This is a genomic window from Xenorhabdus sp. PR6a, assembly GCF_028599065.1.
GTDB lineage: Bacteria > Pseudomonadota > Gammaproteobacteria > Enterobacterales > Enterobacteriaceae > Xenorhabdus > Xenorhabdus doucetiae.
The window spans coordinates 1-57,671 of record NZ_JAQRFJ010000015.1 but is presented as its reverse complement, the minus strand read 5'-3'; the positions used below and the strand labels follow the sequence as shown (position 1 = coordinate 57,671).

At 40.9% G+C, this 57,671-nt stretch carries 58 protein-coding genes and 2 pseudogenes (1 of these 60 running past the window's edge); 19 read left to right on the top strand and 41 right to left on the bottom strand.

Features of this window, described 5'->3' with window-relative positions; all coding sequences use genetic code 11:
- From PSI15_RS06390 to PSI15_RS06340, 11 genes are all read right to left on the bottom strand, one after another.
- Positions 1 to 202 carry the 5' portion of an ogr/Delta-like zinc finger family protein gene (locus PSI15_RS06390; RefSeq protein WP_273582802.1) on the bottom strand. Its footprint begins 11 nt before the window's first position, so only the first 202 of its 213 coding nucleotides appear in the window; the start codon lies at positions 200 to 202; its stop codon lies beyond the left edge, outside the window.
- Positions 203 to 506: 304 nt separating this feature from the next.
- Entirely contained in the window at positions 507 to 3,227 is a 2,721-nt protein-coding gene (locus tag PSI15_RS06385; RefSeq protein WP_273582801.1) for a DUF927 domain-containing protein, read from the bottom strand.
- The gene (locus tag PSI15_RS06380) at positions 3,227 to 3,445 is read right to left on the bottom strand and encodes a hypothetical protein (protein WP_273582800.1); all 219 of its coding nucleotides are present in this window, start codon (positions 3,443 to 3,445) and stop codon (positions 3,227 to 3,229) included. The genes PSI15_RS06385 and PSI15_RS06380 overlap by 1 nt, the downstream gene beginning before the upstream one ends.
- Before the next feature lie 2 nt (positions 3,446 to 3,447).
- Positions 3,448 to 3,960, bottom strand: coding sequence for a host cell division inhibitor Icd-like protein (locus tag PSI15_RS06375; RefSeq protein WP_273582799.1), 513 nt, complete (start codon positions 3,958 to 3,960; stop codon positions 3,448 to 3,450).
- A 72-nt stretch (positions 3,961 to 4,032) separates the two neighbouring features.
- Positions 4,033 to 4,554 carry a GPO family capsid scaffolding protein gene (locus PSI15_RS06370; protein ID WP_273582798.1) on the bottom strand — a complete coding sequence of 174 codons (522 nt, stop codon included), beginning with the start codon at positions 4,552 to 4,554 and terminating at the stop codon, positions 4,033 to 4,035.
- Positions 4,551 to 5,570, bottom strand: coding sequence for a P2 family phage major capsid protein (locus PSI15_RS06365; RefSeq protein WP_273582797.1), 1,020 nt, complete (start codon positions 5,568 to 5,570; stop codon positions 4,551 to 4,553). Before PSI15_RS06365 ends, PSI15_RS06370 begins: the two co-directional genes overlap by 4 nt.
- Before the next feature lie 22 nt (positions 5,571 to 5,592).
- Complete coding sequence (locus PSI15_RS06360; protein WP_273582796.1) at positions 5,593 to 6,432, bottom strand: hypothetical protein; 840 nt, start codon at positions 6,430 to 6,432, stop codon at positions 5,593 to 5,595.
- Between the two features lie 134 nt (positions 6,433 to 6,566).
- Positions 6,567 to 6,809, bottom strand: a complete 243-nt coding sequence (locus PSI15_RS06355; RefSeq protein WP_273582795.1) for a helix-turn-helix transcriptional regulator — start codon at positions 6,807 to 6,809, stop codon at positions 6,567 to 6,569.
- A gap of 394 nt (positions 6,810 to 7,203) precedes the next feature.
- Positions 7,204 to 7,944 carry a hypothetical protein gene (locus PSI15_RS06350; protein WP_273582794.1) on the bottom strand — a complete coding sequence of 247 codons (741 nt, stop codon included), beginning with the start codon at positions 7,942 to 7,944 and terminating at the stop codon, positions 7,204 to 7,206.
- Positions 7,941 to 9,212: a tyrosine-type recombinase/integrase gene (locus PSI15_RS06345; RefSeq protein ID WP_273582793.1), complete on the bottom strand. Its 1,272-nt coding sequence runs from the start codon at positions 9,210 to 9,212 to the stop codon at positions 7,941 to 7,943. The genes PSI15_RS06350 and PSI15_RS06345 overlap by 4 nt, the downstream gene beginning before the upstream one ends.
- A gap of 190 nt (positions 9,213 to 9,402) precedes the next feature.
- A complete protein-coding gene (locus tag PSI15_RS06340; protein ID WP_273582792.1) occupies positions 9,403 to 10,266 on the bottom strand; it encodes a YicC/YloC family endoribonuclease in 864 nt (287 codons plus the stop codon).
- A gap of 124 nt (positions 10,267 to 10,390) precedes the next feature.
- On the opposite strand from PSI15_RS06340, the gene rph reads away from it, so the two are divergent.
- Both rph and pyrE read left to right on the top strand, forming a co-directional pair.
- Complete coding sequence (gene rph, locus PSI15_RS06335) at positions 10,391 to 11,134, top strand: ribonuclease PH (RefSeq protein ID WP_273582791.1); 744 nt, start codon at positions 10,391 to 10,393, stop codon at positions 11,132 to 11,134.
- A 100-nt stretch (positions 11,135 to 11,234) separates the two neighbouring features.
- Positions 11,235 to 11,876 carry an orotate phosphoribosyltransferase gene (gene pyrE / locus PSI15_RS06330; RefSeq protein ID WP_045967836.1) on the top strand — a complete coding sequence of 214 codons (642 nt, stop codon included), beginning with the start codon at positions 11,235 to 11,237 and terminating at the stop codon, positions 11,874 to 11,876.
- Positions 11,877 to 12,135: 259 nt separating this feature from the next.
- Here the strand turns inward: pyrE and slmA are convergent, their stop codons facing one another.
- The 3 genes from slmA to coaBC form a co-directional block, all read right to left on the bottom strand.
- A complete protein-coding gene (gene slmA, locus PSI15_RS06325; protein WP_273582790.1) occupies positions 12,136 to 12,735 on the bottom strand; it encodes a nucleoid occlusion factor SlmA in 600 nt (199 codons plus the stop codon).
- A 159-nt stretch (positions 12,736 to 12,894) separates the two neighbouring features.
- A complete protein-coding gene (gene dut, locus PSI15_RS06320; protein ID WP_045967840.1) occupies positions 12,895 to 13,353 on the bottom strand; it encodes a dUTP diphosphatase in 459 nt (152 codons plus the stop codon).
- Entirely contained in the window at positions 13,331 to 14,575 is a 1,245-nt protein-coding gene (gene coaBC, locus PSI15_RS06315) for a bifunctional phosphopantothenoylcysteine decarboxylase/phosphopantothenate--cysteine ligase CoaBC (RefSeq protein WP_273582789.1), read from the bottom strand. Before coaBC ends, dut begins: the two co-directional genes overlap by 23 nt.
- A 258-nt stretch (positions 14,576 to 14,833) precedes the next feature.
- Here coaBC and radC point away from each other — a divergent pair, with 258 nt between their 5' ends.
- From radC to PSI15_RS06280, 7 genes are all read left to right on the top strand, one after another.
- Positions 14,834 to 15,526, top strand: coding sequence for a RadC family protein (gene radC, locus PSI15_RS06310; protein WP_273582812.1), 693 nt, complete (start codon positions 14,834 to 14,836; stop codon positions 15,524 to 15,526).
- Between the two features lie 188 nt (positions 15,527 to 15,714).
- On the top strand, positions 15,715 to 15,951 hold the full coding sequence (rpmB, locus tag PSI15_RS06305; RefSeq protein ID WP_045967846.1) for a 50S ribosomal protein L28: 237 nt from the start codon (positions 15,715 to 15,717) through the stop codon (positions 15,949 to 15,951).
- 11 nt (positions 15,952 to 15,962) lie between these two features.
- Entirely contained in the window at positions 15,963 to 16,130 is a 168-nt protein-coding gene (gene rpmG, locus PSI15_RS06300; protein WP_010847629.1) for a 50S ribosomal protein L33, read from the top strand.
- 74 nt (positions 16,131 to 16,204) lie between these two features.
- Complete coding sequence (locus PSI15_RS06295; RefSeq protein ID WP_273582788.1) at positions 16,205 to 17,323, top strand: glycosyltransferase family 4 protein; 1,119 nt, start codon at positions 16,205 to 16,207, stop codon at positions 17,321 to 17,323.
- Positions 17,324 to 17,512: 189 nt separating this feature from the next.
- Positions 17,513 to 17,716: a hypothetical protein gene (locus PSI15_RS06290; RefSeq protein ID WP_273582787.1), complete on the top strand. Its 204-nt coding sequence runs from the start codon at positions 17,513 to 17,515 to the stop codon at positions 17,714 to 17,716.
- A gap of 16 nt (positions 17,717 to 17,732) precedes the next feature.
- On the top strand, positions 17,733 to 18,854 hold the full coding sequence (locus PSI15_RS06285; RefSeq protein WP_337928471.1) for a glycosyltransferase family 4 protein: 1,122 nt from the start codon (positions 17,733 to 17,735) through the stop codon (positions 18,852 to 18,854).
- Complete coding sequence (locus PSI15_RS06280) at positions 18,835 to 20,013, top strand: glycosyltransferase family 4 protein (RefSeq protein ID WP_273582785.1); 1,179 nt, start codon at positions 18,835 to 18,837, stop codon at positions 20,011 to 20,013. Before PSI15_RS06285 ends, PSI15_RS06280 begins: the two co-directional genes overlap by 20 nt.
- Positions 20,014 to 20,078: 65 nt before the next feature.
- On the opposite strand, the gene rfaL is transcribed toward PSI15_RS06280, so the two are convergent.
- Positions 20,079 to 21,326 carry an O-antigen ligase RfaL gene (gene rfaL, locus PSI15_RS06275; protein ID WP_273582784.1) on the bottom strand — a complete coding sequence of 416 codons (1,248 nt, stop codon included), beginning with the start codon at positions 21,324 to 21,326 and terminating at the stop codon, positions 20,079 to 20,081.
- Between the two features lie 117 nt (positions 21,327 to 21,443).
- Here rfaL and mutM point away from each other — a divergent pair, with 117 nt between their 5' ends.
- Positions 21,444 to 22,265: a bifunctional DNA-formamidopyrimidine glycosylase/DNA-(apurinic or apyrimidinic site) lyase gene (gene mutM / locus PSI15_RS06270; protein WP_273582783.1), complete on the top strand. Its 822-nt coding sequence runs from the start codon at positions 21,444 to 21,446 to the stop codon at positions 22,263 to 22,265.
- Positions 22,266 to 22,299: 34 nt separating this feature from the next.
- Here mutM and coaD read toward each other — a convergent pair whose 3' ends face one another.
- From coaD to rfaQ, 6 genes are all read right to left on the bottom strand, one after another.
- Complete coding sequence (gene coaD, locus PSI15_RS06265; protein WP_273582782.1) at positions 22,300 to 22,788, bottom strand: pantetheine-phosphate adenylyltransferase; 489 nt, start codon at positions 22,786 to 22,788, stop codon at positions 22,300 to 22,302.
- A complete protein-coding gene (locus PSI15_RS06260) occupies positions 22,751 to 23,560 on the bottom strand; it encodes a glycosyltransferase family 2 protein (protein ID WP_273582781.1) in 810 nt (269 codons plus the stop codon). Before PSI15_RS06260 ends, coaD begins: the two co-directional genes overlap by 38 nt.
- Entirely contained in the window at positions 23,560 to 24,837 is a 1,278-nt protein-coding gene (gene waaA / locus PSI15_RS06255; protein ID WP_273582780.1) for a lipid IV(A) 3-deoxy-D-manno-octulosonic acid transferase, read from the bottom strand. The genes PSI15_RS06260 and waaA overlap by 1 nt, the downstream gene beginning before the upstream one ends.
- A 104-nt stretch (positions 24,838 to 24,941) precedes the next feature.
- Positions 24,942 to 26,045: a glycosyltransferase gene (locus PSI15_RS06250; RefSeq protein ID WP_273582779.1), complete on the bottom strand. Its 1,104-nt coding sequence runs from the start codon at positions 26,043 to 26,045 to the stop codon at positions 24,942 to 24,944.
- Positions 26,042 to 27,172, bottom strand: a complete 1,131-nt coding sequence (locus tag PSI15_RS06245; protein WP_273582778.1) for a glycosyltransferase family 4 protein — start codon at positions 27,170 to 27,172, stop codon at positions 26,042 to 26,044. Before PSI15_RS06245 ends, PSI15_RS06250 begins: the two co-directional genes overlap by 4 nt.
- The gene (rfaQ, locus tag PSI15_RS06240) at positions 27,169 to 28,239 is read right to left on the bottom strand and encodes a putative lipopolysaccharide heptosyltransferase III (RefSeq protein ID WP_273582777.1); all 1,071 of its coding nucleotides are present in this window, start codon (positions 28,237 to 28,239) and stop codon (positions 27,169 to 27,171) included. The genes PSI15_RS06245 and rfaQ overlap by 4 nt, the downstream gene beginning before the upstream one ends.
- A gap of 183 nt (positions 28,240 to 28,422) precedes the next feature.
- On the opposite strand from rfaQ, the gene PSI15_RS06235 reads away from it, so the two are divergent.
- From PSI15_RS06235 to PSI15_RS06225, 3 genes are all read left to right on the top strand, one after another.
- Complete coding sequence (locus tag PSI15_RS06235; RefSeq protein ID WP_273582776.1) at positions 28,423 to 29,385, top strand: polysaccharide deacetylase family protein; 963 nt, start codon at positions 28,423 to 28,425, stop codon at positions 29,383 to 29,385.
- Between the two features lie 27 nt (positions 29,386 to 29,412).
- A complete protein-coding gene (locus PSI15_RS06230; RefSeq protein WP_273582775.1) occupies positions 29,413 to 30,513 on the top strand; it encodes a glycosyltransferase family 9 protein in 1,101 nt (366 codons plus the stop codon).
- Positions 30,514 to 31,049: 536 nt separating this feature from the next.
- Complete coding sequence (locus PSI15_RS06225; RefSeq protein WP_273582774.1) at positions 31,050 to 32,225, top strand: glycosyltransferase family 4 protein; 1,176 nt, start codon at positions 31,050 to 31,052, stop codon at positions 32,223 to 32,225.
- Between the two features lie 209 nt (positions 32,226 to 32,434).
- Here PSI15_RS06225 and rfaC read toward each other — a convergent pair whose 3' ends face one another.
- Genes rfaC through rfaD form a run of 3 tightly spaced genes read right to left on the bottom strand, consistent with a single transcriptional unit; the run spans position 32,435 to position 35,409 of the window.
- Positions 32,435 to 33,409, bottom strand: coding sequence for a lipopolysaccharide heptosyltransferase RfaC (gene rfaC / locus PSI15_RS06220; protein WP_273582773.1), 975 nt, complete (start codon positions 33,407 to 33,409; stop codon positions 32,435 to 32,437).
- Positions 33,409 to 34,461, bottom strand: a complete 1,053-nt coding sequence (rfaF, locus tag PSI15_RS06215) for an ADP-heptose--LPS heptosyltransferase RfaF (protein WP_273582772.1) — start codon at positions 34,459 to 34,461, stop codon at positions 33,409 to 33,411. The genes rfaC and rfaF overlap by 1 nt, the downstream gene beginning before the upstream one ends.
- Positions 34,462 to 34,470: 9 nt before the next feature.
- Positions 34,471 to 35,409: an ADP-glyceromanno-heptose 6-epimerase gene (gene rfaD / locus PSI15_RS06210; RefSeq protein ID WP_273582771.1), complete on the bottom strand. Its 939-nt coding sequence runs from the start codon at positions 35,407 to 35,409 to the stop codon at positions 34,471 to 34,473.
- Between the two features lie 249 nt (positions 35,410 to 35,658).
- Here rfaD and kbl point away from each other — a divergent pair, with 249 nt between their 5' ends.
- Together kbl and tdh are read left to right on the top strand one after the other, a co-directional pair.
- Positions 35,659 to 36,855, top strand: a complete 1,197-nt coding sequence (gene kbl, locus PSI15_RS06205) for a glycine C-acetyltransferase (RefSeq protein ID WP_273582770.1) — start codon at positions 35,659 to 35,661, stop codon at positions 36,853 to 36,855.
- Positions 36,856 to 36,864: 9 nt separating this feature from the next.
- Positions 36,865 to 37,890, top strand: a complete 1,026-nt coding sequence (gene tdh / locus PSI15_RS06200; protein ID WP_273582769.1) for an L-threonine 3-dehydrogenase — start codon at positions 36,865 to 36,867, stop codon at positions 37,888 to 37,890.
- Between the two features lie 3 nt (positions 37,891 to 37,893).
- Here tdh and PSI15_RS06195 read toward each other — a convergent pair whose 3' ends face one another.
- The 5 genes and pseudogenes from PSI15_RS06195 to PSI15_RS06175 form a co-directional block, all read right to left on the bottom strand.
- The gene (locus PSI15_RS06195) at positions 37,894 to 38,793 is read right to left on the bottom strand and encodes a divergent polysaccharide deacetylase family protein (RefSeq protein ID WP_273582768.1); all 900 of its coding nucleotides are present in this window, start codon (positions 38,791 to 38,793) and stop codon (positions 37,894 to 37,896) included.
- A 1-nt stretch (position 38,794) separates the two neighbouring features.
- A complete protein-coding gene (envC, locus tag PSI15_RS06190) occupies positions 38,795 to 40,108 on the bottom strand; it encodes a murein hydrolase activator EnvC (RefSeq protein WP_273582767.1) in 1,314 nt (437 codons plus the stop codon).
- A 123-nt stretch (positions 40,109 to 40,231) separates the two neighbouring features.
- A pseudogene (locus tag PSI15_RS06185) lies at positions 40,232 to 40,393 on the bottom strand (helix-turn-helix domain-containing transcriptional regulator); the annotation flags it as partial.
- Between the two features lie 10 nt (positions 40,394 to 40,403).
- On the bottom strand, positions 40,404 to 41,663 hold the full coding sequence (locus tag PSI15_RS06180; RefSeq protein ID WP_273582766.1) for a type II toxin-antitoxin system HipA family toxin: 1,260 nt from the start codon (positions 41,661 to 41,663) through the stop codon (positions 40,404 to 40,406).
- The gene (locus tag PSI15_RS06175) at positions 41,660 to 41,956 is read right to left on the bottom strand and encodes a helix-turn-helix domain-containing protein (protein ID WP_273582765.1); all 297 of its coding nucleotides are present in this window, start codon (positions 41,954 to 41,956) and stop codon (positions 41,660 to 41,662) included. The genes PSI15_RS06180 and PSI15_RS06175 overlap by 4 nt, the downstream gene beginning before the upstream one ends.
- 349 nt (positions 41,957 to 42,305) lie before the next feature.
- Between PSI15_RS06175 and PSI15_RS06170 the strand changes: the two genes are divergently transcribed.
- The 4 genes from PSI15_RS06170 (at position 42,306) to cysE (ending at position 45,150) form a co-directional block, all read left to right on the top strand.
- Entirely contained in the window at positions 42,306 to 42,743 is a 438-nt protein-coding gene (locus PSI15_RS06170) for a rhodanese-like domain-containing protein (RefSeq protein ID WP_045967899.1), read from the top strand.
- Between the two features lie 76 nt (positions 42,744 to 42,819).
- Positions 42,820 to 43,290: a protein-export chaperone SecB gene (gene secB, locus PSI15_RS06165; protein ID WP_045967901.1), complete on the top strand. Its 471-nt coding sequence runs from the start codon at positions 42,820 to 42,822 to the stop codon at positions 43,288 to 43,290.
- On the top strand, positions 43,290 to 44,309 hold the full coding sequence (gene gpsA, locus PSI15_RS06160) for an NAD(P)H-dependent glycerol-3-phosphate dehydrogenase (protein ID WP_273582764.1): 1,020 nt from the start codon (positions 43,290 to 43,292) through the stop codon (positions 44,307 to 44,309). Before secB ends, gpsA begins: the two co-directional genes overlap by 1 nt.
- A gap of 19 nt (positions 44,310 to 44,328) precedes the next feature.
- Complete coding sequence (gene cysE, locus PSI15_RS06155; RefSeq protein WP_045967905.1) at positions 44,329 to 45,150, top strand: serine O-acetyltransferase; 822 nt, start codon at positions 44,329 to 44,331, stop codon at positions 45,148 to 45,150.
- A gap of 75 nt (positions 45,151 to 45,225) precedes the next feature.
- Here the strand turns inward: cysE and trmL are convergent, their stop codons facing one another.
- The 12 genes and pseudogenes from trmL to PSI15_RS06095 all read right to left on the bottom strand — a co-directional run bounded on the left by trmL (position 45,226) and on the right by PSI15_RS06095 (position 57,671).
- Complete coding sequence (trmL, locus tag PSI15_RS06150) at positions 45,226 to 45,729, bottom strand: tRNA (uridine(34)/cytosine(34)/5-carboxymethylaminomethyluridine(34)-2'-O)-methyltransferase TrmL (RefSeq protein ID WP_273582763.1); 504 nt, start codon at positions 45,727 to 45,729, stop codon at positions 45,226 to 45,228.
- 186 nt (positions 45,730 to 45,915) lie between these two features.
- Positions 45,916 to 47,082, bottom strand: a complete 1,167-nt coding sequence (locus tag PSI15_RS06145) for a nucleotide sugar dehydrogenase (RefSeq protein WP_273582762.1) — start codon at positions 47,080 to 47,082, stop codon at positions 45,916 to 45,918.
- Positions 47,083 to 47,095: 13 nt separating this feature from the next.
- Positions 47,096 to 47,845, bottom strand: a complete 750-nt coding sequence (locus PSI15_RS06140; RefSeq protein WP_273582761.1) for a glycosyltransferase family 2 protein — start codon at positions 47,843 to 47,845, stop codon at positions 47,096 to 47,098.
- A gap of 36 nt (positions 47,846 to 47,881) precedes the next feature.
- Entirely contained in the window at positions 47,882 to 48,952 is a 1,071-nt protein-coding gene (wecB, locus tag PSI15_RS06135) for a non-hydrolyzing UDP-N-acetylglucosamine 2-epimerase (protein WP_273582760.1), read from the bottom strand.
- Complete coding sequence (locus PSI15_RS06130; RefSeq protein WP_273582759.1) at positions 48,949 to 50,058, bottom strand: glycosyltransferase family 4 protein; 1,110 nt, start codon at positions 50,056 to 50,058, stop codon at positions 48,949 to 48,951. Before PSI15_RS06130 ends, wecB begins: the two co-directional genes overlap by 4 nt.
- A gap of 7 nt (positions 50,059 to 50,065) precedes the next feature.
- A complete protein-coding gene (locus PSI15_RS06125) occupies positions 50,066 to 51,328 on the bottom strand; it encodes a hypothetical protein (RefSeq protein ID WP_273582758.1) in 1,263 nt (420 codons plus the stop codon).
- Between the two features lie 477 nt (positions 51,329 to 51,805).
- Positions 51,806 to 52,191 (bottom strand): annotated as a pseudogene (locus PSI15_RS06120) (IS1 family transposase).
- A 46-nt stretch (positions 52,192 to 52,237) separates the two neighbouring features.
- A complete protein-coding gene (locus tag PSI15_RS06115; RefSeq protein WP_273582757.1) occupies positions 52,238 to 52,513 on the bottom strand; it encodes an IS1-like element transposase in 276 nt (91 codons plus the stop codon).
- Between the two features lie 431 nt (positions 52,514 to 52,944).
- Complete coding sequence (locus PSI15_RS06110; RefSeq protein ID WP_273582756.1) at positions 52,945 to 54,537, bottom strand: 7-cyano-7-deazaguanine synthase; 1,593 nt, start codon at positions 54,535 to 54,537, stop codon at positions 52,945 to 52,947.
- Positions 54,534 to 55,982 (bottom strand): oligosaccharide flippase family protein, encoded by a 1,449-nt coding sequence (locus PSI15_RS06105; RefSeq protein WP_273582755.1) that lies wholly within the window; start codon positions 55,980 to 55,982, stop codon positions 54,534 to 54,536. The genes PSI15_RS06110 and PSI15_RS06105 overlap by 4 nt, the downstream gene beginning before the upstream one ends.
- Positions 55,975 to 57,063 carry a DegT/DnrJ/EryC1/StrS family aminotransferase gene (locus PSI15_RS06100; RefSeq protein WP_273582754.1) on the bottom strand — a complete coding sequence of 363 codons (1,089 nt, stop codon included), beginning with the start codon at positions 57,061 to 57,063 and terminating at the stop codon, positions 55,975 to 55,977. The genes PSI15_RS06105 and PSI15_RS06100 overlap by 8 nt, the downstream gene beginning before the upstream one ends.
- Before the next feature lie 17 nt (positions 57,064 to 57,080).
- A complete protein-coding gene (locus tag PSI15_RS06095) occupies positions 57,081 to 57,671 on the bottom strand; it encodes an acyltransferase (RefSeq protein WP_273582753.1) in 591 nt (196 codons plus the stop codon).

Genomic DNA, 57,671 nt, shown 5'->3' with positions numbered 1-57,671 from the left:
ATACATGATTACTCGGATCTTGTGTCAACTTACTATGGCGTATCGAATGTGAAAAATTCAGGTTTAAAACGTATGTATGGCCACATTCAATATCATTACAGCAACAATAAAGTTCCGGTATGTTATTCAATCCTTCCGTTTTGATTTTTTTGATTGTTGCCTGTCCGTCACATTCTGGGCAATAAACTTTTAATACTTTCATTGTCGATAACCCTCACATCAATTGCCTGCCAGAATAAAGCCTGTTAAATATCTACCTTTCTATTTTGAGGTGTAACAGGTGTAACAAAGGTTACAGCATTGAATTATAAGGAATAAACCTGTTACACATTATCAAAATACAAGGTGTAACACGGGTAACAAATGCTAATATGTTACACCTTGTTACCCATCTAGAAATAAAAGATGTAACAGAAAAATACCTTTAAAATCATGATTGTTACACCTGTTACACCTGTTACACCTGTTACCCTTGTTACACTGAAAAAATAAGATGGTCAGTTTTATTAACTAATTTCAGCCGAACCCAAAACCTCGTTATTGAAAACATAAACCCGTTTAACCCCTATTTCTGGTAGGCGTATACTGGTTTGTGCTTTGCCATCTTTCCCCGTTTCAAGCCAGCCTTTTTCAACACATAGACGGACGACTTTGCGCGAATCAAAACCTTTACAAATCTCTTTCCACGCTGTGGGTAATACATAAAATTGAATAGTCGGTTCTTGATTGCCAATACCTTTTTCAACACGACGAAAGCCCATCATATTGAGAGGACGACTATTCTCATCGTAGCAATCCGCAAAGCGGCTGAATTGATTACGTGAGATAAAATCGGTCACTTGCTCCATCGCGGTAATATCTTCCTGATTCGCGGTGTGTCCCCGCTCTTTCATCCATGCCGCTAAACATTTTTCAGCCGCTGCATACGCTTCCCCTTGTTGCCAGCCTGTAATTCCTGCTCGCGTTGCGATTTCTCCCGCCATAGCAACAAGGGCAAAACGGGTAATTGCTCGGCCAACCTGATTACCTGCATTCTCTGGCATCATGTTTGTCGTATATTCTTTCAATAAGGCCTTAGCCGTTCCTGAGATAAACGTGAGATCATGAGTGAGATATTTCAGCCAGTCGCGGAACGGTGAGCCATGATATTTAGTCACAGCCTGTTCAAGGTACTCAGCCAGTGATTTACCGCTGGCAAACTGGTGCAATTCTTCAAACACACCGTGTTTACCTGAATCACTCGGAATTTGGATCATACGCACTTCCACACCTGCATAAGTGCGTTCACCTGCATTTGCCGCATGTTCAACTAAAGAGAGTTCCCCTGTTGATAAGAAAAGTAAATTCCAGTGGTTGGTTTCTCTGACACTTCCATCTGTTTTCGCTCTGGCCTTACCCTGACCATTTGCCAGCATATAGGCAATATTACCCGCCTCACGCCCGTCAACTTCTCTGATTTCGTCCAGCATCAACGTTGCATCATTGCGGCGGCAGGCTGTACCTTCAAGCGCATTGCCAGTGGCTCGCCAGGTATACCAGTAATCGGTGCCACCACAGACAGACGCAGCCACTTTCATTGTGGTTGTCTTACCATCAGTGGATTCGCCTTTTAAGTGATAACCGCCGCCACCTACACCAACTAATTTCAGTAATGATGAGGCAAAGGCTAAACTTACGGAAAAGGCTAACCTTGCGTTTCCTACGCAATATTTACCTATGTGCTCTCTCCATTCTTCACTTGTGCCTGATACTCTAAAATCTTTTCCTTGGACACTGGAGGTTTGAAGAATAACGGAATCTGCGTCTGTGCCGACAACTTCATCTTGCAAAACATACACATTACCGTGCCATCCTGTTTTATTGACACAAGTAACCTTTCTTTCTGGACGGCATAGCGAAATGTATTCCATCAGGTGCGCTCGCGCCTGCCCCGAAATATTGATATAAGATAGCCCGTTGACCAAAAGCACCCGGCGTAACTCCTCACCGCTTCCGCTGAGCATTTCCATCGGCATCGCCCACTTACGGCAATTACCGTAAGTATCCTCCCATTCTAATAAACGCCCGTAATTACTACTGTCAGCATCACAGGTAATTGCAGTCACTTTTATCGGGCTACTAATTTTGATGTTCCTGACTTCGGTATCACCATCCGATTTATTGACGAGCTTGTCATACCATAAATATTCTTGCGTCAACCGGAAGCCTTGCGGTAAATAGGCTTTATCTTTTCCGCAGTAGGTCATTTCTTCAAAGAAAGCTTCTTTTACCTTGTTATCACTGTTTTCTTGTCGGTAATCATCCCAATCAGCTTTATAGTGAGTCGGTGGCAATGTTACCCAACCATCGACTGCCTTAGCCGCTTTTTCTGCCCATAACTTGCCCGTGTTTTCCTTGCCATCAATAAAATCGTTATCACCGGCAATAATAATTTTTGCCTGTGGCCACCGTTCTCTCAACTTCTGCGCAACTTTGACTAGATTAGTGGCAGCCACAGCCGCCACGATGAAAGCATCAATCACCTTTGACAGGCTTAACCCTGTGGCAAAACCCTCTGTAATAACAACCTGTTCAATGTTTTTATCCGTTTTATCAGCGACAACAATAAATGAAGCTGAAAGCGCAGAACCGGCTAACAGGCTTTTTTCCCCTTTCGGGCTGATTAATTGCCCGCCTTTAATTGAACGTTGGTTATCCACTAAGGGCAATAAAAGTGAACCGATTGGAAAAATAATCTCACCTTGTATATATTGTTGCTGAGTAATTAAATATTGATGATTGGTTAAGCCTTTATTTGAGAGATATTGGCTTTCCCCTGAAAAACATAAGGCTTTCAGTTTTTCAAATAACTCGATACCTTTTTGCGCGCTAACCTTTTTTACTCTGGTTGGCGTTATTTTTTTGAATTCAGGCAAAAGCAATATTTTGTTGATTTCAGAACAGGCCGTTTTGATGTCTTGCCCCGTCACTAATTTAAGTAAATCGAGTCCGTCACCACTGCCACAATGATTACAAAACCATGTGCCTTTCCCGTTTTTATCATCAAACCGAAAGCGATCTTTGCCGCCACATTTAGGACAAGCCCCGTGCTTGTGATTTTCGGGTACAGATACCCCTAAATTGCTTAAGATATAAAACCAACGCCCATTAGCAGCCTTAACGATATCCGTCACGGAAGGTATGCTTGTTGGTATTGTTGAAGCGTCTGGATAGTTTTGATTATTCATTATTTAATATCCCTGTTCATTAGGCTGCTTTCCTCAATAATGAGTTCAACTTGTTCCGATAAACACTCCATGACGACTGCCATACCTTCGCTTGAAATATGACGACCTGCGCTGTTATTTAATAATTCGGCGAGGAATTCAGTCATCTGCGCCACTCTTAATAGCTGCTTTTCGCCTGTAGCAGAAATGACGGCATTTTTATGTGTGGTATTTGTCATGATCAACCCTCTCTCTTTGGTTGCACAGGTAAACGACCTGCAAACAAGAGCACAAAATCATGAATAAGCAGTATTCTTGCGTTGTGTTCATCTGGCGCGGTAGCCTCAATACGGCAGGGTGTAGCGGTAATATCAGAACGTTTTACGCACAGGAATATAAATTTAAATTGAGTTTGGGTAGGGATAGCCATCATAACGATGATCTCCATTCGATGATTTATGCAATCACCGCCAGAGTTTCCACGCTCAGTAGGGGCGGTGACGTTATCAGAGGTGGAAATACTGGCTCGAATGGATACCAGCCACCCTTTCGGGTGCTCCGATAACGCCACCATTGAATTCAGATAGGCGTAAGCCGCCATTAGATAGGCATTATTTACGACATAAAAAAAGACGCATGTGGCGTCTACTGTCGCCATTCGAGTATTCAGGTTTCCACGCCCGACGTTAGATTTTGCTAACGTATTTTCAATATAGCCCAACCGCTTAGACGGATGCAACCTTTTTATTTTCATGATTAAAATCGGCTTAAACTGCGAAGTTGATAGAGATAGGGGAAATAGCCCGGCCTAAACCGGGCAAACGCATTAACCTGCGGAGATAGCGGTAAACCAACGATTTTTCGTATTTTTGAGTCCATCCGAAAGGTTAAATACTGCCGGAGAACTAATCGAAAACTTACTTTTCTTGCGGGAAAAGTGAGAACGATTAATACTGAATTTTAATCTGTCTGTTCCAACGCTCGCAGGGCTGTCTGTAACAGCAAGACCTCCCAAATAAAAAATCCCCTGTCCTTGGAAATCTTCTTCAACCTCGATAGAGCAAAATAATTTTTGTCCCTGCCTGTTATATTCCATGAGCTTTAGATTCGGTCTTAATCGCAAGTAGAGCCGTGCTTTTCCATCAATGACATCGGTTCGGGCTGCGAGTACTTCCCCTAAATTATCAAGATTGCGGTTATGTTCTTCCCAGATCAATGCGGTGTAATAATGGGGATCGTAGGTTTCTGCTATTTCATTCAGCCATTGCGCTTCGATAACACGTCTATCAATGGTTTGCCCCTCAGTCGCAACACAAATCCAAGTCGTCATTAAATGTGATTCACTCATAGGGAAAATACCCCTTCTTCAATGTGGATCGCATTTTCATCAACGGCTGCATAAAGGTTGCTATCCCCTAAGCCGTAACCCTCGTTACGCAAATAACTGTGCTCATACACTTGTCTTTCATCGACAAATTCTGCGCGGAAACGCCGGGTATTTTTTTGCGTATAGATATGCAAATTATCTAACGTAGTCACAACCAATCGACGACCTGGCATAAACGGGGGAATGAGTGCAAAGCGCCCCGCAATGGTACTGAGTGCCATTTGGCTGGCTTGAATATCTGCCGCTTTATCCGAAGCACTAAATAATTTCTCTCGATAGAGTGCCGCCAGTTCTGAACCGACCAAGACCACTAAGCGAGGATCTTCGCGGAATTCCTCAGGGATTTTCTTGATGATAAGATAGTTTGCGATAGCATCTAAATTAGGGAAATCCCCATTTTTGCCTAAGACAATTTTATCGGTGATCACTTGTGAACCCTGATTAAATTCTTTCGCTATTGCGTGCCAACCCCGATTAACATCTTGCCCGCGTTTATAGATATCGGGTTGAGTCGGATAGGCACAGAATTCACCATTAAAGCCGATTCTAACCATGTCTAACGAAACCGTTTTAGAAAACAAGTCAGACATCACTTTAGTGAAGTGTTCATCATCCCCACTGCCACTGTTGGCAATGAGTGACATTTGTTCATAAGAAATTGCGGCGCAGGTATCTGTTTCTTCTAAAGCATAAGGAGCGCTTTCCATGTTGGCACGTTTATGGAATCGCCCGTCAATGACTCTTCCCGTATGGAGAGTATTATCCCCTAAATTAACCGTATCACCGTTTTCTTGACTCACATCCGCGAGTGTTAATTTATTTAGAAACCAACTTGAATCTGAAATAGCGACGCGTAATAGATTTTCAGAAGGAGAAGAAATATAAAAAGTATCACTGTTGCTAGAGGAATATTTAGCCCCACGGGTAAAATTGGCGTGAAAAGTTCTGGCCGCATCTGGAATGGCGGTAATATACATAATGATTTCCTTGTTTTTTAAATTACATATAGCTCAATTTATCTTGAGTTCTATTTTTAGCATTGACCATGGCATTAACGTATTCATCAGCGGTTAACACATGCTTTAAATGATGACTTTCTTTTCTATAATATAATTTATAGTAATCACTTTGATAAACGGGAGTATGATTCAACCTATATTTATCTTTTGGAGTAACACATTGACTAATGACTTTATTAACACAACGTTCTAACTCATCCGTCGCTGATATAATTAGTTTGCATGCGCGACTATGTTCCCAATCCATTTCTGATAATAAAGCATTTAAATTCACTGTTTCTCTGGGGATAGATTCTAATAGTTCTTTTTTAAACCCCGTTATCTTTTCAGAAAATAACCATTCAATAACCGGGTATAATAAACCATAGAGACCATTCATTTTCTCCAGTTTACCTCTCTCACGCTTAATAGAGTCTTCTTTCCTTTCTACTGCGTGGTGCATATCAGTAATCCAAACTCGGGTACTGAGATGATAGCCAGTAGGTTTACTTATTTTACCATTTTGAGCATTATTTAATATGTCAACCAGACTTTTCAGTTCAGCCTCCTGTTTTTCAGGCAGCTTTGAATAATTCGATACAACACTTCGCCCCCTCTTAATAAGAAATTTTATTTCTTCTACAGAAGGAATAAGATTATCAAAGTTAAATCCTGTGATTTCAGTGAATTTTTTAATTGAATCTTTCATTTTTGCCAGTTGATATAATTCAATAGTTCGAATCATAAATCCGGTGTCTTTACCATTCTCTTCAAACGGTATGAACTTGTAGTTAAAGATATATGATAGGTTTTCATCTTTATAGAATGATACTTCATTCATAACCTGTGTCCTTTTTATGGTTATATATGGGCGTAAAAATTCAACACCTATTTATTGATGTTTTTGGGTTTGTTAGTTATGTTGGATAAGATTTAATTTATCATAAAGATAAATCAATAAAGTTATAAATAAATTTATATAACTATAGATTCTCTTCGTGATTTTTTATTTTCTACCCATTGACGTATTTCTGCTGCATCAAAGACAAAAAAACCATCCTCTAATTCAAAAGGCTGCGGTATTTTTTTATCTTTAATCCAACGGTGTAATGTTGAATCAGATATACCCAGAAAGTCTGCGGTATGGCGTTTACGTGCATTACCGATTTCAGGGTATGGGCTTGTATTTTTCATGCGAGGGTTTTTCTGCTTCGTCATGCTGCTTCTGGCCTCCCTATGTTATGCCTATCTCTGCTGTGACGTGTTAGGAGCATTCTAGGGCTTAAAAAACACGATTTCCACCAAGAATGGAATCCATTGAAACAATCATAAAATCCATTGAAACTATTTTATTCCATTGAAAAATAAGGTTGGCGATGAATTTTAAAGATTAGGATAAAAATCAAACATCTGATAATTATTTTAATTATATCAATTCGTTATGTTATTTGTGTGGTAGGTGGGGTTAGTAATCATATAACACCATATAACACCATATAACACCGTGTCATACCATGAGTAATATTGACCATCATTGCTCATTACTGCTCGTCATTGTTGCTTACTTTGCAAGCAACAATATTCACGGGTAGGTTTATGGTGATTTAGTAGTCTATTGTTTATGAACCAATTGTTCATTGCTCTCATTTAAGTAGTAATCAGCATCTCTTAGTTTGTCATAGAATGTGGAGGACCCAACACCGCCTAAAAAGTCTTTGTTCATTCCGTCAGCTAACAAATCTTCGTTCATTTTTTTAACTAAATTTTCGATATCCTCATAAATTTTTTTCTTGTTAGGTTTACCTATTGAGCCGTAATTGTTTGATGGTTGACAGCCATTTATAGTTTTTTCTTGGAGTAGTAGTACAAGTAGCCCAATTAGTTTGTAAGTTCCTTTTTGTTCATCATTTTTGCGGTATTGCCCCTGACCTTTTTTATTCTGCATTGCTATCTTTTGAACTAATTCTTGTCCACCAAAGGCTTTAATGTATGTTTTCCATTCATCATTTTTTCTATGCTCTGTATATGTATTGTTCAGAGCTTGTTTTATTCTTGATGTAATGACCTCTGGGATAAATCCTTCTAAAAGGCACATGCACGGATATGCAGCACCAAACACGATATCAGAATCAACCGCTGAGTTTGTTTTTGTGTCCTGTAACGGATTGACAGCGTTTACATTATTCACAATAGCACTTCTTAGCTGATTAACATGATCTGAATACTCTTCTGGTATATCTTTAACTGCCGTATAAGGATTAATACCAAGAAGTGAAAGAGCTACAGCATTGGGAGTTGCAAGCCCTTGGGATGAAAATAACTTAAATACATCAATCTCAGGTGGCTTCTTCATAAAAATTTCCGTTTAATTTGTTTTATTGGAGTAATGTTGTAGTCCTCGCCTTTCTCCAGCGACACCAGTAAATCACACCATTGAGCTAATGCGGCCTTGCGTTCGTCAAAGTAATCATGTCGGTTATAGATACCCTCAACGCCTTTTATACGATGATTTAAGCAGCGTTCAGCTACAAACGGATCAACACCTAACGCGGCTAAGTGGGTTCTGGCAGTTCGTCTAAAATCGTGGATAGTGAAGTTAGGCATATCAACAGGTAATTCCCGTCTTACTTTGGCGAGCGCAACGGGTAAGGTAGATTCCTGAATATGTGGGATCATGCGATGCTGCATTTTTCTGGCGGGTAGAACATACTGACTACCACAAGCCATAGCCTTTAATTCCATAAACCACTCTATAACCTGTGGGCACAATGGAATGTCTACCGCATCACCGTTCTTGCTGCGTTCTGCCGGAAAGTACCAGACTGCCTTTTTAAAGTTGAATTCTTCCCAGCGTGCGGCGCATAGCTCCATTTTTCGCAAGCATAGAGCAAGCAGTATCTTAAAACTGATTTCATTCTGGCGGCTGATTGAAGACGTTCTGAACGTTCTCAGTACAATGATTAATTCTTCTCTGGTTAGCCATCTATCGCGTGATACTTCTTTCCCGCCAGCGTCCGCAACCTCAAATGCCGAACACGGGTTAATCTCTATCATCTGCCGCTTAATGGCATAATCAAACATGCGCCTTAGCCACCGTAGAACATCGGTCGCCATAGTGGGTGCGCCTCTGTCTACAATGCTCTTTAGCATTTCATCAATATGACGAGGTTTCACATCCTCTAGCTTCATATGACCAATGCGAGGGTTAATATCTTTGTCTATGCGTCTGCGGAGTATATCGGGGTGTTTCCAGCGTGGGAGTATTTGGCGCTCAAAATATTCAGCTGCTAAGTCTGATACCTTTATAGCGTTCTTTTCAGCCTCAATCTTTGCCAGCGCTTCGGCCTTGCGCTCCTGTTTCTCTCCGGCAACGTCATAGCCCAAAGCAACACGTGCGGACAACTCACGGGTAAGCTCTCGCGCTTTGGCTAGCGATAGGTCAGCATACGTTCCCAAATTCATGGTTCTGGACTTTCCAGCCAATTTATATCTGAAACGCCATGCTGGAATTCGGTCAATCTCTCTAAAGCGTAAATATAGCCCGTTACCGTCCGCTTTCCCTTCGAATCTTTCGCCTGACTTTATCCACGCCCTGATCTCTTTGTCTGTGAGTTTAGGCATTGTGCAATCTCCAATGAAAAAAAGTAGGGGTGTACCCAAAATAGTTTTTTGAATGTTTCATGGGTACACCTTTGGGTACACCCTAATCATGCGCTATTGTGATTCTCTCTGCAATGCTCTGATAGTAAAAAAGCCAGTTACAACAAGGTGTATTCTGGCTTTTTGAGGTGTTGTGATTTGCTAAGAAATGCTATTCAATATTTTGAATCTGCTCGCGCATTTGCTCAATCAGCACTTTCAACTCAATCGCAGAATTGGTGATATCCGCATTAATGGATTTTGAAGCCAATGTATTCGATTCGCGGTTAAATTCCTGCATCATGAAATCCAACCGGCGGCCAACGGCTTCTTTTTTCTTCAGGATATTGCGTGTCTCTTTAACGTGGGCATCCAGACGATCCAACTCTTCTGCCACATCAATACGTTGAGCTAATAAAATGAGTTCCTGCTCTAGGCGGCCATTATCCAACTGAATTTGTGCCTCTTCCAGCTTGGTCTGCAAGCGTTCGCGCTGCCATTGCAGGATTGCCGGCATTTGTTCCCGGACTTTCATCGCTTCCACGGTGACCGCATCCAAGCGCTGTTCAATCAGTGTCTTAAGTGCTTGTCCTTCCGTCTCACGACTCTGGATAAACGCATCCAGTGCCAGATCTAATTCCGCCAGTAATTGGGCACTGATGGCATCCAAATCCTGCTCTTCGGCAGACATCACGCCCGGCCAGCGCAGGATATCCACCGGATTAATTTCACCTTCGTTACTTTGCTGTTTCACCCAGCTTGCCGCTTCAACCAGTTGTTTTGCCAGATTTTCATTCAGAATTAAGGCGCTTTGGGCAAGGGTGCCCAGCTCAAAACGCAGGTTGCACTCCACTTTGCCGCGCGTCAGGCGGGAACGAATGCGCTCACGGATGACAGGTTCAAGGCTTCTGAATTGCTCTGGCAGGCGAATATAAGTTTCCAGGTAACGCTGATTGACAGAACGCAGCTCCCAGGCTGCATTTCCCCAATCTCCCTTGATATCTCGCCGTGCAAAAGCGGTCATACTACGGATCATAATTCATTCCCAATTTATAAAATGATGGGCGGATTATAGCGCTCCATGTAGATGCAGGATAGGCATTCGCCGCTTTAGGCCGTATAATGCGCCCCCAATAATGATGAACAACGGAGATCACACTATGAGCTTAGTAGGAAAGCGTCCGGCGGGAAGAGCAGCGGGGCAGGTGCGTCCTATTAAAATGACCCGTCATTACACTAAACACGCGGAAGGTTCTGTGCTGGTGGAATTTGGGGATACCAAAGTGTTATGTAATGCCTCCGTTGAAGAAGGAATTCCACGTTTCCTGAAAGGTCAGGGGCAAGGCTGGATCACGGCCGAGTACGGTATGTTGCCGCGGGCGACCAATAGCCGTAATGCGCGTGAAGCGACCAGAGGCAAACAAACCGGCCGCACGATGGAAATCCAGCGCCTGATTGCACGTTCGCTGCGTGCTGCTGTTGATTTGAAAAAACTGGGTGAATTTACCATTACGCTGGATTGCGATGTGATCCAAGCGGATGGCGGTACGCGCACAGCAGCTATTTCTGGTGCTTGTGTCGCATTGGTTGATGCCCTGAACAAGTTGGTTGCGGATGGCAAACTGAAAGAAAGCCCACTGAAATCGATGGTTGCAGCAGTCTCTGTTGGGATCGTTGAGGGTGAAGGACGTTGTGATCTGGAATATGTCGAAGACTCTGCGGCTGAAACCGACATGAATATCGTTATGATGGATGACGGCAGAATGATTGAAGTACAGGGCACGGCAGAAGGTGAACCGTTCAGCCATGATGAATTGCTCTCACTGCTCTCATTGGCAAAAGAGGGACTGGGGACTATTTTCAAAGCGCAGCGAGATGCGTTGGAACAAGACTCATTAAAATAAGCAATAAATCAGGCGGCGGAAGAGTCGCCTTTTTTATGCCTGCAATATACCTGATACCTGCAATAGTAATGAATGACAAGATCAAAGAGGAGAGACTCCAATGAAAGCCTATCAGCGCGAATTTATTGAACTGGCACTGAAAAAACAGGTGCTGAAATTTGGCGAATTTACGCTGAAATCGGGTCGCAAAAGTCCGTACTTTTTCAATGCGGGTCTGTTTAATACCGGGCGCGATTTGGCGTTGATTGGCCGTTTCTATGCGGCAGCGCTGCTGGATAGCGGAATTCAGTGTGATTTGCTGTTTGGCCCGGCTTATAAGGGGATTCCGATTGCGACAACCACCGCAGTGGCACTGGCTGAACATCATGATATTGATATGCCATATTGCTTTAACCGCAAGGAAGCCAAAGATCACGGCGAAGGGGGTTCATTGGTTGGCAGTCCGCTGCAAGGCAATGTGGTTGTTGTCGATGATGTTATTACCGCCGGTACGGCGATCCGTGAGTCGATGGAAATCATTAAGCAGCACGGGGCAACGCTGTCTGGTGTGATTTTGTGTCTGGATCGTCAGGAACGTGGGCGTGAAACGCTTTCAGCGATTCAGGAAGTGGAACGTGACTACCATTGCCAGGTTTTCTCCATCATTACCCTGAATGATTTGGTCAGTTATTTACGCGAAAATCCAGAGATGCAATCCCATTTGGAAGCGGTGGAAGCGTATCGTAAAGAATACGGTATTTGATGGGCAGTCAATATTGCCAGCAGTAATGATAGGTTGAGTGAAAAAAAATCCCTCGCCCAAGGGTGGGCGGGGTGAGTAGTAGAAATGGCATCTATCATAGTAAGGATGGTGACAATGATGCCATTATTGAGCTACTGAGTCGTGAACTCAATGAGCCGAAACATAGTAACACAACTCAATAAAAAATCCGCACGTTATCCTTCGCTGCTAATAAAAGATGCGAACTTATGATGCTGCGATAAGCGATTGTCGTGGCAGATTATTGTAGTTGGGTCAGCATTAAAGGCCAGCGTATTTCAAATTCAGTTGTCGGGCGATAGCGAAACTCAGAGCGAACAAAACGGGAGAGCATCCCTTCACAAAACGCCAGTAATTGTGAGGCCAATACGGTTTCATCATAACTGAACCCCTGTCCATCACGGATTTTTTTCTCTTTTAAAATTTGGCGAAGTTGCACTTCGATTCGCTCAAATAGCTGATTGATGCGATTTTGCAATCTGTCTTGTTCAAACATAAGCGCATGACCGGTCATGATACGGGTAAGTCCCGGATTTTTTTCCGCAAAGCCCAAAAGAAGGGCGAGGATTAACCGAACGCGCTTGATGGTGTCTTTTTCATCTTGCAGGATCAGATTGATACGTGAAATCAAAGAATCTTCGATAAACTCAATCAAGCTGTCAAACATCCGGGTTTTGCTCGGAAAATGACGGTAAAGCGCGGCTTCAGAAACACCAACGTTGGCGGCGAGTTTTGCAGTCGTAATGCGTTGGCTGCCATCACTGGATTCCAGCATATGTGCCAGTGCCTGTAAGATTTCCTCACGCCTGTTTTTCTTTTTTGTACGTTCTTTTTCTGCCATGTCTGATAAGACCCCTGCTAAAACAACAAAACAAATCCAGCTATTTTTTGCTCACAATGTTATTGCAGGCAAGAACGTTGCTGACAAAAACGTTATTGGCAAAACATCGTGGGCAAAAAATATGAAAATTAGGTTGACGGTATCAGGCTTTATGGAAAGTTATTGACGACCGGAATGACCAAATCCACCACTGCCGCGCTGGCTCGCATCAAAATCTTCAACCAAATTAAATTCAGCCTGTACAACCGGCACAAAAACCATTTGGGCGATGCGTTCACCGGGTTCGATGGTGAAAGTTTTATCACCACGGTTCCAAACTGAAACCATCAATTGTCCCTGATAATCCGAGTCGATAAGCCCTACCAGGTTGCCCAGAACAACACCATGTTTGTGACCCAGACCAGAACGAGGCAGGATGACCGCAGCCAATTGTTCATCTGCAATATGGATAGCAATTCCGGTTGGCAGAAGTTCCGTTTGGCCAGGCGCCAGTTCCACTGCATTATCCAGACAAGCACGTAAGTCTAAACCCGCAGAGCCAGGTGTAGCATAAGTCGGTAAAGGAAATTCTTGCCCGATGCGGGGATCAAGGATCTTAACGTCGATTTTTTTCATCATAGCGTTTGAGTATCTCGTCTAATAAGCGGTGGCTGAGTTGTAATTTACCACTGTGGGGTAAATGAACACTACCATTGTGCCAGAATAGATGTAATGCGTTAGTATCACTGTTGAAGCCGTGTCCGGCCAGGGATACATCATTTGCGCAAATCAAGTCCAGATTCTTCTGTTTGAGTTTTCCGCGGGCATATTCTTCCACATTCTGGGTTTCGGCTGCAAACCCAACGACAAACGGACGATTTTTTTCCATTGCAGCAACGCTCGCCACAATGTCAGGGTTTTTCACGAGCGTAAATGTGATTTCATCACCCTGTTTTTTGATTTTCTCAGTTGAGATTTGCTTGAAACGGTAGTCAGATACGGCAGCACAACCGATAAAGATATCCTGCGAGGCCGTATTCGCTTGCACCTGCTCATGCATTTCCAGAGCACTGTTGACATCAATACGCTGAACGCCTTGCGGGGTGGGTAAATTAACCAGGCCAGTGATTAATGTTACTTCTGCCCCCCGCTCTGCGGCGGCCTGTGCAATGGAGAACCCCATTTTACCGGAGCTGTGGTTGCTGATAAAACGGACGGGATCTAAGGCTTCACGGGTTGGCCCGGCGGTAATCGTTATGCGCAGCCCGGAAAAATCCTGAACAGTATTGAGATGTTGCGTTGCCCGTTCGACAATCGCCATCGGCTCCAACATTCTTCCCGGGCCGACATCGCCACAGGCCTGGCTGCCTTCATCGGGTCCCCAAATCAAGATATTGCGCTCTTTAAGTACCTTCAGGTTATGTTGGGTTGCCTGTGCACGATACATTTGTTGATTCATGGCCGGTGCCACCGCAATGGGGGCAGCGGAGGCCAGACAAATAGTGGTGACTAAATCATTCGCCATGCCCGCGGTTAAGCGAGCCAGCAGATCCGCGGTGGCGGGCGCGAGAATAATTAAATCAGCCCACTTTGCCAGTTCGATATGCCCCATCGCGGCTTCAGCGGCGGGGTCCAGAAGATCATCAGAGACAGGATGGCCAGAGACGGCCTGTAACGTCAATGGCGTGATAAAAGCCTCTGCGGCGGGCGTCATGACAACGCGCACCTGAGCACCACGATCACGTAAGCGGCGCACCAGTTCGGCCGTTTTGTAAGCGGCGATCCCTCCGCTGATCCCGAGGACGATTTGTTTACCAGAAAGCGGATGGTCAGAAATTTGTTTGCCGGAAAATCCTGTCATGTTGATTGCCCAGAGGTCAGTTGCAATTCCTTAAGATTCTATCACAAGAAAATATTGAGTTGAGAGCCGCGCCTGCTTAGGCAGCCAAAAATGACAAGTTTGCGAAGCGCTACGCAAGCCTCACAAATCGGGCTGGCGATGATTTTTTCATCATGGGATAGTAGCGGCGATAGTAGGCGGCGAGTGAATATCGGTTTGATGGAGGCCATCGTCACGGAGGGTGGTTATGGGGCAAGGAATGTTAAGGGAGGAGTCTGTATGGATGTCACAGCAATGGAAAAAAGCGAAGAATTGCATTCAAATCTTCCTCCCCGTGAGAAATTACTGGCTTATGGGGCGGTTTCTTTAACGGATGCGGAATTATTGGCGATCTTTTTGCGTACGGGAACCCGGGGCATTCCTGTCGTGCAAATGGCGGATAATCTGCTGAAATCGTTTGGTTCACTTTACCATCTGTTATCCGCGGATTACGCCGACTTTTGTTCCCATAAGGGCATGGGATTGTGCAAATATGTCCAGTTGCAGGCGATATCTGAATTGGCAAAACGATTTTTTTCCAGTCAGTTTATCCACGAAGATATTATGAGCAGTCCCGAGATAACTCAGCATTATTTGCAGGACTTATTATCTTGGCAAGATCGAGAAGTCTTTGTGGTGCTGTTTTTGACGAACCAAAATAAAGTTATCTGCCATGATGAAATGTTTAAAGGAACGATAAACAAAGTTGAAGTTCATCCGCGTGAAATTGTCAAACAGGCGGTGAAAGTGAATGCGGCAGCGATTATTCTTGCCCACAATCACCCTTCCGGCAATCCAGAGCCTAGCTTGGCAGATAAATTGGTGACAGAAAAAATTATTGAGGCTTGTGAGTTGGTTGGCGTTAAGGTTTTGGATCATATCGTCATTGGTAAACAATCTTGTGTCTCATTTATGGAAAGAGGTTGGATTTAATACGGTTTTTTCGCGATACGATCATATCTTAGCTGTTCGGGACTTGAGCATCTGCGAATGAGGGCGTATACTACGCCACCTTTGAGGATCTTGGGTTTGACGAGAAGAGCCTATCTCGGCTCCTAAGCCTGACGAGGCGGTCACACCCAATACAAAGCTCGAGCTTATTTGATTTTTGGAGAATAGACATGTCCCGAGTCTGCCAAGTTACTGGCAAGCGCCCGGTGAGTGGTAACAACCGCTCCCACGCATTAAATGCGACTAAGCGTCGTTTTCTGCCTAACCTGCACTCTCACCGTTTCTGGGTTGAGTCTGAGAAACGTTTTGTAACCCTGCGTGTAACTGCTAAAGGTATGCGTGTGATTGACAAAAAAGGTATCGACACAGTTCTGGCTGAACTGCGTGCCCGTGGTGAGAAGTACTAAGGAGCTGAAAAATGGCTAAAGGTATTCGCGATAAAATCAAGCTGGTCTCTTCTGCTGGTACAGGTCACTTCTATACCACAACGAAGAACAAGCGTACTATGCCAGAAAAACTGGAAATGAAAAAATTCGATCCAGTTGTTCGCCAGCATGTTATGTACAAAGAAGCTAAAATTAAATAATTTTAGTGGATTGTGAAAAGCCCAGCATTAGTGCTGGGTTTTTTTATATCTGAACCGTCAAGCGCAGCTCGAAAATGGTTAGAAAAACCTTGAATATCTTACATACAGAATCATCGTGCGGCTGGGGAGGGCAGGAAATTCGTATCCTGACAGAATCTCAGGGCATGATACAGCGTGGGCACCATGTGGTGATTGTCTGTTGCCCAACGTCAACGCTTTACCGTGAAGCTCACCGTTATGGTGTGCCGGTTGTTACACTTCCCATTGAAAAAAAACGTTTTTCCTGTCTGCGAGCAATGCGTCATTGGCTAAAGACCGAAGGTCGCCAATTTGATGTTATCAATACCCATAGTTCTACGGATTCTTGGTTAGTGGCTGCGGCCTGTGCCACATTAAAAGGCATGCCGCCGATCGTCCGAACCCGTCATGTTTCAACTCATGTTTCAAAATCCATTGCGACTCGTTGGCTATATTTGCACGCCTGCCAGCACATTGTGACCACAGGGGAAAAACTGCGCCAATATCTGCATGCACATAATGATTATCCACTCGATCATATGACTTCGGTACCGACAGGGATTGATTTGTCGCGTTTTCATCCTGCAAGTAAGTCCTTGAGTCGTCAGCGCATTGGTATCAAAGACAAGCCAACACTGGGTATTGTTGCCACCATGAGAACGTGGAAAGGGCATCGTTATTTGCTCGATAGTTGGAAAATTCTTCATCAACGTTATCCTGACTGGCAATTACTGTTCGTGGGTGATGGCCCGCAGAGAAAGAATTTAGAGCCGCGGGTTCAGCAGGAAGGGTTGACCGAAAGTGTCATTTTTCTCGGCAACCGTCAGGATGTCCCTGATTGCTTAAATGCAATGGATATCTTTGCCTTACCTTCATTTGGTAATGAAGGTGTACCTCAAGGCATCATGCAGGCAATGGCATGTGGATTACCGGTGGTGTCTACCTCTGTGGGCGCGATTGCCGAAGCCGTGATTGATGGCGATACGGGGTATGTTATCGAACCGAGAAATGTTGAACAATTAACAGAAAAATTAGACTTATTAATTCATGATGCAGAGTTGCGTTTACGGATGGGAGAGGCTTCACTGCAACGGGCTATTCACTTATTTGGCATGGATAATATGTTAGATAAAATGGAGTCTATTTTTTATCGTAGTATAGAAAGCAAGCGGTAATAGTTTGTTTGTATTATTTCTATCTGGATTGGGAAAATAAGCGATATTGTTATTTAACAGTTTAAAATATAATAAATTTTATTTTTTATGGCTATTGTATTTATTCACCGTAAATAGAACATCAAATAACTTTATTGTATAGTACCCCAAAGTGCCAATCCTTGGATTGATAATTTAATATTCATTATTATGCAACTCCAAAATATTTTAATCATCAATATTGCCCGCTTTGGTGACACATTGCTTGTGACCCCGGTTATTCGGGCTTTGAAAGAATTAGCGGTCATTGAACATCCTGTCGATTACAGGCAGGCAACCCGCCAAGATGCAATGTCAGCCATATCGGTAGATCAAGTCTGGCACGCTGTTCAGAATTTGCTGGAAAATCAATGAAAGGATAATGAGCAAAATGAAGATAGGATTTATCGATGTCACTGTGACCATGTCGTACGGCGGTATCCAAACCGCTGTTTGGGAGTTAGCCAAGGCGCTGACAGATGCGGGGCATGAAGTCCATATTTTCGGTGGTACTGGCGATGTCCGGCCTGCATTAGGCGGAAGAAATATCCCTATTCACACTTTCCCATTTATCCCCAGAGCGCGCGTAGTTAACTTTGGACGCCGCTTCCAACGCATTGTTGAACGTTATTCTTTTGCTCGCCATGCCCGTGAAACCGTGATTGCTGAAAATTTTGACTGGGTGATTTTGACGAAACCGTTTGATTTTTTCTGGCCGAGAATGATGCCTGAAACCGCCCCTACCCAGTTTTGCTATATGAGTGGCGGAACCAGTTTTTTTAAAGGGGATCGGGTATTAGGCAAGAAAATCTCGGCTTGGGCTGCATGTAGTCATTTTAATGCCTGGCAGATTCAGCATCACTTCAAGCAATTTCCAAACGTCATCTATAATGGGGTAGATATCGATAAATTCAAACCTGCTGATTCGGCTGTCCGAACTCGGTTAGGCATCAATGAAAAAACGTTCCTGTTAACATTTGCCGGCAGGTTGGTGGGCTGGAAGGGCATGAAAGTTGCCATTGATGCCATGGCATTGCTGCGGGACAAGGACGTAAAGTTATTGATTATTGGTGAAGGTGAAGATTTAAAATTGCTTGAAAAGCGGGTTGCTGCTTTAAGTCTGGAAGAATCCGTCATTTTTCACCCTCCAGTAGGTCATGATCAATTACCTGAATTTTATGCGGCGGGTGATGCGGGTATTTTCCCGAGTATTGGCGATGAGGCATTTGGGATTACTATTGCAGAAGCAATGGCGTGTGGGCGTCCGGTGATTGCCAGTTATATTGGTGGAATACCAGAGGTGGTCGGCAATGAGGGGAGTGCGGGTATTTTGGTGGCGCCCGGTGATGCTGCGGTTATTGCTGATGCGGTGAACCGTCTTTTGTCTCTGCCGGACAGAGGGGAAAATATGGGTAAATCTGCCCGCCAGAGAATTGAAACAATGTACACTTGGGAACATTCTGCCAGACGTTTATTGAACGCCATAAAAAATAATGAAAATTGCGTATATTGATCCTTATCCTGTACCTGATTATCGGGTTGCCTCACTGCAAATTTTGCAGAATGTAGATGCTTTTGCCCGTCAGGGGCATCGTGTTTATCTGATCACCCCAAAAGGCCAAACCCAAGTTGAAGAAATACTTGGCCGGTCGCTGCCACCTTCCGTGGAGCTGATTGCCCTGCACGATATACGACGAAAATGGTATTTCCCGATAAATACTCAGAAACTGTTTTACTTGCAGGTTTCTCACTGGCTTAAAGAACATCAGGTTGATGCGCTTTTTACCCGCAATATTAAAATGGCGAATTACCTGTTGTGTCATCATCCGGATATCCCCCATTTCTTTGAAAGCCATGAAGTATTTTCTCAGTCGTTTAAAGAATCCCATGATTTGCTCAATCGTAAAAACCAACGTAAATATCATAAACTCAGAAAAATTGAACAGCAGGTTTACGAGCGTTCTCAGGTTGTCTTTGTCCTGACCTCGTTATTACAAGAAGACATTTATCAGCAATACAGTGTCAAAACACCGATTGTTGTGGCACCCGATGGCGTTGATATGCTGGCGGTTGAATCGGCTGAACAGACGCTTGCCAGCCGCGATCACCACAGCGCACTGCCTAAAAAAGTGCTTTATTTGGGCAGCCTGCATCGTTGGAAAGGTGTTCCAACAGTAATGAAAGCGATGTTTTATCTGGATAACGTTGAACTGGACATTGCCGGCGGTACAACTGAACAAATTGAGCGATTGCGTCAGGTTGCTGAACAGATTGGCGTGAGTGATAAAGTGACTTTTCTTGGCTTTATTCAACCTAAAAAACGCTTTCAGGTGATTGCTGATAGTGATATTTGTGTTTTGCCCTTGACGAAAACCAGTATTGGCAGCCGTTATACCTCCCCGCTTAAACTTTTTGAATATATGGCGATGGGTAAACCTGTCGTTATTTCAGATTTCCCTTCTATTCGTGATGCTGTGGATGAGGATGCGGTAAATTTTGCGGATAGTGAAAATGCAGAGAGTTTTGCTGAACAGATACAGTGGTTGATTAATCATCCCGCCGAAATGAAGGCGAAAGCTGATTATTCCCAACGATTGGTTGCAGAACGCTTTAATTGGGATCAGCGTGCGAAGTTAATCATGAGTGTGATAGCGGAAAAATTACGCCCATAATCAGCAGCTCTCAGTGATAAATTCAGCCCATGGCATCTGTTGGCTATGGGCTGATATTTTACCGTTTAGTTTATCGCCTTATCGGTTGGTTTCTTATATAACGCAATTATCAGACCAAACAGGATACCTATTTCATTGATATAAGCATTTTCAAAAGCCCCTCTGACGATAAATAAGCCGATAAAAGCAGACAGAAGGATAAGCCCTACTTGGCGGACAATTCCGTTATGTTGACGGATGATTTGTCCCCCGGTCAATAGAGCTGAAAATGTCATCAACACCGTTGTGATCAAACCAAAGACGCCAGCCGAAAACCAAAGTGATAAGAAGATATTATGTGGACCAATTGACGTTCTGAATGTCCAATCAGGATAATCAGCGACACGGCTATTGTAGACTTGATGATAAATTTTATTACCAAAACCATAGCCTTTGATAGGGTTTTCCATGATTAAGGACCAGGCAGAACCTTGGGTGCCGTTACTATAGCGATAGCTGCTATCTGTTTGGGTGAGTTTATGGATCAGCAATCGAGTGTCAGGGTTGGATATCGCTGTCCAGTGTGTCGCGCCAGCCAGTATCCCCAGACATATTGCCGCTGCAAGGGTGAGTTTCCACTCTCTGTTAATCACAATGATAAACACCGTGGCGACGACAATGGCAACCCAGGCACCGCGGGAAAGCGTTCCAAGGAGTAAGAATAAGCTAATCGCTGAGGCAATAATCAACAATAACCAGCTTAATAGAGAGTGCTTCTTCCATAACGCCCAAGTACAAAGTAATACCGGGAAATAGAAAATAAACCCGTAAGAAAACTCGCGGTGATTGAAATTCGTAAACGGCATTTCACCTGTAGCATGGTAATTAATGATGTATTTCGCAATATCGGTGAGTGAGATAGCGGCCATACCGATAATAAAGGCAATGAGGATCATCTTAGCGATATGCTCTTTACTTTCTTGATAGAGCACAATGGGAAGCGTAAAACTGAATAAAAATAATCCATTTAAAATCGGTTTATTCATTTCCTTGAAACTCAATGCAGGATCAATGGAAATTCCCACAGAATAGAACATCGCCAGAACGAACAGTAATACAGATAAAAACAGGTGGTTACGCAATGAACGGGTTACTTGACGAAAATCCTTTACCAGATAATAGAGTGCGGTTATACCGATAAGGATCATGACAAGATTTTTGTATCTTGTGATATCTGGCAGATAAACAAGAATGAGATATAGCCCAACAAGAGATAAATTCCATAAGGATTTCTTGTTATGACTGATGTTAAAACCATTTTTTATATTAAGCATAATAATCAATCTATTTTCTTATATTACCCAATCGAATCTGGCTGCAAATAATACATGAAAACGGTATTGTAATCTGTTCAGATCCACTGTCGTAGATAATTTATTCAAGGAGTTGGTATGCCGGAGCTACCAGAGGTGGAAACCAGCCGCAGGGGGATTGAACCTCACTTGGTTGGCAATGTGATCCAATATGTTGAGGTCAGAAATTCCCGTTTACGTTGGCCGGTTTCCGAGCAAATCATGACGCTTTCAGACAGGCCGGTGCTGAGTGTTCAACGGCGGGCAAAGTACTTATTACTTGAGTTGCCGGAGGGCTGGATTATTATCCATTTGGGCATGTCTGGCAGCTTACGGGTTTTGTTGCATGAACAGCCTCCGGCAAAGCATGATCATGTCGATGTGGTGATGGCCGATGGCAAAATCCTCCGCTATACCGACCCCCGACGTTTTGGTGCATGGCTGTGGAGTGATAACCTGAATATGTGCTCGGTACTGGCTCATTTAGGCCCAGAACCGCTATCTGATCGGTTTGATGGTGAATACCTTTACACGCTTTCCCGTAATAAAAAAACAGCGATTAAGCCATGGCTAATGGACAATAAAGTGGTGGTTGGTGTCGGGAATATCTATGCCAACGAAGCATTATTTGTTGCACGTATCTTGCCTGAACGCCCCGTGCACTCACTGACGCAGCAAGAGGCCCATCTGTTGGCTGATACCATCAAACAGATCTTACGCCGTTCGATTGAACAAGGCGGAACGACACTAAAGGATTTTCTACAATCTGATGGCAAACCAGGATATTTTGCCCAAGAACTGTTCGTTTATGGCAAGAAAGGTGAACCTTGCCCACGATGTGGTGAAAAAAGCGGTGAGAAAATCGACAGTATAAAGTTGGGGCAACGCAGTACTTTTTTCTGCCGTCAGTGCCAGCATTAAGCGCAGGGGGCAGAAGATAATCGCCCCCGCACAATTAATCTTTGCCCAATTTCTTTAGCATTGCCTGTGTGACCGGTTTTGACAGGAAGGATGAAACGTCACCATCATGGCGTGCAACATCCTTGATTAAGGATGATGAAACGAAAGAGAGCGTTTGCGAAGGCAATAAAAAGACACTTTCCAGCTCTGGCATAAAATGTCGATTCATATTGGCGAGTTGCCATTCATATTCAAAATCAGAAACCGAGCGGACTCCACGGATTAAGATATTCGCCTGCTGCTTTTTGGCAAAATTCACCATCAGCTCGCTAAACCCAACCACATCGACATTTTCCAGATGAGCCGTAACTTCTTTTGCCAGCTCGACACGTTCTTCCAAACTGAACATGGGATTTTTTCTGTCACTGTTGGCGATAGCCAATAAAACATGGTCAAACATGTTTGCGGCCCGCGTCACGATATCAAGGTGACCATAAGTAATGGGGTCAAAGGTGCCGGGATAAATCGCTTTTCTTTTCGTCATTGTTTGTACTCTTTATTTGAGTCATTTCCCAAAGGGCCGCGTATTTATTGAAAGTATACTGGGCATTCACCATGGCTAACACCAGACCTTGCTTACCATCCAAAAATCCTGCCCGTAATAGCCAGGTTTTGAAAAATGCCCCCAGCGTATGGCTGATGATAGAAAAATAACGGATTTTTTTACCCTGTTCGTAGCGATGCTTCGCCCAATCTCTCGCATAATTCAATTGTTTTTGCTGAAATTCCATCAAGTTACGGCAAGTCAGGTGACGTAAATCACCTTTTAGCGTCACGACAGGCGCGCCTCGAGTTTCCAGCGATTCATGAACCTGATTATCATTGTATTGGTAACGTTCACGGCAATAAAGACGAGTCACTCTATCGGGATACCAGCCACTGTGTTGCATAAATCGCCCCATAAACAGATTGAGGCGCGCGCAGCGATACACTTTACTGTCATCAGGGTTGGCGAGGATTTGCTCAATGGATGCCTTAAGCTCTGGCGTCACACGTTCATCGGCATCAATCATAAAAATGTAATCGCCGCTGGCATAGGATTGTGCGAGTCGTCGCTGTTGGCCGAAGCCCGGCCATTGGGTATTCGAGTAGACTTTTGCCCCCATCTCACTGGCTATCTGGCAAGTGGTATCGGTGCTGCCGGAATCCAGGACGATGATTTCATCCGCCCAATTGACAGACAGCAGGCAATCCGCAATCAAATCAGCGGCATTTTTGGTGATCATGACAACGGACAGCCGTTTTTTCGCAACCATCAATGGCTCCTTGGCGGGAGATAAGGTTCCAGTAATTTTAGCAAGCGTTGAAGGGCACCTTGGTTCTCATGCAGAACTTCAGCAGCATGATGGCCGTAATAGCGGCGATAATCTTCGTCTGTCAGCAGGCTATGGATAGCGGAACTTAATGACTGGCTATCCGTCACCGTAATCAGCCCATCCGCTTTATTCAGCTTGGCACAGATATCTTTAAAATTGAAGGTATGGGGGCCCATAATCACGGGGATCGCGTGTGCTGCCGCCTCCAGCGGGTTATGCCCGCCTCGCTCGATCAGGCTCCCACCGACAAAAGCCAGATCAGCAATACCGTACAGGAGCATCAGTTCTCCCATTGTATCACCAATCACCACTTGCACATTGGCATCAGGGATCGTGCCGGCACTGCGTAAGATCGCGTTTAAGCCGGCTTTTTGGGTTAATTCAGCGGCTTTGCCAAAGCGTTCAGGATGGCGGGGAACCAGAATTAACAACAGATCAGGAAATTGTTTCAGTAGCTTACAATGTGCGTCCAGAAGGGTGGTCTCTTCCCCATCATGGGTGCTGGTGGCTATCCATACTGGCCGATGAGGTGCCCATTGGCGCCGCAATGTGACGGCTTTTGCGGCAAGCTCTGGTGTCACAGAGATATCGAACTTAAGGCTGCCGGTCACAGAGAGCTGAGAACGTCTTAATCCCAACTCGATAAAGCGCTCACCATCTTCCTGATTTTGTGCGGCGATCAAGGTGATTTTGTTTAAAATGGTTTTAATAAAGCTGCTAATTTTCTGATATCCCGCCGCAGAACGGGCGGACAGCCTTGCATTGGCAATAACCAGCGGAATTTCCCGTTGGTGTAGCGCTGTGATCAGATTAGGCCACAGTTCGGTTTCCATAATGATCACTAACTTGGGATTGACGTGATCAAGAAAACGGTTCATTGAACCGGGCAGGTCATAGGGAAGATAGACATGGTTAACATCATTGCCCAGAGCAGACAGCACCCTTTCAGACCCTGTCGGTGTCATGGTGGTTATCGTAATCGGCAACAAAGGGTAGTGATGCCGTAAAATCCGCACCAGCGGAATGGCAGCCAATGTCTCTCCAACAGAAACGGAATGCAGTAAAATCCCCCCCGGGATGACTTTTTGGGCGCAGAAGCCATAGCGCTCACCCCAGCGTTTGCGATACGCCGGTGATTTGCGACTGCGCAGCAGCAGGCGTAACCAGATAATGGGTTGGATAAGGTAGAGGAGTACCTGATATAAGCGAAGCAACATTCTATCAAATTCACTGACATAGACTGCGGTTATAGTACCACATTGGCTAGAAGAAAGTGTGTAAAATGCGGCGTCCCTTGAACCATAGTTTGGTATTCTGTGTGCTATTTTTCTATTAATTCAATATATTGCTTCTGTATATTGCTTGCCTCAAACTTCTTATACAGTTCATCTGTGATTTGTGGGGGCGTAGCGTAAACCAGTCGTATTTTTTCTGCCAAAGCATCTGCGTCGAGCTCAGATAAATAATTTTTCAATTGACCTGTCATTATCTCTCTCACCCCACCGGGGCAATCAGTGCTGACGACAGGGGTATGGCAAATCAATGCTTCGATTAATACGGTTGGTAACCCTTCACTGTCTGAACTGATCACAACCGCTTTTGCCTCGTTGATAATAGGATGGGGGTTAGAGTGGAAACCCGCCAAAATGACTTTGTCATTTAACCCATGCTCATGAATTTTTACCTTAAGAGATTCTTCTGTTTCTTTGGCACCTTGCCCTACCATGATTAGCTTGCATGGTAGATTTGCCTTTGCAAACGCGTCGATTAATCGGTCTTGGCGTTTTACTTGATGTAAACGTCCGACATGCAGAATGTAATTTAATCCATGATAAGGGTTAGTTTCTGATGCCAGTGCTTTTATTTTCTCAAAATCAAAGGGATTGTAGATGGTTTTTATCTGGCTAGGTTGTATCCCAATATGATTTAGCAGGTCATTGCCAACGGCGTCGGAGACGCAGATAACCTTTTTATTTTTATAAACTTTTTTTATCTTCTCTTTTTTTATCCAATAAGCAAAGCCACTTTTGTTGCTCAAGTATGATTGGGAGAAAATACCGTGAATACAATGCCATACGTTACAGGTTGCCAGAGTTTTGGATTTAACGACAATACGGTCAGTTTTATGTAGATTAGAGATAACCAGTACCGGTTTGCCTTGTTGTTGGAAAAGCTGAAATAAAACTTTATCCATCGCCTTAGCCCTGCGGTTTATCTCATTGAGTTTTCTCAGCGGACCTTGGTAATTATCTATACTGGCAATGTAATGAATATCTTCCGGAATGGTGTAATCCAATTGAGTATTGAGTGAAAGTAATGAAACTTGATAGTTTGCTTTACTCAAACTATCTGCAAGACGAAGAGTCACATTTTCAGCGCCTCCTCCGGGCAATCCATCGATGATAAAAAGAATGTGTTCTTTCACTGTGTTAAAACTCGTCGATAAAGGTCGATTAATTGTTTAGATAAATTCTCAGGAGTCGCAGTGATTATTTGGTTTCTGGCGGCAATAGACATCTCTGTTCCGAATATATTATCAGGAATGTGATGCACAGCATCCCTTAAATTTTCAATATCTAATGCGTCACAGATAAAACCATTTATCCCTTCGGTGATGAATTCTGCTCCCCCGCATGTCGTGCTGGTAATGACGGGCAAACCGCACGCCATCGCTTCAAGGATCACATTGGGAAATGGATCATATAGCGTCGGCAGTAGTAAAGCATCAGACAGTTGATAAAAGGGCAAGGTATTTTTTTGTAACCCCATGAAACGAATACGATGAGGACATCCTAACGTATTTGCCAGCGCCTGATATTTTTTCTGTTCTTTGTCTTTGCCGATAACTAATAGATAGCAATCTGTCTTCGCGATGGCTTTAATTGCCGCAGATAATCCTTTTCGCTCAAAGCCGGAACCAACATAAATCAAGCATTTTGTGGTTGCGGGGATTTGGTATTGTTGTCTCAATTGTAGACGGGATTGCTCATCAGCAGGAAAAAACTTTGTGTTATCAATCGAATTGTATATCACCGTGATTTTATCTTCGGCGACACCAAATTCTTCGATGATTTCCTTTTTTACCATCTCAGCATTACAAATCACCTTTTTTAAGGCGGGATCGGCATACATTTCTGCTTCGGCCTGCATAACATGGCGGTGATACCGATCGTTTAACAGCCATCGAGCTTTCCATGTTGGCAAGATACGTGCACGTTGATGTAACCAGCGCTTATGAACGCCATCGCCGGCCCGATAAATATCACAGCCGGCAATGCGTTCATGGCTTTGAACTAAATCAAATTGCTCTTTTTGCCATAATTTCCGGGCTGATTGAGCAAAACCCCTTTCGCGGCTTATTCTTCCATATTTAAACGGATCGCATAGGTGAATGTGCCAATTGGGGTTACTTGTACCTTGCCAAGACCGTGTAATGACGTTGAGTTCAAGTTGCTGGTGCTCTAATGCTTCCAACGCTCTGGAAATAAAACGTTCAGCACCTCCATCTGGGCGATACTTTTGACGGACAATGGCTAAACGTAATGGTTTCATGAAATATATTTCCTTGCTGCTGAAATGACGGCATCTGTGGGTATCAGGTCTAAATAGCGTTCGTTTGTATAGGTTTTTATATCATCTGGGTGTGGGATATTGCCATAATCACCCGCCCAAATCACCTCACCAACAGCCTGCCAGGGCCGCCAAAATGTCAGTTTGGATGGACCGAATAATGCAATACAGGGTGTTTCCAGAGCTGCGGCCATATGCATGGGTACTGAATCTACGCCAATAAATAACTTAGCGTGATCAATCAAAGTGGCAAGTTTGGGTAAGGTTAATTTGCCCGCGAGGGAAAGAATGTTCTTTTTGTCATCAGGGCAGTATGACAAGATGGTGGTTACCATTTCCAATTCCTTTTGGTCTGGTCCAGAAGTGATAATAATACTCTGCCCATCTTTATGCAGGGTAGTAATCACTTCTGCCATTTTCTTTTCATCCCAACATTTAAAAAACCATCGAGAGGTCGGTTGAATAACAACATATCTCTCTGGAAATTCATGCTCAGAAAGTGTTTCTTTTATCCATTGTAAATCATTATCACTATAATTCATGGTGACTTTTGTGATAATCGGGTTAATTTTCAATGGCTTTAGGATGGAAAGATTCTGCTCTACGGTATGTAATGAGTCATGATCATCGGTTGGTATGACATCAGTGTGACAAAAACGCCATTTCCAATTTTGTCGTTTAGGGAAATCAAGCCCCAGACGTCTGGGTGCTCCAGTAAAACGGGTAATAAATGCACTCCGCCATTGGTCAGCAAGATTGACAACTAAATCATAATGTTGCTGCCGTAATGCTTTGAGGAGTGCCCACTCATGGCGTAATTTTTCTTTTGTGCCTAGTTGCTTCCACTTACGGTCTATGGAAAAAATTCGGGAAATTTTTGTTGAATTTACCAACATAGGCGATGTTTCCTGATAAAGGAGGACATCAATTTCTGCATTTGGATAGTGGTGGGTTAGCGTACTGATAACTGGTGTGATCAGTAACATATCACCATGATGCTGTAATTTAATCACCAGAATGCGTTTGATTTTATTGTTTTTTGGGGTCATGTGTTGAGTTCTGTGGCATATCAATGTCATGCGGTGATCTTAATGTAAAAATCATAGCGTGACATCTTTAAGGACACCAACCAAAGTTACGTTGGTTTGATAATTAGGATTCTCTAATTGCGCTCTTTGTTTGCTATGCGTACCATTAGAACAACTATTATTATCACATTTTGGTGCATATCAATGTCATTACCGGCTTTTATTATCACGATCGACACAGAAGGTGATGATCTGTGGAAAAATAGTGATCAGATCTCAACAAAAAACACGCAGTATTTGCCGAGATTTCAGCATCTCTGTGAGCGTTTCGGATTCAAACCTGTTTGGCTGACTAACTATGAGATGGCAATGGATGATGGTTATATCGAATTCGCTCAAGACGTGATAGCCAGAAATACGGGTGAAATTGGGATGCATTTGCATGCCTGGAATAGTCCCCCTATTGTTCCTCTCACTGATGATGATATGCGTTACAAGCCATATCTGATTGAATATCCCAGAGATCAGATTAAAGCCAAAATTGATTTGATGACTAATCTTTTGGAAGATAAGCTGCAGACTAAGATGTTGAGCCATCGTTCTGGACGCTGGGCATTTAACGAATATTATGCACAGTTGCTACTTGAGTATGGATATCAGGTAGATTGCTCTGTTACTCCAAAAGTTAACTGGCAGTTGACCAAAGGCAATCCTAATGGAAATGGTGGGACAGATTATCGCCATTTTCCAGCTTATGCTTATTTTATGGATTTGCAGGATATTGCCAAAGAAGGTGATTCTTCATTATTGCAAGTCCCGATGAGTATTCAATATAAGCACTCTGCGATGATGAATTTTATTAAGCAGAAATATGATCGATTGAGAGGAAAACAACGTTCTCCATCGGTTAACTGGTTGCGACCAAAAGGTGGGAATTTGGCGCAGATGAAAACAGTTATTCAGCAAACTTTAGCGAATGGCAGTGATTACGTTGAGTTTATGTTACATTCATCTGAATTTATGCCGGGAGGGAGTCCAACATTTAAGAGTGAAGAACAGATTGAACAGCTTTATCGCGATTTGGAAGGGTTGTTTGAATTTTTAAAACCTTTGGTGAAAGGGATGACGTTGGCTGAGTATTATCGGATGAAATTCATAAATCAATAATAAAAACTTATAACTAAAAGGCATTAAATGGAAAAGTATTTTAAACACAAATTAGTCGATCTTTTTTTAAAGGTTTATACAAAGAAGCTAGATTTCACTCAATCAAGAGTTGAATTTAATGACTTAGAAGAGAAAAACTTCTCAAATATAATCATTTATTCCACTACTGCTCTGGGTGATTTCTTGATGAATACACCTGCAATACATGCTATAAGGAACAGATTTAAAGATGCTTTTATTACGTTAATTTGTCATCAAAATTTTAAATCATATCTTGAACATGGTACTGATTGGGATAAAATTATTACATGGAATAACAAAGTAAACCATATACCCAACTTATTAAAAGAAATAAAAAAATCAGGAACGCCGGATCTTGCAGTGATACTGCACTCACATAATCCGTATGATTATTTGAGCGCCATCATGTCTGGTGCTAAATTTGTATTTAGAGATAATTATAACGAAAATAAATTAATTGAAAAATGGTTAACTAACTATGTTGATTCATTTAGGGGACATGTAATTCAACGGAAGCTTGAGTTAATAAAACCATTGGGATGTGAAACAACATCAAAATCCTGTATTGAAATGCGAACTCCACGTAGAGTTAATTCAATTAAGAAAAACAATATACATATTGGCTTTCAAATGGGAGCATCTTCATCTGAACGTTGTTGGCCTGTGAAAAACTTTGTTCGGGTTGCATCTCAGATTTTAAATAGTGATAATACTGCACGAATAGTATTAATAGGGGCACCTAACGATATATATTTGCAACAAGAATTCATGGAATTATTATCAAGTAAATATCATAGCAGGATTGATCAACTTATTGGAAAAACAACACTAATAGAGTTAACGCAAAAAATAAATAAATTAGATTTACTTGTTACTGGTGATACGGGACCTATGCACATAGCTATTGCTCTAAAGGTACCTACAATTAGCCTATTTGTGACCGCTGTTCCATATGCTACTGGGCCTTACCAAGATCCTGAGCTTCATAAGGTAATATTAGGTGCAGTTATGCCACTGAACTATAAAATTCATTCGCATATTATGGATGTTATATCTCCAGATAAGGTAATATCTGAAATTAATACTATTTTGCATAACAGGGAATAAAAAGTAAATTTTAAAGACAGTAGGTTAATTTGAGAAATCTTTTTTCAACGAAGAAGCATAGCCTATGTGTAGTAGAACGACTTATTGGTGCAGTTTATTAGATATCAAATCTTGATTGTTTACATATTCATCAAATGATATAACTGTATTGATATTATAAAATTTCTCTCATTACGTTTTTACAGGTAATGGTTAATTGTTGTCATCAAAAAATTTGTATTATCAATTGTTGGACAAGAGATTAAATATCTATTATTATTTAATTATTTTATAAATAAAATGTTGAGCTAAATTAATAATAGGAATGTGCTAATGTAACCATTTTGTTTATTAACCATTGTTATCTAGATAAGATACTCCTTATAGACTAGACTGTCAGGTAAGAAATGTTTATGTTCACGATAACTCCATCATATACTTCTATCGACAAGATAATATTATTCTCTTATGTTATGGAGTATATTTTTAGTTCAGAGGGATCAATGATCTCTTTTTCTCGGATTAGTCAAAGAATATAAAGATAGAGAGGTTTTTTAATGAATATAGTTGATAAAAGTAAAATTAAAGTAGGATTGATTGTTGACGAATTTTTTGGTGCTGTAAATACTAGATTCGGAGGATATGGTTATTTAGCACGTAATTACATAGCAAAATATGTGCCAAATAAAGAAATTGAAATTGAAATATTGTTAGGAAAAGGGAAAAGTCATTTCTTTGCAGAGGAATATAAAGCAGATGATGTCACTCTTTATAGGTTGCCACGTAGAAAATGGTTTGCACGTCAATGGCTAAAAAATAAAAATTATGACATTTATTTTAGCGTTGAGTTAACCTATGATCATATTTTAGAAAATGAACCAAATAAAGATAAGAGACTAATATTATGGATTCAAGATCCTCGTCCAATGTATGAATGGGACGAAATTTTTACTGTAAAACTTTTTCCCGAAACGTCTTATTATAATCAAAAAATATACGATTTGGTTAACTCTTGGTATAAACAAGATAGAGTTAAATTTATATCTCAGGCATATTGTTTGAATGACAAAGCAAAAGATCTGTATAAATTAGATTCAGATGTTGAGATTGAATTTGTTCCAAATCCTATCGACATTGATGAGGAATTTGATGTAACTACCCATAATAAGAAGAACATGATTATATTCTTAGGACGAATTGCATCCGTAAAACGTGGCTGGTTATTTTGTGAAATTGCAAAAAAAATGCCTGAATATGATTTTTATGTTTTAGGTAAAATATATAGAGAAGATGATAAAAATCATGAAATAATGAAAAATTATCAAAATATTAACAATTTACATTTTACTGGTCATATTGAGGGAGAGCAGAAAGATGCATTTTTACGTGATGCAAAAATTTTAGTTAATACTTCAATTCATGAAGCTTTACCAGTTTCTTTTCTTGAAGCATTATCATTTGGTACTTTACTTGTTAGTAATCGTAATCCTGATAGCTTAACGTCAAAATTTGGAATTCATGTGGGTGATGTTTTAGGTGATGGATTTGATAAAGTTGACTTATTTGTCTCGGCGATTTATGAATTAATGCAGGATGAAGTAAGAAGAAATAATCTTGCGAAGCAGGCTGTTAATTATATTAAAAGTTACCATAATAATGATAATTTTGTTTCTAAAATTCACCAGATTATTAAAGATGAAGTAAGAAGCTCAAGTTCTAAAGGTAGTGTTTAGACATTATCTTTGCTCTTTTTGAATACAAAAAGCTACCTGAATAAAAGGTGGCTTTTTGCTTTAAACTGTTTCCTAAAATTGTAATCAATTATGGAAGTAAATAATTTTAGGAGGAGGAACTAAGTGTCCAAAACCCGATTAAGGCTTTTGCTAAAGAAAACAAATAATGGAGATTGAATATATATATCTGCATAATATCTAAATCTACTTTATCTTGAAAGTGCTAAAACCTCCGGCAAGAGCAACATAACCTCCGACGGTATAATACCTCCCATTGTATTATCCACCGATTTCAGGGGATGTTGCTCTTTCCCATACCCGCCAATTAAACCCGGATCGGTCGGCCCAAATAGCGTAATGTTGGGTCGATCAAGGGCTGCCGTAAGATGGCTTAATCCTGTATCAACCGAAACCACTGCTTTGGCTCCCGCCAGAACGTGTGCGATTTCAGCCAATGTCAGTTTCGGCAGCACATCAACGTGAGAAAAACCCTCAGCCAGCCTGAGTGCCCGCTGGTGTTCGTGCTCTGTACCCCAAGGCAGTTTGATACGCACCCCGGTGGGTGCGATATCTGCGATAAGTTGTCGCCAATGGTCTTCAGGCCAATGTTTTTCATCGCGCGTGGTTGCATGGAGAAAAACCAGATAGGGGCGCTGGTAACAGTTTTCCTTACGCAAAAAATGGCGGGCTATAGCATAATCACCGTGTCCTGACGGTTTTTTATAGCCCAAACTATCGGCAAATAAATCCCGGATGCGTTCAACCGCATGTTGTTGTTTGCTGACAGAATGGCAATGGTCGTAGAAGACGCTGGCGATGGGTTCACGGATGCTTTTTCTGTCGTAACCATGCTTTGAACCAGAGGCCAAGCGAGTGACCAAAAAAGCGCTTTTTAACAGGCCTTGGGCGTCAATGATGGCGTCATATTGGTGTTGTTGCAGTTGTTGCCTGAATTGGGCTCGTTCTTCACGAATATCTTTCCTGAACCAATTTTTTCGCCAGCGGCGGATCGCCACAGGGATCACATTTTCGACCGCATTGTGCCAGGTTGGAATTTGCGCAAATCCTTCTTCCACCACCCAATCAAATTGGATATCAGGAACATGCTGTTTCGCATCGGTTAATGCCGGCAGAGTATGTAACACATCTCCCATGGAAGAGGTTTTTACCAATAAAACACGCATTACTTTTGGCTCTCCGCCTGTAGCAGTTTCTCTAATGAAGCTAAAACCGTTTCAGGTTGAATATCAATCAGACTTTGGTGATAGCCACCGTCACGGTCACCTTTGCGGATTTTATGATAGCCAGTAATCAGGCGGATCACTTCCGCTTTATTTGAGAGAGGAGGCGTAAAATCCGGGCTACTGGGGCCATATAGTGCGACTAAAGGACGGTTTAAGGCGGCTGCCACATGCATCAAACCTGAATCGTTGGTGACGACAGAATCGCAGGCCGCAATCAGATTGACGGCTTGCTCAAGTGACGTTTTCCCGGCCAAATTAAGGCAATCTTCGCGGGCATCATCGCTTAAAAGTGCCCGAATATCTTCACCCGCTTGATGATCTTTGGCGGAGCCAAACAGCAAAATTTGATAGCCTTTTTGGCTGATTAACTGCTCGGCGAGGGCAGCATAGTGATAATGTGGCCAGCGTTTGGCGGGGCCGAATTCGGCACCGGGGCAGAAACCAATCATCGGGCGGTGATCCGCAATATTAAAGGCTGAGGTCGATTCCGCAATATCTTCGTCATCGACACTTAATTGCGGCCATAACAAAGGTTGTGGAAGATCATCAGCACTACGCAGGTTTTTCCCTTCATAGGCGAGGGCGGCATAACGTTGAACCATCAGTGGAAAAGCAGGCTTATTCAGGACCCGGAGGTCATTCAGTAACCCGTAACGCATTTCACCGCGCCAGCCTGTACGCAGCGGGATATTGGCGAAGAAAGGAACCAGTGCAGATTTGAATGAGTTGGGCAAGATATAGGCTCGATCGTATCTGTTTTCCCGCAATGCGTGACCAAGGCGGCGGCGCTCACCCAAAGCAAGGGCTCCATGACCCAGCGGCATGGCTACCGCCTGATTCACTTCCGGCATCTTTGCCAATAATGGGCGGCACCATGCCGGTGCCATCACATCAATTTCTGCATCGGGGTACAAAGCCTTCAAAGTACGGTAGAGGCTTTGTGACATCATCATGTCGCCCACCCATGATGGGCCGATCACCAATATCTTCATAGACGTCGATTAATTATCCTGATTGAGCCATTGCATATATTCAGCGACACCTTCGGCGACCGTCTTGAACGGTTCTTTATAACCCGCAGCTCGCAGTTTGGTCAGATCGGCTTGCGTGAAACTCTGGTAACGGCCTTTTAATTTTTCCGGAAAATCGATGTATTCCACCACCGGGGATGTTGCTTGATGGAATGTCATCACCGCGTCTGCCACCGCCTGAAAAGATTCAGCGCGGCCGGTTCCGCAGTTAAAAATGCCGGAAACGCCATTTTTCCAGAACCACAGATTAACGGCGGCAACATCACCGACATAGATAAAATCGCGGCAGAAATTTTCGCTGCCGGCAAATAACTTCGGATTCTGTCCCTGATGGATCTGATTGTTCAAATGGTAGGCAACACTGGCCATGCTGCCTTTATGCCCTTCGCGCGGCCCGTAGACATTGAAATAACGGAAGCCACAAACTTGAGAGTCCGCGTGAGGCAAAATATCGCGCACATACTGGTCAAACAGGAACTTGGAGTAGCCATAAACATTGAGCGGTTTTTCATACTGACGCTCTTCAATGAAATTGTCACTGCGGCCACCGTAAGTCGCAGCAGAAGAGGCATACAGGAACGGAATTTGACGTTCAAGGCAATAATGCAGGATATCTTTGGAGTACTGATAATTATTGTCCATCATATACTTACCATCCCATTCGGTGGTGGATGAGCAAGCACCTTCATGGAAAATGGCATCAATATCACTCAAATCATCACCCGCAACGATGCTGGCAATGAAATCTTCCTTATCCATGTAATCGGTGATGTCCAAATCAACCAAATTGACAAACTTTGTGCCGTCTTTCAGGTTATCAACAACCAGAATATCCTTATAGCCTTCGTCATTCAGTGCCTTGACAATATTGCTGCCAATAAACCCTGCGCCACCCGTGACAATAATCATTTGGCTCACCTCTAAATAGTCAGTTCATTTCATCTATTGGGTCGATCTTTGCAGCGTATAATAGCATTTAACCCTACTGACGACAGCAGCTTAAACAGGAGAATATCGTGAAACCTTGCCGCATGTCAGTCTCTAAGCCGTGATCCGCTTTACAAAGTTGATATTATCTTTCTGGTCGTGTCGTCACTGGCCGAATCTGTCAGTAAAATGCATCAGCCTTTCACTTAGTTAGGGAATCAGGAGAGCAAAATGTCAGCATCGTTTTATCAGAAAATTAATGAACAGTTGGAGCAAACCCGTTCTGAAGGGTTGTTCAAAAATGAGCGTATTATCACTTCTGCCCAAAATGCCAATATTGCGGTTGCTGAGGGTAATCAGGTTGTTAATTTTTGTGCCAATAACTATTTAGGTTTGGCGAATCATCCCGACCTGATCGCGGCGGCAAAAGCCGGCATGGATAGCCACGGTTTTGGGATGGCATCCGTTCGCTTTATCTGTGGGACGCAAGATGCCCATAAAGAATTAGAAAATAAGATCGCTGAATTTTTGGGGATGGAAGACGCCATTCTGTACTCCTCGTGCTTTGATGCAAACGGCGGTCTGTTTGAAACCCTGTTTGGGCCAGAAGATGCCATTATCTCTGATGCCCTGAACCATGCCTCCATTATTGATGGTATCCGTTTATGCAAGGCGAAACGTTACCGCTATGCCAATAACGATATGCAAGAATTAAAGACCCGTTTGGAACAGGCAAAAGCCGAAGGTGCGCAAAATATCCTGATCGCAACGGACGGGGTATTTTCCATGGATGGCGTTATTGCCGACCTGAAATCCATCTGTGATTTGGCGGATGAATTTGGTGCGCTGGTCATGGTGGATGATTCCCATGCGGTGGGTTTTGTGGGTCAGCAGGGTCGCGGCACCCATGAATATTGTGATGTGATGGGGCGTGTTGACATCATCACCGGTACGCTGGGTAAGGCGCTGGGTGGCGCATCGGGGGGTTATATTGCGGCGCGCAAAGAAGTGGTTGAGTGGTTGCGCCAGCGTTCACGCCCATACCTGTTCTCCAACTCGCTGGCTCCTGCCATTGTCGCGGCATCAATCAAGGTGCTGGATATGCTGAAAAATGGCGATGATCTGCGTGAGCGTCTCTGGAAAAATGCGAATTTGTTCCGTGAGAAAATGACAGCGGCAGGTTTCACGCTGGCAGGGGCGGATCATGCCATTATCCCGGTGATGTTGGGAGATGCGAAACTGGCACAGGCATTCGCCGCAGAACTCTTGAAAGACGGTATTTATGTGATTGGGTTCTTCTACCCGGTTGTGCCTAAAGGCCAGGCGCGTATCCGAACCCAGATTTCTGCCGCGCATACTGAAGAGCAGATTGAACATGTGGTGGCGGCATTTACACGCATTGGCAAGCAACTGAATGTCATTGCTTAAGGTATCATTATGAAAGCATTATCTAAATTAAAGCCAGAGGAAGGTATCTGGATGACCGAGGTGCCCGCACCAGAACTTGGGCACAACGATGTGATGATTAAAATCCGTAAGACGGCCATTTGTGGGACGGATGTTCACATTTATAACTGGGATGATTGGTCGCAAAAAACCATCCCGGTTCCGATGGTCGTCGGGCACGAATATGTGGGTGAAGTCGTTGCCATGGGGCAGGAGGTAAAAGGGTTCAAGGTAGGTGATCGTGTATCCGGCGAAGGCCATATCACTTGTGGTCACTGTCGTAACTGCCGTGGTGGGCGTACCCATTTATGCCGCAATACCACAGGCGTTGGTGTGAACCGTGAAGGCGCTTTTGCTGAATATCTGGTTATTCCCGCCTTTAATGCGTTTAAAATTCCCGACAATATTCCCGATGAGCTGGCCGCGATTTTTGATCCCTTCGGCAACGCGGTACATACCGCGCTCTCTTTTGATTTGGTGGGCGAAGATGTACTGGTATCCGGCGCTGGCCCTATCGGGATTATGGCGGCAGCGGTGTGTAAGCATGTCGGCGCCCGTCATGTCGTGATTACCGATGTGAATGAATATCGGCTTGAACTGGCTCGCAAAATGGGCGTGACCCGTGCGGTGAATGTCAGCAAAGAAAAATTGACGGATGTGATGGCCGAGCTGGGCATGACGGAAGGTTTTGATGTCGGTTTAGAGATGTCAGGAGCGCCACCGGCTTTCCGTACTTTGCTTGATACGATGAATCACGGCGGACGTATCGCTTTGTTGGGCATCCCTCCCTCCGATATGGCGATAGACTGGAATCAGGTCATCTTTAAGGGACTCTTTATCAAGGGCATCTACGGGCGTGAGATGTTCGAGACATGGTACAAGATGGCGGCCTTAATCCAGTCTGGCCTGGATTTGTCCCCGATTATTACTCACCAGTTCCCGATTGATGATTACCAGAAAGGCTTTGATGTCATGCGATCAGGGCAATCGGGCAAAGTTATCCTGAATTGGGATTAAACGTTATACAGTGCGCCTTGGGTTTTGGGCGCCTGCTTGATTACCCCAAAGTTTCTGCATATACCGGTTTAAAGTATTAAACAGGGCATTGTCAGATAATATCTTTTTTACCCTCTTGAGCGCTTCCCATTGCGTTTCCGGCACAGGCTTTGTTTCACGGGGCTTGATGCCGTTGCGCGCAGTTTGATCACCGTTCAACAACATGCCGGGTGTGACCAGTTCAATATCATCGGGTAATCTCGCAAGTGCGTGCTGTAGGGCACGCATCGTGGTGGGATGCGGGTGCCCAATGGCGACGGCAGAACCTTGCCTGCGGGCGAGGGTGATAGCACGGTTAAGTTGATGCCGTGTTTCGGCTTCGGTTTGAATATTGTCTAAAAAAACATTGCGGCGCAGCACAGGGACAGGCGTTCCCATTGCGGCTTTGGTCACTTGTGTATTGCCGATTGTCACACTGTCCAGAAAATAGAGTCGGCTCTGGGATAGCACCTGCATGACCTTTTCCATGCTCCTGAGGTTAGAGGTCATGGCGCTGCCCATGTGATTATTCATCCCAACCGCGTGGGGCACTTTCTGGATCGCATCCTGCATAATACGGGCAATTTCTTCCCTGTTCATGGCCGGATGGAGGGTATTTTTCTCCAGCGGTTGCTGGCTTAATGGTGCCATTGGCAGGTGGATTAAAATCTCCCGCCCCTGCTGATGAGCCTTTTCCGCTATTTTCCTGCCATACGGGGAATTGGGCAGGATGGCGATCGAAACCGCAACCGGCAGTTGTAATAGCTTATTGTCTTCATTAACACGATAGCCAACATCATCAATGACGATGGCTAAACGTGCCGCTTGCGTATTAAAAGTAAACAGTAATAATGTGAAGCATAACAGAGACCATATCTTCGCCATCCTATTTTCCTAACCACGGTAATGGGTTAACCGCCCGGCCCTGACGGCGGATTTCAAAGTACAGTGAAGGCTGTTGTTGCCCGCCGCTGCTGCCAACCAGCGCGATTGGCTGGCCTGCCCTAACTTGTTGCCCAACTTTCACCAGTGTGCTCTGGTTGTAACCGTAAATGCTCATATCTCCTTTACCGTGTTCAAGTACGACCACCAAGCCATAGCCTTGCAGCCAGTCTGCCAGTAATACACGCCCATCCGAGATTGCCCTGACTTCTGTCCCTTCTGCGGCGGAGATAACCACCCCTTTCCAGCGCAACTCACCTTGTATTGCCTCGCCAAAGTTATGGATGACACGACCGCGTACCGGCCATATCGCTTGCCCCGCAGGGCGCCCAAGGCCACCCGTCCGCGCCATTAGCGCACGCTCTTCTTCCGTGGGTTTATAGCGGGCACCTTTTTGTTGCGCTTGTTTCTGCTTAGCGGCAACTTGGGCACGAACGCGAGCCGCTTCACGGGCTTCACGTTCAGCGCGGGCTTTCGCTTCCCGTTCGGCTTTTTCAATCTTATTCCTCAACCGGGCTTCATTTTGCCGAAGCTCTGTAAGGCTTTGTTGAACTTTCTGCAATGAAGACTCAAGTGTCGTTAATGTTTTTTGCCGCGCGGTGCGGGCAATTTCCATCTTTTGTTTTTGCTGTTTTTGGCTGGTCAGTATCTCTTTCTGTTCGCTCTGTTTTTCCAGTTGCAGTTTTTTTTGCTGGTTAAGTTCTTCGGTTGTTTTTTGCAACTTGGCGATAGTTTCCTGACGCGCCTGATTCAAATAACTGTAATAGGCGAGAATACGTTCTTTGCGCTGATTTTCCTGCCCGTTGAGCAATAACTCTAAGCCTTGGTGATTTCCTTGCCGGAATGCCGCATCCAATTGGTTGGCAAGTAATTGACGTTGCTGCTTTTGTTGGGTTTGCAGGTGCTTGATATTGGCATTCAGCGATGAAACTTCGTTTTCCAGTTTATTCAGACGAGTCTGTGTCGTGTGCAGCGAACGCCCCACTTCTGAGATGGTACTTTCTTGTTCTTTTAATTGGTTAACCAGATCAGTACGTTGCTTTTGTTGCTGTTTGACACTTTTCTCTTTCTCAGCAATATCCTGCTGAATATCTTTAAGCTGATTTTTATTGTCTGAAATCTGATTGGCGAAAGTATTTGTACTGAAGCTGAAAAAGGTGAACAACAAAGCAAAGAGAGATAACGCTCTGATTTTATTTTGCTTCTTATATTGTTCCTGCCGATGGTTACGGCTTGTTAGATCCTTATTTTCAGCCATCTTATTCAGTACCCTGCTGCGACATAGCGCCTGATTATTCCATGAGGAATGGTCCCTGACCAGAGAACAGCCTGTTTTTTATCATTAATATAAATTTTAGTAAATTTAGAAAAATCCGCCGTAACCGCTTGCTTCTACAACATGGCGCACTGCCATAAGAAATGCTTCCTGTCCGCCTTCTTCATCCATATCAATCAACGCCTGATGCAGATAATGCCGTGCAAACTCAGGATCTTCACGGAGAAGCTGCACCATTGCATCATCATGTAAACGTGCTTTGGTCATAATTAATCCTTCATTTTTCAAAAAAATCATGATCCCGCTCAAGGGTGTTAAAAATCCCTTTACCTGCATCATAAGGGATTTTTAATCTTTTAAATTCATTTTCCCAATTGGATAACGACTCTAGTGTTTGGTCTATATAATCATCTGCTTTGAGGTACTTATATTCAGAACAAATTTCTTTAATACGTTTTCTTGTTGCTCTTCCTGTATTATTACCGCCAAATCCTGTCGTATGTTCCCCTAATGCGTTTGAAAAAGTTAAATCATAAGCTGGTGATAATACCCATTCTTTTTCTTCATTATGAAGAAATGCAAAGTTCTTTGTGTGATCATCATAATTATGTGATAACGCATTAAAAATCATTAATCTAGCCATCTTCTCTACTTCTTTTGCATTTTTCGTTAATACGTTAGTTAGTTTTAATAAGGTAGGATAGTCCATCGATGGGAATCTGAAGTTAGCATACATAAGTGCAGAAACAGTTATCATGTGAATTTTTCTATTCTGTTGTCTATCAAATCTCTTAGTGGCAAAAAAGTATTCTTTTGTTCCGTCAGGCATATCAACATGAAGCAAGGCAGACTCTGCCATATGAACACCAGCAGTTCTGGCCATTTCAGAATAGACAAATTCTATAGCTCCTGTTTCAACAGCTTCATTTAAAGATCTAAATTTTACAATCCAATGTTCATAGCCTTCAGGTATCGAGCCAAAAGCAGTGGTTGCATGGCGCCCATCAGGTGACAATGCAACCACTGCTTTTGGTCTAGCTCCGCCAGGTGAGCCTCCCGCTAAACGTAATTTAGATAAAACATTCGAAGTCTCACCTTGCTGAACTTTTATAGATTCTTCAAATAATTCTGAGAACTCAAGATACTCCATAGCCTCTGTTTTTTCAGTTTTAGGATGATATTCAAGAGACCCCATGCCACGGTCACCTATATATGCCAGACGGTCCAATGCAGTCATAGCGTGGCACGCCCCATTGCCAAATTTACTGTCAAAAAACCTATCCATCAGCAACATTCCCCAACCATCAGGTAATGAGTCTGCAAAAGGTCCGTGTAATCCCTCAAAAAGCCGGGGATCTTTGGCTAGTTGAGGCTTTTCATCAAAAGCCATAGTCAGAGGTGATAAATTAAACCCTGAAGCTAACCAATTATTATCATAAGTGAAATAAATCCCTTTACCTTGAATCTTGGTAAGCATTCCAACTTTTATACCACTGCACAAAACATCAAGATGCTCTATATGTTTAAATTTGTTCATCTGGTCCCCCTTTGACGTTTGGCGTTGTTTAATTCTTCATATGTACTTAGATATTCAGCCTTAAAAAGACTGGACATCGAACCTAACGCATCTAAATGAGTTGCTAAAAGAATCATTGCCTCTAAAGTAATCGTTCCTTTAGTTTCAAATCTTTTGATCGTGGACTCAGAAACCCCTGACTTTTCAGCTAACGTTTTCCTGGATAAATTTTTGGATAACCTAAGATTTTTGGCATTTTGACCAATATTAGCAGCTAATTCAGATGGTGAATAAAGTAAATGAATAAAAGACATCACTCCTCCAAAACATAAAATAATAGACCTTATAAGACCCATTAAAGGCTAAAAATAAAAATAATGGATCAAATATGAACAATTATATAAAAATAATATCTAGAATAGAGTGTGATTACAACATCCGCGCCCGGATAGGGCAGCGAGAAATCACTAATAAATGAAATATTTCAATGATGCATTACAATCAAGTTGTTCGTGGGGGATTTTTAAATTTTTCTCGAAACTCTCCGCAAAAATGGCACAAATATGCCCGGCATGGGTGCTAATTGGCTGTAATTGAGGCAACACACAGGTATACTCTCTGCCTTAGATATTTGTTATTAACCAACGGGAGTTGTTGCCCTCCATGCTGCAAGAAATCATGCAATTTATTAGCCGGAACACGATCCTGAGCCTTGCCTGGATTGCACTGCTGGTGGCTGTCATCGTGATGACAGTAAAAAGCGTGTTCTCCAAGAGTAAAGAGATCACCCGTGCTCAGGCCATCCATTTCATTAACAAGGAAAATGCTGTCGTCGTGGATTTACGCTCCCGTGACGATTTCCGCAAAGGGCATATCATTGGTTCCGTTAACCTGACGCCATCTGAGATTAAAGACAATAACTTAGGTGAGTTGGAGAAACATAAAAAACAACCTGTCATCGTCGTTTCCGCCAACGGGCTGGAATCCAGAACGCCGGCGGAGAATCTGGTGCGTTTGGGCTTTGAGCAGGTCTATTCCCTGAAAGAAGGGGTTGCCGGCTGGTCGGGTGAAAACCTGCCATTAGCTCGCGGCAAGAAATAACGAACTGAGGTGCGAGCAAGCAGGCTTGCATGATTGAAAAGTTTCATAAGGACATCTGAAAAAGGTAAACATCATTATGTCAGAACAAAACAACACAGAAATGGCTTTCCAGATCCAGCGTATTTACACGAAAGATGTGTCTTTCGAAGCACCAAAAGCGCCGCAGGTTTTCCAGCAGGATTGGCAGCCGGAAGTCAAATTGGATCTGGACACAGCGTCCAGTGAATTGGTTCAGGGCGTTTACGAAGTTGTCCTGCGCGTTACCGTCACCGCGATGCTGGGAGAAGAAACGGCGTTTTTGTGTGAAGTTCAGCAGGCGGGTATTTTCTCTATTGATGGCATCGAAGGAACCCAGTTGGCACATTGCTTAGGCGCATACTGCCCGAACATTCTGTTCCCATATGCCCGTGAATGCATTACCAGCCTGGTCGGTCGTGGTACTTTCCCACAACTGAATTTGGCACCCGTTAACTTTGATGCCCTGTTCATGAACTATCTGCAACAGCAGGCTGAACCCCAGCCTAATGAGGCTGAACAGGAAGCGTAATGAATACTGCTTCTATGACAGTGATCGGTGCCGGTTCATACGGCACCGCCTTAGCCATTACGCTGGCTCGCAATGGGCATAAAGTGGTGCTTTGGGGGCATAACCCTGCGCACATCAATGCCTTGCAACAAGCGCGTTGTAATCAGGCATTTTTACCGGATGTGCCTTTTCCGGATAGCTTACGGCTTGAAGCTGATTTGCAGCGTGCGGTTTCAGCCAGCCGCAATATCCTGATAGTGGTTCCCAGCCATGTTTTCGGTGATGTCTTACAGCAGATAAAACCCCATTTACAACCTGACAGCCGGATTGTTTGGGCGACCAAGGGGCTTGAAGCTGAAACCGGGCGCTTATTGCAAGATGTAGCCCGTGAACAATTAGGTAACGAAATTCCTCTGGCCGTCGTTTCTGGCCCGACATTTGCCAAAGAACTCGCAGCAGGTTTACCCACCGCAATTGCCGTTTCTGCCACCACGCCCGAATTTGGTGAAGAGCTGCAACAATTCTTCCATTGCGGTAAAAGTTTTCGGGTCTACAAAAACCCGGATTTTATTGGCGTACAGCTCGGCGGAGCAATAAAAAATGTTATTGCAATTGGCGCAGGGATCTCTGATGGTATGGGATTCGGGGCGAATGCCCGCACCGCATTGATCACCCGTGGTCTGGCCGAAATGAGCCGCCTTGGGAGCGCGTTGGGTGCCGATCCTTCCACCTTTATGGGCATGGCAGGATTAGGCGATTTAGTCCTGACCTGTACCGATAACCAATCCCGTAACCGCCGTTTTGGCATGATGTTAGGGAAAGGCATCGGTGTTGATGAAGCGCAGAGCGAAATCGGGCAAGTTGTTGAAGGCTATCGCAATACGAAAGAAGTTCGTGCTTTGGCAGAGCGAGCGGGTGTTGAAATGCCGATCACAGAGCAGATCTACCAGATACTGTACTGCAATAAAAATGTGATTGAGGCTGCCCAAGCATTATTGGGAAGAGCTACCAGAGATGAGGGAGAAGGCTCTCACTCTTAAATCAAATGGGAACACTGATATGTCGCGATCAGAACTGAACGAAGTCTGGGAAAATATAAAAAATGAAGCAAGGGCTCTGGCAGATTGTGAACCCATGTTAGCCAGCTTTTTTCACGCGACACTACTCAAGCATAAAAATTTGGGTAGTGCCCTGAGCTATATGCTGGCAAATAAGCTGGCATCACCGATTATGCCCCCTATTGAAGTCAGGGAAGTCGTTGAAAATGCGTACCGCAGTGATCCTAAGATGGTTGAATCAGCAGCCTGTGACATCAAAGCGGTTCGCCTGCGCGATCCGGCCGTCGATAAATATTCGACCCCACTGCTCTACCTTAAGGGCTTCCATGCACTACAGGCTTACCGCATTGCACACTGGTTGTGGAAACAAGATCGCAAGGCACTGGCGATTTACCTGCAAAACCAAGTCTCAGTTTCGTTTGGTGTCGATATCCATCCGGCCGCGAAGATTGGCTGTGGCATTATGCTCGACCACGCAACCGGCATTGTAATTGGTGAAACGGCAATTGTTGAAAACGATGTCTCCATCCTGCAATCCGTCACGCTGGGGGGAACGGGCAAAACAGTGGGAGATCGTCATCCGAAAGTCCGTGAAGGGGTGATGATTGGTGCGGGAGCCAAAATCCTCGGTAATATCGAGATTGGCCGTGGCGCAAAAATTGGGGCAGGGTCGGTTGTATTAAGGCCAGTGCCACCGCATACCACCGTGGCAGGCGTACCGGCGAGGATTGTCGGTAAACCGGAAAGCGAGAAGCCATCACTGGATATGAACCAGCATTTCAATGGCATCAATAATGGATTTGAGAATGGGGATGGGATTTGAAATTCTGTCCTTTTCTTACGAGCATCAATAGATAGGATATTCAGCACGGATTAGGCGCTGAATATCCTGTTAATCTTAATCCCGCAATAACGCCCCCGGATAACCCAGTTGCCGCCATGCTTCAAACACCACCACCGCTACAGTATTAGAAAGATTCATACTGCGGCTATCCGCCAGCATAGGAATCCTGATCTTCTGTTCAGGCGGCATATTGTCTAACACATAAGGCGGTAACCCACGAGTCTCCGGCCCAAACATCAAGTAATCACCATCGCGATAACTCACATTACTGTGCGCCGGAGTGCCTTTTGTGGTTAAAGCAAACAGGCGTGCCCCAGAAGGGGATTGTGAATTGACAGAACTGAGCCCTTCACTTTCCAAGAATGCGTTGTAATCGTGATGCTGCTTGATATTGGCGAACTCGTGGTAATCCAGCCCCGCGCGACGCAGGCGTTTATCATCCCATGTGAAACCCAAAGGTTGAATAAGATGAAGCTGACAGCCTGTGTTAGCGCAAAGACGAATGATATTGCCTGTGTTAGGCGGAATTTCTGGTTCGAATAGGACGATGTTTAGCATGGTATCCCAGTTGGGGAGTATAATTAAGAATAATCGATTGATTCTATCATGAGGGCATAGGTATTCTTAATTTTTTATGGGACATGGTCTAAATACTCTTTTTTGAAATTTGAATGTGTATGAATAAGTTACTGTATAGCCTTTGGATTGTATAGGCAATTGATTTTTATCTATACAATAAAATTATCAGTCTTTACCAAATAAATCTCGAGTATAGATTTTTTCCCTTACATCGTTGAGTGATTCAGACATGCGGTTAGATATAATTATATCTGATATGGATTTAAAATATGTTAAGTCCCTAATAACTCTTGAATTAAAAAAGTAATCTTCAGTCATTTCTGGTTCGAAAATAACCACTTCAATTCCTTTTGCTTTAATTCTTTTCATAATACCTTGAATTGAGGATGACCTAAAATTATCAGAGCCTGTTTTCATAATTAGTCGGTAAACGCCCACAATTTTAGGATTTTTGTTGATTATTGAATCTGCAATAAAATCTTTTCTGGTACGATTAGCATCTACAATTGCTTTGATAATATTATTTGGGATATTTTGGTAGTTAGCAAGTAATTGTTTAGTATCTTTCGGTAAGCAATAACCGCCATATCCAAATGATGGATTGTTATAGTGGTTGCCAACTCTTGGGTCTAGACAAACACCTTCTATTATTTGTTGTGTATTCAATCCATGTATTTCTGTATAACTATCAAGTTCATTAAAATATGCTACACGCATAGCTAAATATGTGTTTGAAAATAATTTTATAGCCTCTGCCTCAGTTGAATTAGTAAAAAGAACGGGAACGTCTTTTTTTATTGCTCCTTCGATAAGGAGGTCTGCAAATATTTTTGCCCTTTCGGATTTTTCTCCAATAACAATTCTTGATGGATATAAATTATCATGCAGTGCTTTCCCTTCTCTAAGAAATTCTGGAGAGAAAATAATATTATTAGTATTATATTTTTCTTTCACCTGTTTAGTAAAACCAACAGGAATTGTTGACTTAATTATTATTACAGCTTTAGAATTATAAAATAGAATATCTTCGATAACAGATTCAACTGATTTTGTATCAAAATAATTAGTCTTAGGATCGTAATCTGTAGGTGTTGCAATGATCACAAAATCGGCATTTTTATATGCAAATTTTTTGTCAAGTGTTGCAGTGAGATTTAATTTTTTTCCTTTTATATAATGTTCTATTTCTGTGTCGTAAATTGGAGGCATCTTATTATTTATAAGTTTTACTTTTTCTTCATTAATATCTAAAGCAGTCACTTTATTGTTTTGGGATAAAAGAACTCCATTGGATAAACCTACGTATCCCGTGCCTACTATTGTGATATTCATTATTTAAAATTCTCTATTTAATTTTCTTGATTAAACCAAAAAAAGCATACGAAGCAAAATAAATGGATGATTTAACAAAACCTAATCTCAATGTATTTCTATATAAATCCCATTGGGACATGGCGGCTTTATATTTATTTCCTGATAAGCTTTTTTTTGAAACTCTATAATAAGCTAGAACTTCAGGGATGGCATATGCATTTCCTGAAATATCCATTATCTTTAACCAAAGAGCCATATCTTGTCTTCTTTTAATCAATGGCATATATAATTTCCCTACTTTTTCAGTATCATAAATAGCTGTTAGACATCCAATAACATTTGTGAATAACAACTTTTTGCTGTTAGTGGCATTGGGGGAAGTTATTATTCCTTTTAAATTTCCGTTTTCATCTATTTTTTGATAATAGCTATAAGAAAGAGCACATTTTTTCTTAATCATAAATGAGATCTGGTTTTCTAATTTATTAGGATGCCACAGATCATCACTATCTAAAAAAGCAATAAATCTTCCTCTTGCATATTTTATACTATTGTTTCTTGTCGCAGCCGCACCTAAGTTTTTTTCATTTCTAAAAATTTTAATTCTGGATTCAATAGAAGCATATTTAGAAATAAAATCAAATGTATTATCAGTTGAGCAATCATCTGTAATTAACAATTCCCAATTAGGGTATGTTTGCCCTAAAACTGAATTAATACTATGTTCGACATATTTTATTGAATTACATGTGGGCATTATTATGGAAATTAAATCTTTCATGTTTGTTAATTTCTTTGATTTAAGATAAAGAGATTCTTATAATAATTTTTCTATTTCATTAGCTATTTTTTTAGCTGCTGTTCCACCACCATAGATAGAATTAATATAGCGTATATCAGTATTGATAAACCCTTTGACTGCTTTTATTATATTTTCAGATTTTGTATCCGATAGTGTATTTACACCTAATTCAATCAGTTCTATCCATTCAGTTTGGTCTCTTACTGTGACACAAGGTTTCTTGAAGAAAAAAGCTTCTTTTTGCAGTCCTCCGCTATCTGTAATAACTAAATTTGTATTTTGAAGTAACCATAGCATCTGTAAATATCCAACAGGTTCTATTAAGTGGACATCAAGATGTAATTTATGCTGTTTTAGCATCTTATTGGTTCTTGGGTGCAAGGGAAGCACAACAGGATAAATGTTTTTATGTATATGATTTAATGCGTTTACTATTTCCGACAAACGATTTTTATTATCTGTATTTTCAGCACGATGTAGAGTAGCTAATATGAAATTTTTCATGCTTTTAAATTCGCTTGGTTTTTTTGCTAGCTGGCTAAAATATAAAGCAGAGTCTTCCATTACATCACCAACATTTATTATCTTAACTTGCCTTGAGCTGAAACCTTCTTTTTGTAAATTATTTACTGCAGTTTCTGTAGGGCAAAATAAAATTGAACTAACATTGTCTGTTAGGATTCTATTTATTTCTTCAGGCATTCCCATATTAAAACTACGCAGACCTGCTTCTATATGTATTATTGGAATATGTAATTTAGAGGCGGCTAGTGCCCCAGCTAAAGTGGAATTAGTATCGCCATATACTATGACTGCTTTAGGTTTTTCTAAAATAAGAATTTTTTCAATCTCAATAAGCATATTAGCAGTCATTTCTCCATGAGAGCTACTATGAATATTAAGAGTATAATCAGGCATAGGAATGGTTAATTCATTAAAGAATATGTCAGACATATTAGAATCAAAATGTTGACCTGTATGAATAATTATTTCTTGAATTTTTTTATTCTTTTTTAGAGCATCTGAAACAACGCTTGCTTTAATGAATTGAGGCCTTGCACCTATAATAGTAATTATTTTTTTCATGATAAAACCCGTTTATAAAAATCCATTAATTTACAACTTTCTTTATCCCAATTAAAGATTGTCCGAACTGATTCTATGCCGTTATTTCCCATTTTTTCTGCTATTTCTTTGTTGTTTATAATGTAATCAATTGCTTTTGCGATTTCTTGAGAATCCAGTGGATCAACACATAACCCACAGTTGTTTTTTTCTATAATTTGTTTCCAAAGTGGAAAGTTGGATGCGATTACGGGAATGCCCGCGCTCATATATTCAAACATTTTGTTGGGTTGGGCATCAACATGATTTGGTAGAGGATGAAATAGAACTAATCCTGCAGTGGAATATTTAAGCAAATCTTTAGATTCTTCTCGATTAAGAAATCCTAAATTTTCTATTTTATTCCATCCCTCTAAATTTTTTACAGATTTTTCAGTTTCTTTCTCTGAAAAATAGCCTGCTAATTTTAGTTTAGTATCAGTAGATATATATTGCATTGCCTCTACTATTTCTTTAATACCCCTGATATTACTAATTGCCCCGAGATAACATATTTGTTTTTCTTTATTCGACCAATTGCTTTCTTTGGAATGTAATTCTCCTATTATTGGATAATTATTAATATCTATAGTATTGTGATTTATTGATAAAAACTTATCACGAATAATTGGTGTTGCAGTTATAATGCCGCTAAACTTTGGCATAGCCCATTTTTCATATAGGTAAAAAGTTTTCGATAAAATTTTCAGAAAAAATTTATTTAAATAAGGTTTGCTTAATAATTGTTTAGGTAAGTCTTCGTGGGCATCAAAAACGACTACTTTATTTTTTTTGATTAATTTGAGACCGATTGGAATTAATTCTGGGTCGTGCAAATGGTAAATATCTGCATCTAACTTTAAAGATTTTTTATATATTTCCTTCGTTGCTCGCAACATTCTATTTATTCTTCGATGAAATAATCCTACATCAATTATATTTACTTTATTAATAACCTCATCTTTTTTTCCATCTGAAACAATAAGAGAAACATGATATCCTGCTTTACTAAGTGAAGTGCATTCTTTTAAGAAAATTCGTGTATCATATCGATGGTGTACTGAAGTTAGGTGAACAATTTTTTTCATAAATTTTTTAATTCTTTCTAAGCAAAATTAACATAAAAGTAGCTATTATTAGTCCATGCGTGAGCATTACGGTAAATAAATCAGATGAAATTAGTAAACTTCTTAGAGGAGTTACAACTAAAATTATGGCTAACCATAATTCCGGTATTTTATTAGACCATATATCTAACCATTTTAAGTAAATGCCTAATATTAAAGAATATAATAATATCCCTATTCCTCCTGCTTGAGCAAAACCACTACTAATATATCCATTGTTAGCGTAAATTTCACTTCCAATGTATACTCCAATTGCTTTAGGGACGCCTTCCGTATATATACTAGGTTTGATGTGTTTTAATATTGAGTTCCCCCACATTTCATAATCATGTTGATTAAAAAAATCGAAATAAATATAAGTTAGTTGAGCTGGAACAAAAAATACTCTACGAATAACCATAGAGGGAATGCTTATTTCACCGACTATATTATATAGCATCAAGCTTATAATTATTGCACTACTGAAAAATATTGGAATAGTAGAAAGGGCTCGTGTATGGCGGAAATAAAAATATATACCGATTATGAATAATGGAGTAAATAGTACAGATTTATGTGCAGATATACTGTAGAAAAATATTTGACATATAAATATGAATGTAAATAAAAGATATTTCTTCTTCCATAAGGCATATCCTAAAAGAGATAAGGAAAATACATTGTAAACCCATTCGTTAACATATGCCAATATACCGATATCAGTTAATTTACTATTTGTTTCTCTAAAATCGTATACTTGTCTTGGATCAAAATTTATATTTTTTATTGCGCCAGAAGATATATACCAAAGTACAAGATATAAAACCATTATAAATGAAACAATGTAGAATATATATTCTCCATTTCTTATTATTGGAATTTTCGGTGGTTTTATAGACAGAGTTGTCAATAATTTTATAAATAGAATGGATAAAATTGAGTAAAAAACTGGTTTAATTATTAAGATAGAATCCATTCCATATAGAACAATTAGTGGTGTTAGTAACGAAAATATAGCTTGAGAAATAAAATAGTCAGACGGTTTTTTTATTGTATGTGGAGATAGCATTAATAAAAAAACAAACAATAACCAACCTATAATATACTGAAATATATCTATATCCTTATTAAATCCTGAGTATCCATATAAAGGATTCACAAAATTAATATATGCTATGTCTAGTGAACATTTATATATTAAAGATATGAAAATATATACGCTGCGTTTTTCTAATAATTTAAAAATTATCACATTATATCCGCTTTATCTATAAATCATCATTAGTTTTGCAGTATTATATATTCATTTGGTTTGACAATGTAGCATTCCAAAATTCATTAACTGCTTGATAGTTTTTTGTTTTTACTGACAATTGTTTTTGACTTAAAAGCATTCACCAATTTTGTTAGTCATTTTAGCTGATTTTTAAAAAGAAAGTATTTTGTCAGGGATTTTCTCTAAATGCAGGTTCAGGTTATTCTTTCTTATTTCCTATAAAAATACATTATGTGTAATGTGTTCAAATAAAGTTTTTCTGTCACTGTTTATAGTATTAAGTGCGATTGATTATGTAAGCAGGCAGTATTGAAGAGAGTTAATAATGCTCTTGGGCGCGTCTCATCATTTTTGTTTGACTCACAAGAACATTAGCAATGCCTTTTCAAAGACATAAGATAGAACCTGTGGTATTTTGCTCTTTGATTTAGAATATGGTCATGACTCCAATAGTTAGATCACTTGAAGAAAATAGTATTCTGTTTCAATGAACGCGCCTATCACTTTGTCGTGCATTTCTTCAGATTTGGAATACCCGATTGTTTTTCTGTTTAACCTTTTTAGACGAGAGCGAAGTGTCAGGTTGGTTCTTTCGATACGTTGGGGTAATACTTTCCAACAATGTGTTTTTCCTCAGGAAGTCGGTTGTAGGGGGAAAAATCATCCGTACAGTAAAAGCGGACGTCAAAAGGTGAGAGAAGCGCCAGCAGTTTTTCCAACGTTTTCCCGCTGCGATCACCAAATACATGCGCGACGATCTTTTTCATACGCGGTTCCCAAGCATACCAAAGCCAGCGCTGATTTTGCTTGTGACCGACAAATGACCATTGCTCGTCCATTTTTCACAGATAATCTGAATGTCACTTCCCGCAAGGGGCAGTGTGGTTACATTTCTCGGCGTGAGTTTTTTAATGTGCGAAGAACCGTGTTAATCCCGACTTTCAGAACTCGAGCCGTATCTCTGATACCTGAGTTATTCATTGCCATATCGACAATTTGATCTTTCACTCCGGGCTTGCAGGCGCGATAGGTGTAGGTCAATTGAAAGGTTTTACGACAGGCATAACAGTGATAACGGGGATGCCCACTCGATCCTTTTCCATGCCCTTTAACATCTTCTGTTTTATGACAGTAGCGACAAACCACATCAATTTTAGCCATATCTCTCACCAAGAATAAAAAGGGATAGCTTATCACAATATCTAATTATTGGAATCATGACCTAGAATATGATGACTATATGAATATATTTAATTTGTAACAAATAATAACTGCAATATCGAGAAAAGGGTTATTAACGGTCATCCTTTTACATATTCTTCAATTCATTAAATACAATGGGTGAAATATGTAATCCAGTGGAAATTATACCTATTCCCCTCCTTTAATATGTTAATTCGAGTTTTTGAATGGTTGTATTGATTCAAAATCGGCGTCAGGATTACTATGTGTGCCAAGAAAATATATGATTTAAGTAAATTTAAGTTATATTATCTCTATACAGGAATGCTATATACTAATTAAAAAAATTGATGTTACGCTATGAATAAAATTAGAGAGAATTAATCACTTAAAACCTGAAATGTTTTTGTTTACATTCTTTTATTCTTTTGATGGTTAATTAGATGGTTAATAAGTTCCTTGGTATATTTTAGACGAAAGTGCTTTCCTTGCATATATAAAAGGAATATTTCTTTTTTACTATAGATATATGACATACAAAGAAGATTATCTTTAGAGAAAATAAAAGAGAAAGCATTTTTTATGTTTTTCAAGTAACTTATTTTTTTTAGTATAGAGCGTGTTTTATTTTTTTTAGGTAGATCTGAAAGTAAGAAAATATTAGTTTCTCTGTTTTCCAATAAAGCGTTGAATTGCTCATCAATGAATTTTTCATACCATGTTCTATGATATTTGAATTTATTTTCTGTGTTTGTCCAGAAATGAGAATATTCTTTATCCCATAACGGCAACCAAAAATCATAACCAAAAAATTCATAAACCTTTATTGAGTTTACTATATATTTTACATCATCTTCATAAGAACCCCAGTATAAAATAAAATCCGAAAGGTAGGTTTTATCATCCGATTTATCTTTAATTAAGAACTTTATTTTTTCTAATAAAATTGCTTTGTTTTTCTGTTTTAATTTAGGATCACAATTAAAGTAAAATGAATAAATATTTTTTGCAATTTCCTCAGGTGTTTTTATTATCTCTGTTTTTTCCGTAATATAGGGAAATGAGCTTGCAATGCTGTGCCCAGGAACAAAGATAGAATCATCAGGAATTATTTTATTCTCTTTAAGGAATTTTACGGCCAAAAAATCCTGAGTATGAGGTAAACTACAATAGTTACAAGAGTATATCATGTAATCTTTAGCATTATCACTATTCATTTTTTCTTTAAAACCGATTTTGCTATAATCTACAAATACCCATTTGATATTTAACTTTTTTGCAATTTCCTCACTCTTTTTGACTTCATGATATTTCTTTTTTCCATAGCTAAAACTTATTATATTTTTATAATTTATTTTTTTTAGCAAGGTAGCTATAATTTTGGAGTCGTAGCCTGCACTAAGTGGTATTACTATTTTTCTTCCATTGGCAAATTTTGCTAGTCTTTGTATGGAGGTTAATAAGATTTTTTCGTGCTCCTTTAAGAAGGCGTAGTCGTCATATAAATAATTTATCACATTATTTTTATTGTAATATTCTTTTTTTATTGTATAATTATCATTATGTATTTTAACTATACTTCCTGCTTCTAATTGTTTTATATCATCGAATAGCGTTTCATCCCCGGAGATGAAAGAATTTAACATCATCTCAGTTTCATTTGACTTATTAAATTCCTTTAAATTCAATACTTCTCTAATTTCTTCAGCTATATCACTAATTATTGTTAGTCCTTGTTTTTTTGTATAAAATAAAGGAATACTGCGTATATGATCTGAGATTAAAAAAATATTTTTTTTGTTTTTATCTATAAGAATAATTGAGAAGAAACCATTTAAACTAGTAATTGTTTTTTCTATATTGGATTCATTTACTATCTCTTTTATAATTTCATTATTAGAGTATATATTTTCTTTGATATATCCCTGACCTTTTATATATACAATTATATTTTCATCTTCATAATTTGACCAATCATCTGATACTCTGATGCTAAATTTCACTTAAAGCTACCTTTTATTATGTTTATATATCTTAATGCAATTAATAGAGATGATAAAATTATACAAAATATCCAGTATATGATATTTTTTTCTGATTTTTCATATTCAATATAGAATATATATAATAATGGGAAATTGACAACCAAAGATATAATGAAATTAGAGAATTGAACTTTCAAATATCTGAAAGCTTTGATTTCTAACTTTCTAAATAGATAAACTAAAATCATACACCAACATATGAAATTTCCTATTGAATAAAACATGATTGAATATATACTGTTATTTAGATAAACACCTATGTATATGGCTAAGACACTGACTAGAAAAATTAATAATTGAAAATAAGTCCATGAGTTTTGTTTTTCTAATACTGTATATGCAGATCCAATAGGAGAAGCAATAAATGTGATGTACATTAATATAGATAATATGCTGGCATAATATCCTGCCATTTCCCATTTGTGACCAAAAATAATACTAAATATGGTTGGGGAGGATAACATAACTAGTATAGTAATTGGAAAAGCTAACGCTACAGTTTTCTCATAAATTTGGAAAGTTAGGTCTCCTAATTTTCTGTTTCTGTGGGCTTTAGGTGCTTCAGCATAATATACACTAGATAAAGATCTGCCTATTAGTTGAATTGGTAATGTTAATATTCGGTCTGCAATAGCATAAAGCCCAGCATGAGATGGATTGAAATATATTGTTAATAAAAAAATAGGAGTTCTTGCACTGATGTTATCTAATAAAGCACCTATTAAATTAAATTTTGGAAAATTTCTATACTTATATAAAGCCCATTTTACTCTTTTAAATGTTGGGATTTTAAATTTATTTTTTTTACTTGCATATTTATATAGTTTATATCCTCCCATAATTTGGCTTAATAATTGCCCTATTATTAAACCCAAGCTCCCTAATTTATAAAGTGATAGGTGAGCTATGAGCATTGAAAAAACTTGTATGAATTTAGTTTTAGCTATTAATATAAAGTTATTTTTTCTAGTTGCCCAATAATTAAAAGATTGATACGTTCCTATAAAAAATATAGACAAAGGCACTAAATATAAGTACTCTTTTAAATTATTTTCTTTAGATAATGTTTCAATGAAAAAACCGATAATTATTACTGATAGAATTGAGATTATTAATGTAAAGCATAGTGCTATGAATAAAACTACCCTGGCTTGATTATCATATTTTGGTAATACTATAGCTAACTCATATCTAAAATTAGCCATAATGCTAACTATAGATATTATGGCTATAAAAGTTGCTAATATTCCAAAATCATCAGGGGTATATAATCTAGTGATGAAAGGCATTGATATTATAGCAATTAATTGAGCTAAGAGTGTTCCTCCAGTTAATGATAATACATTATAATAAAAGCTATTTTTATTTTTTACATTTAATAATTTTTTTTTTATTTTATTCATAGTGTGATTTTTTTATTTCTTCAGTTATTTTTTGTTCATCCTCGAGTCTTAAATAAGGATGCATAGGTAAGCTAATAACTTCATTAGAAATTCTATCACCCACTGGGAGAATAATGCTGCAAGATACTGCAGGTTGTTTATTTAAGGGAAGAGGATAATGAACAGCAGTAGGAATACCTTTTTCTTTTAATTTATTCTGTAACTCATCACGATTCTGAACACGGATAGTATATTGGGCATATGCAGATATATTATGCGGTTCTATATAAGGTGTTGTCATAATCCCAATCTCATTTAAGGCCTTATCATAGTTTTTGGCAACAATTTGTCGTAATGCCATTTCTTCATCAAATATTTCAAGTTTTGGTAATAAAATGGCTGCTTGTAATGTATCCAAACGGCTATTAACACCGACTCTTATATGATGATATCTTCTGTCTTGACCATGACGAGCAATTTGGCGGATAATTTTTGCTAGCTCTTCATCACTTGTAAAAATAGCACCACCATCACCGTAGCAACCTAATGGTTTACTTGGAAAGAAACTGGTACACGCAATTGTAGTTAAATTGCAAGAACGCTTGCCTTTATATGAAGCACCGAAACTTTGGGCTGCATCTTCTATAACAGTAATATTGTATTTCTCTGCTATTGCATTGATCTCGTCAAAATCTGCACATTGACCATATAAAGAGACGGGAATAATAGCTTTAGTTTTAGGCGTTATAGCAGCTTCTAGTTGTGCAGGATCTAAGTTATAAGTTGTCGGTTTCACATCAACATAAACTGGGATACCGCCTAATAGAGCAACGGTTTCAGCAGTAGCAATATACGTAAACCCAGGAGTGATGACTTCATCACCGGGCTTGATACCAATCGCCATTAAGGCAATTTGTAAGGCATCAGTTCCATTCGCACAAGTAATACAATATTTTGCACCAGTATATTCAACGAGCTTTTCTTCTAATTCTGAAACTTCTGGGCCTAGAATATATTTTCCATGTGTTAATACTTTTTGGATGTTTTGGTCTATTTTATATTTAATTCTTAGTTGTTGTGCAGCTAGATCTGTGAATTGCATTTTATATTTCTCTATTATTATTTAATTCTTTTTACACTGTTATCATCTAATTGATAGATATGTCCTGTATAGGGGCAGGTTGTAGTGGCTTTTCCATATAATGGTAGATCTAGTTGTTCACCAAATTCACTCATCCAACCGATTTGTTTTGCTGGTACTCCTACCATCAGTGCATAATCAGGAACATCTTTATTGATAACAGCTCCAGCACCAATAAAAGCATAAGAACCAATCGTTGTTCCACAAACTATCGTACAATTAGCACCTAGAGTCGCCCCTTTTTTTACTAAAGTGTTTTTATACTCATTCTTTCTTTCGATGAAAGAACGAGGATTATAGACATTAGTAAAAACCATACTAGGACCACAAAAAACACCATCTTCTAAATAAACATTGTCATAGATGGAAACATTATTTTGTATTTTGCAGTGGTCTCCAATAATGACTTTATTTCCAATAAATACATTTTGGCCTAGAGAACAGCTTTCACCAATTTTGGCACCAGAACAAACATGTGAAAAATGCCAGATTCGGCTGTTTTTCCCTATTTGAGCACCATCATCAACAATGGCGCTTTCATGGATCATGACTTCTTCTATTATTGACAT

Bases quoted from the DNA above. Each gene is read 5' to 3' on its own strand.
- dut (WP_045967840.1), bottom strand. From the start codon at position 13,353: ATGATGAAAAAAATCGACGTTAAGATCCTTGATCCCCGCATCGGGCAA.
- PSI15_RS06115 (WP_273582757.1), bottom strand. From the start codon at position 52,513: ATGGCTAAAATTGATGTGGTTTGTCGCTACTGTCATAAAACAGAAGAT.
- PSI15_RS06105 (WP_273582755.1), bottom strand. From the start codon at position 55,982: ATGAATAAAATAAAAAAAAAATTATTAAATGTAAAAAATAAAAATAGC.
- PSI15_RS06145 (WP_273582762.1), bottom strand. From the start codon at position 47,082: ATGAATATCACAATAGTAGGCACGGGATACGTAGGTTTATCCAATGGA.
- rpmG (WP_010847629.1), top strand. From the start codon at position 15,963: ATGGCTAAAGGTATTCGCGATAAAATCAAGCTGGTCTCTTCTGCTGGT.
- rfaD (WP_273582771.1), bottom strand. From the start codon at position 35,409: ATGATTATTGTCACGGGTGGCGCAGGGTTTATTGGCAGCAATATTGTC.
- wecB (WP_273582760.1), bottom strand. From the start codon at position 48,952: ATGAAAAAAATAATTACTATTATAGGTGCAAGGCCTCAATTCATTAAA.
- PSI15_RS06175 (WP_273582765.1), bottom strand. From the start codon at position 41,956: ATGTCTTTTATTCATTTACTTTATTCACCATCTGAATTAGCTGCTAAT.
- PSI15_RS06140 (WP_273582761.1), bottom strand. From the start codon at position 47,845: ATGAAAGATTTAATTTCCATAATAATGCCCACATGTAATTCAATAAAA.
- PSI15_RS06100 (WP_273582754.1), bottom strand. From the start codon at position 57,063: ATGCAATTCACAGATCTAGCTGCACAACAACTAAGAATTAAATATAAA.
- PSI15_RS06360 (WP_273582796.1), bottom strand. From the start codon at position 6,432: ATGAATGAAGTATCATTCTATAAAGATGAAAACCTATCATATATCTTT.
- coaBC (WP_273582789.1), bottom strand. From the start codon at position 14,575: ATGACAGGATTTTCCGGCAAACAAATTTCTGACCATCCGCTTTCTGGT.
- rpmB (WP_045967846.1), top strand. From the start codon at position 15,715: ATGTCCCGAGTCTGCCAAGTTACTGGCAAGCGCCCGGTGAGTGGTAAC.
- PSI15_RS06130 (WP_273582759.1), bottom strand. From the start codon at position 50,058: ATGAAAAAAATTGTTCACCTAACTTCAGTACACCATCGATATGATACA.
- cysE (WP_045967905.1), top strand. From the start codon at position 44,329: ATGTCGCGATCAGAACTGAACGAAGTCTGGGAAAATATAAAAAATGAA.
- PSI15_RS06365 (WP_273582797.1), bottom strand. From the start codon at position 5,570: ATGTATATTACCGCCATTCCAGATGCGGCCAGAACTTTTCACGCCAAT.
- waaA (WP_273582780.1), bottom strand. From the start codon at position 24,837: ATGTTGCTTCGCTTATATCAGGTACTCCTCTACCTTATCCAACCCATT.
- PSI15_RS06350 (WP_273582794.1), bottom strand. From the start codon at position 7,944: ATGAAGAAGCCACCTGAGATTGATGTATTTAAGTTATTTTCATCCCAA.
- PSI15_RS06225 (WP_273582774.1), top strand. From the start codon at position 31,050: ATGAATATAGTTGATAAAAGTAAAATTAAAGTAGGATTGATTGTTGAC.
- PSI15_RS06235 (WP_273582776.1), top strand. From the start codon at position 28,423: ATGTCATTACCGGCTTTTATTATCACGATCGACACAGAAGGTGATGAT.
- tdh (WP_273582769.1), top strand. From the start codon at position 36,865: ATGAAAGCATTATCTAAATTAAAGCCAGAGGAAGGTATCTGGATGACC.
- rfaL (WP_273582784.1), bottom strand. From the start codon at position 21,326: ATGCTTAATATAAAAAATGGTTTTAACATCAGTCATAACAAGAAATCC.
- rfaC (WP_273582773.1), bottom strand. From the start codon at position 33,409: ATGCGTGTTTTATTGGTAAAAACCTCTTCCATGGGAGATGTGTTACAT.
- PSI15_RS06295 (WP_273582788.1), top strand. From the start codon at position 16,205: ATGGTTAGAAAAACCTTGAATATCTTACATACAGAATCATCGTGCGGC.
- PSI15_RS06245 (WP_273582778.1), bottom strand. From the start codon at position 27,172: ATGAAACCATTACGTTTAGCCATTGTCCGTCAAAAGTATCGCCCAGAT.
- pyrE (WP_045967836.1), top strand. From the start codon at position 11,235: ATGAAAGCCTATCAGCGCGAATTTATTGAACTGGCACTGAAAAAACAG.
- envC (WP_273582767.1), bottom strand. From the start codon at position 40,108: ATGGCTGAAAATAAGGATCTAACAAGCCGTAACCATCGGCAGGAACAA.
- PSI15_RS06380 (WP_273582800.1), bottom strand. From the start codon at position 3,445: ATGACAAATACCACACATAAAAATGCCGTCATTTCTGCTACAGGCGAA.
- PSI15_RS06385 (WP_273582801.1), bottom strand. From the start codon at position 3,227: ATGAATAATCAAAACTATCCAGACGCTTCAACAATACCAACAAGCATA.
- secB (WP_045967901.1), top strand. From the start codon at position 42,820: ATGTCAGAACAAAACAACACAGAAATGGCTTTCCAGATCCAGCGTATT.
- PSI15_RS06095 (WP_273582753.1), bottom strand. From the start codon at position 57,671: ATGTCAATAATAGAAGAAGTCATGATCCATGAAAGCGCCATTGTTGAT.
- PSI15_RS06260 (WP_273582781.1), bottom strand. From the start codon at position 23,560: ATGGTTGCGAAAAAACGGCTGTCCGTTGTCATGATCACCAAAAATGCC.
- PSI15_RS06280 (WP_273582785.1), top strand. From the start codon at position 18,835: ATGAAAATTGCGTATATTGATCCTTATCCTGTACCTGATTATCGGGTT.
- PSI15_RS06290 (WP_273582787.1), top strand. From the start codon at position 17,513: ATGCAACTCCAAAATATTTTAATCATCAATATTGCCCGCTTTGGTGAC.
- PSI15_RS06170 (WP_045967899.1), top strand. From the start codon at position 42,306: ATGCTGCAAGAAATCATGCAATTTATTAGCCGGAACACGATCCTGAGC.
- PSI15_RS06230 (WP_273582775.1), top strand. From the start codon at position 29,413: ATGGAAAAGTATTTTAAACACAAATTAGTCGATCTTTTTTTAAAGGTT.
- trmL (WP_273582763.1), bottom strand. From the start codon at position 45,729: ATGCTAAACATCGTCCTATTCGAACCAGAAATTCCGCCTAACACAGGC.
- kbl (WP_273582770.1), top strand. From the start codon at position 35,659: ATGTCAGCATCGTTTTATCAGAAAATTAATGAACAGTTGGAGCAAACC.
- rph (WP_273582791.1), top strand. From the start codon at position 10,391: ATGAGCTTAGTAGGAAAGCGTCCGGCGGGAAGAGCAGCGGGGCAGGTG.
- PSI15_RS06180 (WP_273582766.1), bottom strand. From the start codon at position 41,663: ATGAACAAATTTAAACATATAGAGCATCTTGATGTTTTGTGCAGTGGT.
- gpsA (WP_273582764.1), top strand. From the start codon at position 43,290: ATGAATACTGCTTCTATGACAGTGATCGGTGCCGGTTCATACGGCACC.
- PSI15_RS06370 (WP_273582798.1), bottom strand. From the start codon at position 4,554: ATGAGTGAATCACATTTAATGACGACTTGGATTTGTGTTGCGACTGAG.
- coaD (WP_273582782.1), bottom strand. From the start codon at position 22,788: ATGACGAAAAGAAAAGCGATTTATCCCGGCACCTTTGACCCCATTACT.
- PSI15_RS06375 (WP_273582799.1), bottom strand. From the start codon at position 3,960: ATGAAAATAAAAAGGTTGCATCCGTCTAAGCGGTTGGGCTATATTGAA.
- PSI15_RS06195 (WP_273582768.1), bottom strand. From the start codon at position 38,793: ATGGCGAAGATATGGTCTCTGTTATGCTTCACATTATTACTGTTTACT.
- PSI15_RS06340 (WP_273582792.1), bottom strand. From the start codon at position 10,266: ATGATCCGTAGTATGACCGCTTTTGCACGGCGAGATATCAAGGGAGAT.
- PSI15_RS06345 (WP_273582793.1), bottom strand. From the start codon at position 9,212: ATGCCTAAACTCACAGACAAAGAGATCAGGGCGTGGATAAAGTCAGGC.
- radC (WP_273582812.1), top strand. From the start codon at position 14,834: ATGGATGTCACAGCAATGGAAAAAAGCGAAGAATTGCATTCAAATCTT.
- mutM (WP_273582783.1), top strand. From the start codon at position 21,444: ATGCCGGAGCTACCAGAGGTGGAAACCAGCCGCAGGGGGATTGAACCT.
- PSI15_RS06285 (WP_337928471.1), top strand. From the start codon at position 17,733: ATGAAGATAGGATTTATCGATGTCACTGTGACCATGTCGTACGGCGGT.
- rfaQ (WP_273582777.1), bottom strand. From the start codon at position 28,239: ATGACCCCAAAAAACAATAAAATCAAACGCATTCTGGTGATTAAATTA.
- PSI15_RS06355 (WP_273582795.1), bottom strand. From the start codon at position 6,809: ATGACGAAGCAGAAAAACCCTCGCATGAAAAATACAAGCCCATACCCT.
- slmA (WP_273582790.1), bottom strand. From the start codon at position 12,735: ATGGCAGAAAAAGAACGTACAAAAAAGAAAAACAGGCGTGAGGAAATC.
- rfaF (WP_273582772.1), bottom strand. From the start codon at position 34,461: ATGAAGATATTGGTGATCGGCCCATCATGGGTGGGCGACATGATGATG.